This window comes from Pseudomonas sp. RGM2987, from assembly GCF_022952855.1.
Classification (GTDB): Bacteria; Pseudomonadota; Gammaproteobacteria; order Pseudomonadales; family Pseudomonadaceae; genus Aquipseudomonas.
Genome location: NZ_JALJDX010000183.1, coordinates 1 through 44,988 on the forward strand (window position 1 = coordinate 1; position 44,988 = coordinate 44,988).

The following is a 44,988-nucleotide window of genomic DNA, read 5'->3' on the forward strand; positions in this document are numbered from 1 at the left end:
AAGGCGGTGTTTCAGTTACTGTAAATGTTTCTGACACACCGCCTTCGCGAGCAAGCCCGCTCCCACAGTTGTTTTGTGCATGGCTTGAACCCTTCGACTACTCGGAGCATCTTTATGCTTGTCGCAAAAACAAGAATAAGGAGCCGTCATGTTCGATATCAGCCAGTATCCACAAGCCGATGCCGTCCGCCGGGCTGCGCAACTGAGCCAGGACGAGTACCAGCGGCTCTACAAGGAATCCATCGCACACCCCAGCGCCTTCTGGGCCGGGCAAGCCACGCGTTTTCTCGACTGGATGTCGCCCTGGCAAACCGTCCAGCGCTATGACCTCAAGAGCGGCGACGCGACGTGGTTCGCGGGTGGCAAGCTGAATGTCAGCGCCAATTGCATCGACCGGCACCTGGACAGTCGAGGCGATCAGGTAGCGATTATCTGGGAAGGCGACAACCCTGCCGAATCGGCGCAAATCACTTACAAAAAACTTCATAACCATGTTTGCCGCCTGGCCAACGTGTTGAAAAGCCGCGGCGTGAAGAAAGGCGATCGGGTCTGTATCTACATGCCGATGATTCCGGAGGCGGCCTACGCCATGCTCGCCTGCACTCGCATTGGCGCGGTGCACTCGGTGGTGTTCGGTGGCTTCTCGCCGGATTCGCTACGCGACCGGATTCTCGATGCCGATTGCCGCACCGTCATCACCGCTGACGAAGGCGTGCGCGGCGGGCGCTTCATCGCGCTCAAGCGCAACGTCGACAAGGCGCTGGAAAGCTGTCCGAACGTCAGTACCGTGGTAGTGGTCGAGCGCACCCAGGGCGAAGTGAACTGGGTCGAAGGCCGCGACCTGTGGTACCACCGGGCCATGCACGACATGAGCGACGATTGCCCGCCGGAGCCGATGGACGCCGAGGACCCGCTGTTCATCCTTTACACATCCGGCAGCACCGGCAAACCCAAGGGCGTGCTACACACCACCGGCGGCTACCTGCTGCAAGCGGCGATGACCTTCAAGTACGTGCTCGATTACCGCGACAACGAAGTGTTCTGGTGCACCGCCGACGTCGGCTGGGTCACCGGCCACAGCTACATCGTCTACGGTCCCCTGGCCAACGGCGCCACCACGCTGATTTTCGAAGGCGTGCCCAGCCATCCCAGCAGCTCGCGCTTCTGGCAGGTCATCGACAAACACCAGGTGAACATTTTCTACACCGCGCCGACCGCCCTGCGTGCGTTGATGCGTGAAGGCGCCGGACCGTTGCAGGAAACCTCGCGCAAGAGCCTGCGCTTGCTCGGCAGTGTCGGTGAGCCGATCAACCCCGAGGCGTGGGAATGGTATTTCAACGCGGTCGGCGAACAGCGCTGTCCGATTGTCGATACCTGGTGGCAGACCGAGACCGGCGGCATCATGCTCAGCCCGCTGGTGAGCGCGCCGCGGCTCAAGCCGGGCTGCGCCACCCGGCCGATGTTCGGCGTGCAACCGGTGCTGCTGGATGAAACCGGCAAGGAGATCCACGGTGCCGGCAGCGGCGTGCTGGCGATCAAGTCCAGCTGGCCGGCGCAAATCCGAAGCGTCTATGGCGATCATCAACGTATGATCGATACCTACTTCAAGCCCTACCCCGGCTATTACTTCACGGGCGACGGGGCCCGTCGCGATGAAGACGGCGACTACTGGATCACCGGGCGCATCGACGACGTGATCAACGTTTCCGGACACCGCATCGGCACCGCCGAGGTGGAAAGTGCCCTGGTGCTGCACGACAGCATCGCGGAGGCGGCGGTGGTCGGTTATCCCCATGACCTCAAGGGCCAGGGCATCTACGCCTTTGTCACACCGATGAACGGAGTGGAGGCCAATGATGAGCTGAAGAAAGAACTGCTGGCCCATGTCAGCAAGGAAATCGGCAGCTTCGCCAAACCGGAGCTGATCCAATGGGCACCGGCACTGCCCAAGACCCGCTCGGGAAAGATCATGCGTCGAATTTTGCGCAAGATCGCCTGCAACGAACTGGACAGCCTTGGCGACACCTCGACCCTGGCCGATCCGAGCGTGGTGGACGGGTTGATCGATAAACGCCTGAATCGCTGAACAACATCCCTGTGGCGAGGGAGCTTGCTCCCGCTGGGCTGCGTAGCAGTCCCAAAAAACAGGGCCGCTTCGCGCCCCAGCGGGAGCTTGCTCCCTCGCCACGGTAAGTGCTCGGCCGCATGCACTGTCCATAACTGCTAAACTCCCGCGCCTCATTTCTCTAAGGCGCGCACGGCATGTCTTCCTTGAATCAGGCGCTGCGCGCCGCCCTCGACCAGCGTCAGGACCTGCTCGGCCAACTGCACCAGCAAGGCACCGATTGCTATCGCCTGTTCCATGGCAGCCAGGAGGGCGCGCCCGGCCTGACCGTCGACCGCTACGGGCCGCAATTGCTGGTGCAAAGCTTCCACCAGTCGCTGGAGCGCGACGCGTTGCTGCAACTGCATGGCATCGTCAACGAACACCTGGGTCTGGACACCCTGTTGGTGTACAACGACCGCGCCCGGGGCAACTCGCGCATCGACCGCCAGGACACTGTCTATCAGGCCGACGACGCCGCTTTGCAGGATCTGGTAGGTCATGAGTGGGGTCTGAATTACCGCGTTCGCGGACGCCACGCCGGACAGGATCCGTTGTTGTTCCTCGACTTGCGCAACGCCCGCGGCTGGGTCAAGGAGCACAGCCGCAACAAAAGCGTGCTCAACCTGTTTGCCTACACCTGCGGCGTCGGCCTGAGCGCTGCGGCCGGTGGCGCGCGAGAGGTATGCAACCTGGACTTCGCCGAAGGCAACCTGGCGGTGGGACGCGAAAATGGTCTGCTCAACCCTGAGCTGCCAACCATGGAATTCGTGCAATCGGATTACTTCCCGGCCATCCGCCAGTTGGCCGGCTTGCCCATCAGCCAGCGTCGCGGGCAAAAATTACCGAACTACGTGCGCCTGGAACAACGCCAGTACGACCTGGTGCTGCTCGACCCGCCCGCGTGGGCCAAGAGCGCCTTCGGCACCGTCGATTTGTTGCGCGACTATCAGAGTCTGCTCAAACCGGCACTGCTCACCACCGCCGAAAACGGCGTGCTGATCTGCTGCAACAACCTGGCAAAGGTGTCCATGGACGATTGGCGCGAACAGGTGCTGCGCTGCGCAGAAAAGGCCGGTCGCCCGGTGCGCGAGTGGAGCGTACTGACACCTGCCAGCGACTTCCCCTCGATGGATCAGCAACCGCCGCTCAAGACCTTGATTCTGCAACTCTGAATCTGTCGGGGAACTCCTACTCGAAAAACGGACAAATCTCATAAATCACAGTGGCTTCGGAACCGTAAACGCATGCCATACTCCAAGGCACTCCGATTCACACCAGATGAAACCGAACATGTCCAAAGGATTGATCCGCGCACTCGGTGCCCTGTTGACCGCACTGGCCCTCTACAGCCTGTTGGGTTTCCTGATCCTGCCGGGCATCGCCTTGCGAATCGCCAATCAGCAGTTGGCCGAGCACGCTACGGTGCCAGCCCGGATCCAGCGCCTTGAACTCAATCCTTTCAGCCTCGAGGTCACCCTCTGGGGCCTGAACATCGGCGAACCCGGCCAGGAACAGGTCGGCTTCGAACGGCTCTACGCCAATCTGCAAATCGATAGCCTGTGGTCGGGCGCACTGCACCTGGCCGATATCGAACTGGACAAACCCAAGACCGAGGTGGCGTTCGCCAAGGACGGCCAGTTGAACCTGCTGGGCCTGTTCAAGCTGCCAGCCAGCGAACCCAAGCCGGCCGATCCCGATGCCAAGCCATTCCCCCTGCGAGTCGACCGCATCAAGCTCGCTGGCGGCTATGTGCACTTCCAGGACCTACGCCCCAGCGAGCCCATCGAATTTCTCTACGACGCCCTCGATTTCGAGCTCAAAAACCTCAGCACCTTGCCCGACGACAGCGCCGACATGACCCTGGTGGCCGCCGGGCCGGCCGGCGGGCAGATCGACTGGACCGGTAATTTCAGCCTTTCGCCCATCGCCTCCGAAGGCAAGCTCAAAGTCACCGATGGCCAGATGAAAGCTTGGTGGCCCTACGTGCGCGATGCAGTGCCCCTGGTTCTTGAGAACGGCGTGCTTAACCTGAGCACCGACTACAAACTCAACCTGGCCAAGGAAACCGAACTGCTGCTCAGCAACGTAGCGGTCAGCGTTGCGCCGTTCGCCATCAAGGCGCCGGACGGCCGTCCCCTGGCGAAACTCGAACGCCTGGACGTCAGCGAAACCACGGTCGACCTCGCCAAGCAGCAAGTGGTGGTAGGCAAGGTCCGTAGCCAGAAGCTGGAAACCTGGGCGGCCCGCGAGGCGGACGGGCAACTGGACTGGCAGAAACTCTTCGCCAGCCAGCCGGCCAAGCCGCAAGTCAAGGTCGAGCCGGCATCGGCCCCGGCCGCCGCCGACTCGCCACCCGCCACGCCGCCAGCGCCAGGCAAGCCGTGGCAAGTGCTGTTGAAGGACGTGCAATTGCGCAACTACCAGGTGCATCTGGCCGACCGCCAGGCGCAGCCTGCCGTGGCGTTGGAAGTCGGCCCGCTGAACCTGGACCTGCAGAACTACGACACCCTCAACGGCTCACCCTTCACCCTCAAGCTGGACACCGGCCTGGGTAAACAAGGCAAGATCCTGGCCGATGGCGAGGTCAACCTGAACCCGATCACCGCCCGGCTCAAGGTCAAGACCCAGGACATCGACCTGCGCGTCGCCCAGTCCTATATCAACCCCTTCATCCGCCTGGAGCTGCGCTCCGGGATGCTCGGCAGCGACCTGGCGGTCGACCTCAAGAGCACCGAGCCGCTGGCCTTTGCCGTCACCGGCCGTGCCCAGGTCGATCAACTGCATACCCTCGACACGCTCAAGACCCGGGATTTCGTGAAGTGGCAGAGCCTGGTCCTCGAAGGACTGAGCTATCAGCATGGCGACAGCCTGTCCATCGACAAGGTCAACCTGCTCCAGCCCTACGCGCGATTCATGATCAACGACGACCGCACCACCAATGTCGACGACCTGCTGATCCCGCAACCGGCTGACAGCGGCGCGAAGAACACCGCGGCAAAACCGGCGACCCAGGACAAGCCGCTGGGCATCCACATCGGTGGGGTCGCCATCAATGACGGCTCGGCCAACTTCGCCGACTTCAGCCTGACACCCAATTTCGCCACGGCCATCCAACAGCTCAACGGCCAGATCGGCACCATCGACAGCCGCCAGGCCAAGCCGGCCAGCGTGGACGTCAAGGGTAAGGTCGACCGCTATGCGCCGGTCACCATCAAGGGCGCGCTCAACCCCTTCGATCCGATGGCCAGCCTGGATATCGCCACCAGCTTCAAACGAGTCGAGCTGACCACCCTGACGCCCTACTCCGGCAAGTTCGCCGGCTATCGCATCCGCAAGGGCCGGCTCAATCTCGACCTGCATTACCGCATCACCAAGGGCCAGCTCCAGGCCGAAAACAAAGTGGTGGTCGAGCAACTGCAATTGGGTGAGAAAGTCGACAGCCCGGACGCCGTGAGCCTGCCACTGAAACTGGCCGTCGCCCTGCTCAAGGATTCCGAAGGCAGGATTTCCATCGAACTGCCGGTTACCGGCAACCTCAATGATCCGCAATTCAGCGTCATGCCGATTGTCTGGCAGACCCTGCGCAACCTGGTGGTGCGAGCGGCCCAGGCACCGTTCAAACTCATCGGCGGGCTGGTGTCCGGTGGCGGTTCGGAGGACTTGGGCAGCGTGGCGTTCGCCCCGGGTTCCAGCGACCTGAGCAAGGAAAACGAAAGCGTGCTGCTCAAGCTCTCCGAAGCCCTGGGCAAGCGCCCCGAGCTGCGTCTGGAGATCGAAGGCACCGCCGCCCAAAGCAGTGACGGTCCGTTGCTCGCGGCCCAGCGCCTGGAGCGTGAATATCAGTACAACTACTACAAGATGCTGCAACGCCGCGGCGATAAAGTCCCGGCCCAGGCCTCGCTGCTGCAAGTGCCGGAAGATGAAAAGGCCCCGCTGCTCGAAGGCATCTATCGCACCCGTCTCAAGACCCAGCCACCGGCCGAATGGGCGCAGCTGGACAAAAAGGCCCGCACCGACAAACTGCGTGAAGGCGTGATCAAGTTCTGGAGTGGCAGTGACGTGCTGTTGCGCCAGCTGGGCCAGGAGCGCGCCGGCAGCATCAAGGACTTCCTGGTGGACAAGGGCCGGCTGGCCGACGACCGCGTGTATTTTATCGACGCCAACCTCGGCCAGGCCGAGAGCGACGGCCGCGTAATCACCCCCATGCACCTGGATGCCGAATGAATATGAAATACCTGTTCGGGCTGGGCCTGGGTCTGCTGCTCGCCGCCCATCAAGCGTCGGCCGCCAATACGCTTCGCTGCGGCAGCCAATTGATCAGCGTGGGCGATCGCGCCAGCGAAGTCCTGCAAAAATGCGGTGAACCGACGGGGCGGGATGACCTGGGCTACAAGCGCAGTGTCAATCGCCGGGAGGAATACCCGGTGGAGGAATGGACCTACGGGCCCAACAGCGGCATGTATCAGTACCTGCGTTTCGAGGGGAATCGGCTGGTGGAAATTACCAGTAAGCGTGGGCGTTAAACGGATCACTCGACCCTTGACGAGCATCTGCGTTGATCGTGCCGCCACCTTCGCGAGCAAGCCCGCTCCCACACTTGATCGCATTCGTCTCGATAGTACTCGGTCAGTTGTGGGAGCGGGCTTGCTCGCGAAAGGAACGACCCGGTCCCAGACCGGAGTGCAAACCCTGCCTGGAAAGTTATTCCCCACAATAGAACAGGCCCCCCGACAAAAATGCCGGGGGGCCTGTGGCAGCCACGTCCATATGGCCTTTCGCATGAACTCCAGAGCAACGGCCCGCGTATGACTCAGCCCGCGTGCCGTGCCTTCTCCCGGTCCAGGCGAGAAGTTTGCAACTTTACTCGGCTTTCAGGCCATCAGCCGACACGGCCTTGACGCCTTTGATTTTCTTGGCGATTGCCACGGCAGTTTTCTTCTGCGCGTCAGTCACGGCAACAGTCGAGGACAGGGACACGACGCCTTTGTTGGTTTCAACCTTGATGTCGGTGCCTGGAATGCCTTTCTCGGTCACCAGATCAGCTTTGACTTTGGTGGTGATCCAGGTATCGGAGGTGGCTTCCTTGGCCTCTGTCACTTCACCAGCGGCCAGCATCATTGGAGCCTGAGTTGCTTGAGTGGTCTCGGCGAAAGCGCTAGCCATGGACAGGGTCAGTGCGGTAGCAGCGGCGGCAGTGATAGCGAACTTCTTCATACGAGTAACTCCTGTTTTTCTCAGAAAACCGCCGGAAGCAGATCCCGGCAGGGTTAACAGGAGTAGTGCGAAGGCTGTGCCAGTTTTGAAACTTAAAATAATTCTTTTTAAATCAATAGGTTAAGCGAAGCGGCAATTTTCATAATCATGCAATATGCATGAAGCGATGATTCTGGACATGCAACTTGCAGGTTTGGGACTCCCCCTAAGCTCATGAATTGTTAAGGTTTTCCGAGCGAGGCAGCTGAACCCCGCTGCACTGCACTGCGGCCTCTTTCGCAAGCGCAGGGCAATGGAGCGGGGGAACGCTAATCGCTATGACAGGGCCCTATATCATGGAACGCCAGTGCAACCGCCCGCCGGCAAGAATTCCTGTTTGGCCGTAGAGGTGCAGGTCCACGTACCTGTCGCGGCACGGGTGAAGGTAATTGTTTTGGCGTTTATGGAAGCTGGCGCGTTAATGAGCGTGCAGACGATGGTACCCGTTCCGGCTGTTGCATCACCGTTGACGGCAATCGTGCAGTTAGTACTCGCCGCCGGCGCGCCGACGTTTGCCGTCGTAGGACTGGTACCTTGATTCATGAGGTCCTCGAACGGCACCTTCAATGAAGAGGCTTCAGCCAGCCCAACCGTTACTTTGGACCGCGCCTGGTATTTGGAATATTGCGGCAGCGCAAAAGTCGCCAGGATGCCGATGATCGCCACGACGATCAGCAGTTCGATCAGGGTAAAACCTTTTTGCTTGCTCATAGACATCTCCATAGCATGAGTCGGAATCTCATGTCCTGAAGCGGCCATTGCAGGGCACATGCCAACTGTACGCGCCCCCAGCCGACAGGGATTTCCAAGCGCCGGAGGCCGACGTCCTACACCTACCACCGCACTATCTGACACTTTTTGTCACCCCACCCCGCTGGTTTGGCGTCGATGCTTGACTAGGCTATAAGTCATGAACTGTCCTCTGCCGGTATTTCCATGAATGACATCGCTCTCAGCGGCCTGACCAAGCAATTGGTACTGGCCGAACTGATCACCGAGCAGGCTGCACAACAGGCCTACCAACAGGCCCAACGCAGTCGCCTGCCCCTGGTCAGCTACCTGGTGCAGAACAAACTGGTCCAAAGCCGCCGGGTGGCGGAAATCGCCTCGGAGCATTTCGGCGTCGCGCTACTGGACCTCAACAGCCTCGATAAAGAATCCCCCCCCCAAGGCTTGGTCAGCGAGAAGCTGGTGCGCCAGCACCATGCCCTGCCGCTGTGGCGGCGCGGCAACAAGCTGTTCGTCGGCATCTCCGATCCCACCAATCACCAGGCCATCAACGACATTCAATTCAGCACCGGGCTGACCACCGAAGCCATCCTGGTGGAGGACGACAAGCTCAGCGATGCCATCGAGAAATTCTTCGAGTCCAGCAGCACCGGCCTGGAAGGCATGGGCGACGTCGATCTCGATGGCCTGGACATCGAGTCGATCGACGATCACAAGCAGGACTCCATTGCCGGGCAGGACATCGATGACGCGCCGGTGGTGCGCTTCGTCAACAAGATGTTGCTGGACGCGATCAAGGGCGGCTCCTCCGACCTGCACTTCGAGCCCTATGAAAAATCCTACCGGGTGCGGGTGCGTACCGACGGCATGCTGCGGGAAGTGGCCAGACCACCGATCCAGCTGGCCACCCGCATCGCTGCGCGCCTGAAGGTCATGGCCAGCCTGGATATTTCCGAACGGCGCAAACCCCAGGACGGACGGCTGAAAATGCGCCTGTCGAAAACCAAATCCATCGATTTTCGGGTTAACACCTTGCCCACGCTCTGGGGCGAGAAAGTGGTGATCCGGATCCTTGACCCGTCGAGTGCGCAGATGGGCATCGACGCCCTGGGCTACGAACCAGACCAGAAAGAGTTGTACACCGCCGCCCTCAAACAGCCCCAAGGGCTGATCCTGGTGACCGGGCCAACCGGCTCGGGCAAGACCGTCTCGCTGTATACCGGGCTGAATATCCTCAACACCGTGGACATCAATATTTCCACTGCCGAAGACCCGGTGGAAATCAACATGGAGGGCATCAACCAGGTCAACGTCAATCCACGCCAGGGGATGGACTTCGCCCAGGCCCTGCGCTCGTTCCTGCGCCAGGACCCGGACGTGATCATGGTCGGCGAGATCCGCGACCTGGAAACCGCCGAGATTGCGATCAAGGCCGCCCAGACCGGGCACCTGGTGCTGTCCACGCTGCACACCAACAGCGCTGCCGAAACCCTGATCCGCCTGCAAAACATGGGCATCCCGGGGTTCAACATCGCCACGGCGGTCCACCTGATCATCGCCCAACGGCTGGCGCGCAAGCTGTGCACCCACTGCAAGAAAGCGATCGAAATCCCCGAGGAAACCCAGCTCAAGGAAGGCTTCCCCCGGGAACGCATCGGCTCGTTCACGATCTATGAGCCGGTCGGTTGCGAACAATGCAACCACGGCTACAAGGGGCGCGTGGGGGTTTACGAAGTGGTCAAGAACACACCCGAGCTGCAACGGCTGATCATGGCCGAAGGCAATTCGCTGGAAATCGACCTGCAAATGCGCAAGGACGGTTTCAACGACCTTCGAACCTCCGGGCTGTCCAAAGTCATGCAGGGCCTCACCAGCCTCGAAGAAATCAACCGGGTCACCAAGGATTGAACATGGCGGTCAAGGCAGTCAAAACCGATGTCTACACTTGGGAAGGCAAGGATCGCAAAGGCACGAAAATGACTGGCGAGCTGACAGGGCAGAGTCCAGCCTTGGTCAAGGCACAACTGCGCAAGCAAGGGATCAACCCGGAGAAAGTCCGCAAGAAATCCACCTCGATCTTCAGCAAAGGCAAGCGCATCAAGCCGCTGGACATCGCCCTCTTCACCCGCCAGATGGCAACGATGCTCAAGGCCGGCGTGCCGCTGTTGCAGGCGTTCGACATCATTGGTGAAGGCTTCGACAACGCCAACATGCGCAAACTGGTGGACGAAGTGAAACAGGAGGTCGCGGCGGGCAACAGCTTTGCCGCGTCGTTGCGCAAGTGCCCGCAATATTTCGACGAGCTGTATTGCAACCTGGTGGACGCCGGTGAGCAGGCCGGTGCCTTGGACACGCTGCTGGACCGGGTCGCGACCTACAAGGAAAAGAGCGAAGCGCTCAAGGCCAAGATCAAGAAAGCCATGACCTATCCCACCGCCGTGATTTTTGTCGCCGCGGTAGTGACCGGCATCCTGCTGGTCAAGGTGGTGCCGCAATTCGAGTCGGTGTTCGCCGGGTTCGGCGCACAGCTGCCTGCGTTCACCTTGATGGTCATCGGTCTGTCGGAGTTCATGCAGCAGTGGTGGTATCTGCTGATTGGCGCAGTGGTGGGGGCATTTTTCGGGGTGAAGTACGCACTCAAGCGCTCCCAGGGCTTTCGTGACTGGCGCGATAAATGGCTGCTCAAACTGCCGCTGGTAGGCGCGCTGATGTACAAATCCGCCGTGGCTCGCTACGCCCGGACGCTCTCCACCACATTTGCCGCCGGCGTGCCCCTGGTCGAAGCCCTGGACTCGGTGTCCGGCGCCACCGGCAACGTGGTATTCAAGCGGGCAGTGCAACGCATCCGACAGGATGTCTCGACCGGCATGCAGTTGAATTTTTCCATGCGTGCATCAGGGATCTTTCCGAACCTGGCGATCCAGATGACCGCCATCGGCGAAGAGTCCGGCGCGCTGGACGACATGCTCGACAAAGTGGCGAGTTTTTATGAAGCCGAGGTGGACAATCTGGTGGACAACCTCACCAGCCTGATGGAACCCTTCGTCATGGTGATCCTCGGGGTGGTCGTCGGTGGCCTGGTGGTTGCGATGTACCTGCCTATCTTCCAACTCGGCTCTGCGATCTGACATGCCCCTCAGCGAATTTTTCGTGCTCTATCCCCTGGCCTTCGTATTCGCTGCGTTATTGCTCGGATTGATCGTCGGCAGTTTCCTCAATGTGCTGGTGTGGCGCCTGCCGAAGATGCTCGACCGCGAATGGCGCCTGCAAGCCCATGACCTGCTCGGCCTGCCGCCCGAAGCACCGGGCCCGGTCTACAACCTGATGCTGCCGCACTCCGAGTGCACCCACTGCGGCCATCGCATCCGCGCCTGGGAAAACATCCCGTTGCTCAGCTACCTGATGCTGCGCGGGCGCTGCTCCAGCTGCGCCGCCCCCATCGGCAAGCGTTATCCGCTGACCGAATTGGCCTGCGGCGCATTGTCGGCCTTCGTCGCTTGGCATTTCGGCTTTGGCTGGCAGGCCGCAATGGTGCTGGTGCTGACCTGGGGCCTGCTGGGCATGAGCCTGATCGACGCCGAGCATCAACTGCTGCCCGATACGCTGGTGCTGCCCCTGCTGTGGCTGGGCCTGATCGTCAACAGCTTCGGACTGTTCGTCAGCCTCGACCAGGCGATGTGGGGTGCGGTGGGCGGCTACCTGGCGCTGTGGTCGGTGTTCTGGGTGTTCAAGCTGATCACCGGCAAGGAAGGCATGGGCTATGGCGACTTCAAGCTGCTGGCGATGCTGGGTGCCTGGGGGGGCTGGCAACTGCTGCCGCTGACATTGCTGCTGTCATCGCTGGTCGGCGCGGTGATCGGGGTCATTATGCTGCGGCTGCGCAATGCCCCCGGGTCGACGCAAATCCCTTTCGGGCCCTATCTGGCCGTTGCCGGCTGGATTGCGTTGCTCTGGGGTGGTCAAATAACCGACTTCTATTGGCAGTCTGTCGGTTTCTGATGTCGATGCCCCAAGACCTTTTTTATGAGTAGCCCCGTGGAAAAACCCTGGATTCTCGGCCTGACCGGAGGCATTGGCAGCGGCAAGAGTGCGGCGGCCCAGCATTTCATCGACCTGGGCGTGCATGTCATCGACGCCGATCACGCGGCGCGCTGGGTGGTCGAACCCGGGCGCCCGGCACTGGCAGCAATCGCCGGGCATTTCGGCCCCGGTGTGCTGCTAGCCGATGGTGCCCTGGATCGGGCGGCGTTGCGCAAGCTGATCTTCGAGAACGCCGAGCAACGCCGCTGGCTCGAAGCGCTGCTGCATCCGTTGATTGGCGAGGAAATTGCCCATCATCTGGCCCAGGCGCAATCGGCCTACGCGATTCTGGTTTCACCGCTGCTGATCGAATCAGGGCAGTACGCCATGACCCAACGGATCCTGGTGATCGATGCGCCGGAACAATTGCAGATCGAACGCACCTTGCAGCGCGACCAGACCAGCGAACAGCAGGTCCAGGCGATCCTCAAGGCCCAATCCAGCCGCCAGGACCGCCTGAGCCATGCCGACGACGTGGTGGTCAACGACCGCGACCTCGCCTGGCTGCACAGCGAGGTCGAGCGCCTGCATCACTTTTACCTAACTTTGCGTGGAGGCCAGTCATGAGCCAAACCCCAACCGTCGATTGCCCAACCTGCGGCGCCCCTGTGGAATGGAGCCCGGAGAGCAAGTTCCGGCCATTCTGTTCCGATCGTTGCAAACTGATCGACCTGGGCGCCTGGGCGTCGGAAGAACACAAGATCCCGGTCAGCCCGGATGCCGAGGATGAGCTGTTCAGCGAGGACTTCAACCCCCGCTCGCACCACTAAGGCCGCATGAAACCGTAGTCCTGCTCGTCGTCGAGGTTTTCCGCCAGGAAGCTCAACTCATCGGCCAGGTCTTCAACGCTGCGCACCGTCTTGCTCTGTTGCACGATGGCACTGAGCAAGGCACGCAGGCTCAGGCCCGGGTCGAAGCCGATCTCCATGGCTGCATCGTGGCTACGCCTGATCTCTTGTCTCGCCCACTCATAAACACTCATGGTTGTGCTCCTGGAAGTTTTCCAGAGCATGAAGGGCGGGTAACGGGGCGACCTTGATGTGAATCAAGGCTTGTCTTCATCCTTCCAGGGCGCCGACAGATAGCGCGTGCGGTTGAAGGTTTCCAGCCAGTCGGGACTGAACACCACCAGCGCACTGACCACCATGCCGTTGATGAATGCCTCGGGAAAGATAATCAACCATAGGTAGCCGATAAAGTCCTCCAGCCAATAGGGCATGGCGAATACTCCGTCGTACCAGAGCAGGCCCAGCCCCAGCAGCAGGCACAACAGGGCCGAAAGCGCGGCGGCGAGAAATCCCGAGCAGAAGATATACACAAACAGATTACGCGGCTGGGCGCGCTCCACCAGGATCGCGCAACACTCGGTGACCAGCACCGGCAGCAAAATCAGCAGCGCACCGTTGATGCCCAGCGCCGCCATGTCCTGGCGCCCCAGCAGCACCAGGGCGAGCTGGGCAATCAGACCACCGAGGATCGCCAACGGCCAGTCCAGCAGCAGGGTCACGGCGGTCATGCCGATGAAGTGATAGGACACGCCTGTGTCGAAATCCCGCCGCACCAACCACAACAGGAACAACGCCAGGACGGTGCCGAACAACAGGTGCTGGCGACGGCTGTCGGCGAACAGTTCGACCCACGGCGCCCGCCACACGGCCCAGGCCAATACCGGCACATAGATCAGCCAGCCGACCGTCAGTGTCTGCGGTGCGAGCAGTTCGGCACCGATCATGGGACTACTCCTTTTGCTTGTCCTTGCATCAAACAGCCTGTTGTGGCGAGGGAGCTTGCTCCCGCTGGGCTGCGGAGCAGGCCTAAAGAATTTGCGACCGCTTCGCGCTCGAGCGGGAGCAAGCTCCCTCGCCACGGTTACCTCAGTCCAGCAGTCTACACCCCTCCCCATAACGTCCATTAATCACCACAGTGCTTTCAGCTTGTCGCAATTGAACGCTAAGCTTGGGCTCATGGATGATTCCGATTACTTACGCCTGCTGACCATCGCGGCCGAGCAAGCCAACGCCTTTCTCTCCAATGCCCGCAAATGGGAGCGTGAGCGTTGGGTCTGCCAGCGACTGCTGCAAGGGCTGAACGTGCCTTATCGCGCCGATGAGTTTGCCCCCGCGGGCGAGCCGCCGGATGTCCTGTTTCGCGACGCCAATTTCGAGGTGTTCTTCGTGCTCGACGAGGGCCGGCGCCTCAACGACGAATGGCGCGACGAATTGCAACGCCGCCGCAGCGCGTTTTCCCTGAGCCAGTTGGTGCGCCGCGAAGCCAAGCCGCGACGGATCCCGGCCAACGAATTCCTGTTGCGCCTGGCCCCGACCCTGCGCAAGAAAGCCCACAACTACACCGAGCGCGGCATGGACCTGGGCGATCTGGACATCATTGCCTTCGCTAGCCTAAAGCGCGAGGTGCTGGACCTCAACAGCCATTTTCCGCCGCCCACCGAGTACCTGCGCCAGGGCTGGCGATCCCTGTCGCTGGTGGGGCCGACCTTTGCCCGGGTGCTGTTTGCCCACCCCGATGCGCCGGATTTCCTGCGCAGCAACCTGGGGCGCAGCATTGTGTTCGACGTCGGGATCAGCCTGTAGACTCCCAACAGGCCCCGGTACATGTACGCTCACCTGACGAGCGGCTACGCTGCATTCAATGCCACGGAGCCGGACGCTGTAGCGTCCGCACCTTTTGCAACGTCTACCTGATGAGGCCTTTATGACCAGCCGCCTGAACCCAGATGACCAGAAGCATGTCGAAGAGTACCTCCAACTGTCCCAGCACCGAGTCGAGCGCCGGCCTTTCCGGCCGTGGATGCTCCTGGTGGTGGTACTGGCGATCACTATCGGCCTGGGCCTGTTGAGCCGACTGATCAGTTACCTGACGCTATGAGCCCTAGACTCGCGCGGGTAACGGCACCGATTTCCTTTAGCCTTGCGAGATATCCCCATGACTCACCGTATTGTTATCGTTGGCGGCGGCGCCGGCGGCCTGGAGTTGGCTACCCGTCTGGGTAAGACGCTGGGCAAGCGCGGCACGGCCAGCGTAATGCTGGTCGACGCGAACCTGACCCACATCTGGAAACCGTTGCTGCACGAAGTGGCCGCCGGCTCCCTGAATTCTTCCGAAGACGAGCTCAACTACGTTGCCCAGGCCAAATGGAACCACTTCGAGTTCCAGCTCGGGCGCATGAGCGGCCTGGATCGGCAACTGAAGAAAATCCAGCTGGCCGCCACTTATGACGAAGCGGGCGTCGAGCTGTTGCCAGCCCGTGAGCTGGGCTACGACACCCTGGTGATTGCCGTCGGCAGCACCACCAACGACTTCGGCACCGAAGGCGCGGCGCAACATTGCCTGTTCCTCGACACCCGCAAACAGGCCGAGCGCTTCCACCAGCAACTGCTCAACCATTATCTGCGCGCCCACGCCGGCCAGACCGATGCGGTGGAGCGCATCAGCGTCGCCATCGTCGGTGCCGGCGCGACCGGCGTCGAACTGGCCGCCGAGCTGCACAACGCGGCCCATGAACTGGCGGCCTACGGGCTGGACCGGATCAAGCCGGAAAACATGCACATCACCCTGATCGAAGCCGGGCCACGCGTCCTGCCAGCACTGCCCGAGCGCATCGGCGGGCCCGTGCACAAGACCCTGGAAAAGCTCGGGGTCAATGTCATGACCAACGCCGCCGTCAGCCAGGTGACGGCCGACAGCCTGATCACCGCCGATGGCAAGGTGATCGATGCGAGCCTCAAGGTCTGGGCGGCAGGGATTCGTGCGCCGGGGTTCCTCAAGGACATCGACGGGCTGGAGACCAATCGCATCAATCAATTGCAAGTGCTGCCTACGCTGCAGACCACCCGCGACGAAAACATCTTTGCCTTCGGTGACTGCGCCGCCTGCCCGCAACCGGACAGTGACCGCAACGTACCGCCTCGCGCCCAGGCCGCGCACCAGCAAGCATCGCTGCTGGCCAAATCCCTGAAGCTACGGATCGAAGGCAAGGCCCTGCCGCACTACAAGTACACCGACTACGGTTCGCTGATCTCGCTGTCGCGCTTCTCGGCAGTGGGTAACCTGATGGGCAACCTCACCGGTAGCGTGATGCTCGAAGGCTGGCTGGCGCGGATGTTCTATGTGTCGCTGTACCGCATGCACCAGATGGCGCTGTACGGCATGTTCCGCACGGCGATGCTGATGCTGGGGAGCAAGATCGGGCGCGGGACCGAGCCTCGACTGAAGTTGCACTGAGGATATAAATCATCCGTGAAGGCGATGAGCTTTAGAGGTGCATCGCCTGTTCCATCGTCTTCGCGAGCAAGCCCGCTCCCACAGGGGATCGAGTACTTCAAGGGTACGCGATCAACTGTGGGAGCGGGCTTGCTCGCGAAGACGGCTGTGCAGTCAAAAGTTATCGAAAAGACAAAACTCGATCTGCGTCGCCATCAATCACACCTGAAACCGCTGCACCATGGTGCGCAACGAATTCGCCAGTTGCGACAGTTCATGGCTGGACGCACTGGTCTGGTCCGCCCCTGTGGCCGAACGCACGGACAGATCGCGGATGTTCACCAGATTGCGATCAACCTCGCGGGCCACTTGTGCCTGTTCTTCGGCCGCGCTGGCGATCACCAGGTTGCGCTCGTGGATTTCACTGACCGACGCGGTGATGGTCTGCAATGCCTCTCCTGCCCGCTCCGCCATCGCCAGGGTGCTGGCGGCGCGCGTAGAGCTGGCCTGCATCGAGTCCAGGGCCTGGGTGGCGCCGCTGCGCATACCCTGGACCATCTGCTCGATTTCCTGGGTCGATTGCTGCGTGCGATAAGCCAGCGCTCGCACTTCATCAGCCACCACCGCAAACCCGCGACCGCTTTCGCCGGCCCGGGCCGCTTCAATGGCGGCGTTGAGTGCCAGCAGGTTGGTTTGTTCGGCAATGGCCCGGATCACGTCCAATACCTTGCCGATATCCTGTGACTGGTTCGCCAGGGATTGCACCAGGCCACCGGTCACTTTTACATCGCTGGCGAGGGCGTCAATCGCATCAACCGTGTCGCTGACCCGCTGTTGCCCAAGGGACGCCGATTCGCTGGACTGACGCGTGGCATCGGAGGTGGAGACCGCGTTGCGCGCCACTTCTTCCACGGCCGTGGTCATTTCGGTGACGGCCGTGGCAGCCTGTTCAATTTCGTTGTTCTGCTGTTGCAGGCTCTGGGTGCTACCGAGAGTGACCGCGTTCAGCTCATCGGCTGCCGTTGCCAGCTGCGCCGCCGAACCGCTGATACTCTGCAACGTATCGCGCAGGTTTTGCTGCATGGTTGCCAGGGCCTTGAGCAAGCGGCTCACTTCATCGTTGCCATGGGTTTCGATCGGCCGGGTCAGGTCACCTTTAGCCACACTTTCTGCGGCGCTCAGCGCCTCACCCAGGGGCTTGACGATGCTGCGGGTCAACAGCATCGCCAGGGCTACCGTCGCCAGGGCGGCCAGCACAATGAACAGGCTGACGATCATGCGGGAATTGGCGTAGTGTTCCTGGGACTTCTGGCTCTCGATGGACACCTGCTTGGAGAACAGCTCTGCCAGATCGTTGAGCTGCTTGCCGGAACCGTCCACCACGGTCTTCATGTCCACCAACAGCAGCTTGATCAGCTCGTCGCGACGCCCCTGCTCCGCAAGGATGAAGGATTGCGCGATACCCGCGCGGTAGGCGGCAAAATTCTGCTTGAACTGATCGTAGAGCGCTTTGCCTTCAGGGGTCACGACGAGTTTTTCGTAGTTGGCGATTTTTTCGCTCAGTTCCTTGTCGCGGACGTCCATTTGCCCACGATAGACCGAGGTGTTCTTCGGATCCTGGTCCAGGGCCATGCGCAGGGAGATGGTGCGAATGCGCAGCATCCATTCGCGAATCTCGTCACCGCCACGAATGCTCGGCAGCCACTGGGTTTCCACCGCCACCTCGCTGTCACGGATGCTCGACATCTGCCCCAGTGCAAACACCCCGAGCAATGCCACCAACAGGGCGATCAAGGCAAAACCCAACGCGGCACGGCGGGCGATATTCATCTGACGAAGAAACATAGTGGAATGCCTTTTTTTATTGTTGGCGTGAGTGGGGTCGAGTCCCTGTCGGCGGTTTATCGGCTGGTTGTATGACAACTTGAAGCCTTGCGCTTTTTCGAAAGCAAAAAAAATCCCCGTATCTTTCGATACGAGGATTTTCAATATGGTCGGGGTAAGGGGATTCGAACTCCTGACATCCTGCTCCCAAAGCAGGCGCGCTACCGGACTGCGCTATACCCCGGTAATAAAAAGGCGACCTTTTCAAGTCGCCTTCCTCGATCAGCGCTTTTGGCCTCTGATCTTAAGATTCGATTCCAGCGAACTGGTCTCAAAAATGGTGGGTCGTGTGGGATTCGAACCTACGACCAATTGGTTAAAAGCCAACTGCTCTACCAACTGAGCTAACGACCCAAATATGGTCGGGGTAAGGGGATTCGAACTCCTGACATCCTGCTCCCAAAGCAGGCGCGCTACCGGACTGCGCTATACCCCGATTGAAATGGCTCCGTGACCAGGACTCGAACCTGGGACCCAATGATTAACAGTCATTTGCTCTACCGACTGAGCTATCACGGAACTGATATTTCAAGTTGCAACATTGAAGCTTGTCGAACCTCGCTTCAACCTCTTCTACCCGTCTGCATCGCTGCGTTCGTGTGTCTGAGGCGCGCTATTCTACAATCTTCAAAACCGCTGTCAACCCCCTAAATTGCTTTCAAGACAATGATTTGCAACTTATTTTGGATTGCTTCTCAGTGAGAAGAGACCCTTGGGGTGACTGACTGCGGGGCGCACTTTACAAGCCTTTTCCTTTGAGTTCAACGGCCTGATGAAAAAATGGTGCTTGGAAGCGAGCCTCCCCATAGATCAGGAAAAGAACACCGGCCGTGGCGAGGGAGCTTGCTCCCGCTGGGTCGCGTAGCGGCCCCTCAAAAAGCGAGGAGTGCTTCGCACTCCAGCGGGAGCAAGCTCCCTCGCCACAAAAGCCCAGACAATCGCCTCAGTTGAAGACGATTTCGTCGTTCTCCACCGTGCCGGTCACCGTTTCGCCCGGCATGAAGCGACCGGACAAAATCAACTGCGCCAGCGGGTTTTCGATCCAGCGCTGGATCGCCCGCTTCAGCGGCCGTGCGCCATAGACCGGGTCGTACCCCACAGCAATCAGCTTGTCCAAGGCCTCGTCGCTCAATTGCAGCTTCAGTTCGCGCTCGGTGAGGCGGCTGCGCAGGCGACCCAGCTGGATCTCGGTGATGCCGGCGATCTGGTCGCGGGCCAACGGCTCGAAAATCACCACTTCGTCGACCCGGTTGATGAACTCTGGCCGGAAGTGGGTGGATATCGCATCCATCACCGCGGCACGCTGCGCCTCGCGGTCGCCCACCAGCTCCTGGATCTGCGCCGAGCCGAGGTTGGAGGTCATCACGATCACCGTGTTGCGGAAATCCACCGTACGCCCGTGGCTGTCGGTCAGGCGGCCATCTTCCAGCACTTGCAGCAGGATGTTGAACACATCCGGGTGCGCCTTTTCGACCTCGTCGAGCAGGATCACCGAATACGGCTTGCGCCGCACGGCCTCGGTCAGGTACCCGCCCTCTTCATAGCCGACGTAACCCGGTGGCGCACCGATCAGCCGCGCCACGGAGTGTTTCTCCATGAACTCGGACATGTCGATGCGCACCATGGCCTCTTCGGTATCAAAGAGGAATTCGGCCAGCGCCTTGCACAGCTCGGTTTTACCGACACCGGTCGGGCCGAGGAACATGAACGAGCCGCTCGGACGGTTCGGGTCCGACAACCCGGCACGGGAGCGGCGCACGGCGTTGGCGACGGCCACCACCGCTTCTTCCTGGCCGATCACACGCTGGTGCAGCAGGCTCTCCATCTTAAGCAGCTTGTCGCGCTCGCCTTCGAGCATCTTCGACACCGGGATCCCGGTCCATTTGGAGACCACTTCGGCGATCTCTTCTTCGGTGACCTTGCTGCGCAGCAACTGGTTTTCGCTCTTGCCGTGCTGGTCGACCATTTGCAGGCTGCGCTCCAGGTCCGGGATCACCCCGTACTGCAGCTCGGCCATGCGGTTGAGGTCGCCTTTGCGGCGGGCCGCTTCCAGTTCCTGGCGAGACTGTTCAATCTTCTGCTGGATCTGCGCCGAACCCTGGACTTCAGCCTTTTCCGAATTCCAGACTTCCTCGAGATCGGAATACTCTCGCTCGTGACGACCGATTTCTTCCTGCAATTTTTCCAGGCGCTTCTTCGCCGCTTCGTCGCTTTCTTTTTTCAGGGCCTGGGATTCGACCTTGAGTTGGATCAGGCGCCGCTCCAGGCGATCCAGCACTTCGGGCTTGGAGTCGATTTCCATACGGATGCGGCTGGCGGCCTCGTCGATCAGGTCGATGGCCTTGTCCGGCAACTGGCGATCAGTGATGTAGCGGTGACTCAGCTTGGCCGCCGCGATGATCGCGCCATCGGTGATCGCCACCTTGTGGTGAACTTCGTACCGCTCCTTGAGGCCGCGCAGGATGGCGATGGTGTCTTCTTCGCTCGGCTCCTCCACCAGCACTTTCTGGAAGCGCCGTTCGAGGGCTGCGTCCTTCTCTATGTACTGGCGGTACTCGTTGAGGGTGGTCGCGCCGACGCAGTGCAACTCGCCACGGGCCAGCGCCGGCTTGAGCATGTTGCCGGCGTCCATCGAGCCTTCACCTTTGCCCGCACCGACCATGGTGTGCAACTCGTCGATGAACAGAATGATCTGCCCTTCCTGCTTCGACAATTCATTGAGCAGGGCTTTGAGGCGTTCTTCGAACTCGCCACGATACTTGGCACCGGCGATCAACGCCCCCATGTCCAGGGACAGCAGGCGCTTGCCCTTGAGCCCATCAGGCACTTCACCATTGATGATGCGCTGGGCCAGGCCTTCGGCGATGGCAGTCTTGCCCACGCCCGGTTCACCGATCAGCACCGGGTTGTTCTTGGTACGACGTTGCAATACCTGGATCGTGCGGCGGATCTCGTCGTCACGGCCGATCACCGGGTCGAGCTTGCCTTCTTCGGCGCGCTTGGTCAGGTCGACGGTGTATTTGTCCAACGCCTGACGGGACTCTTCGTGGTTGGCGTCGTTAACGGCTTCGCCGCCACGCAGGTTGTTGATGGCATTTTCCAGGGCTTTCTTGCTCACGCCCTGGCCAAGCAACAACTTGCCCAGCTTGCTGTTCTCGTCCATGGCGGCGAGTAGCACCAGTTCGCTGGAAATGAACTGATCGCCCTTCTGTTGGGCCAGGCGGTCGGCCTGGTTGAGCAGCCGCGCCAGGTCCTGGGACATGTTCACGTCGCCAGTAGGGTTCTGGATCTTGGGCAAATGGTCGAGTTCTTTCGCCAGCTCTTTGCGCAGGCTGTTGACGTCAAAGCCCACCTGCATCAGCAGTGGCTTGATGGAACCGCCCTGCTGTTCGAGCATGGCCTGCATCAGGTGCGCCGGTTCGATACCGGGATGGTCCAGCCCGACGGCCAGGGACTGGGCATCGGACAGGGCCAACTGTAATTTGCTGGTTAAACGGTCAATACGCATAGGGTCACCTTCCTTTTGGGCAGGCCGGACCTGAAAACCGTCCTGAATGAAGAAACCTGCCAGATACCGTTATAGATGTGGTCGATTCTGGAAGTTTCAAGCGGCGCACTATTGATGCAGATCAGGAGAGTCTAGCGTTCGATCCAGACCAGGGAGGCAAAGCGACCGGTGCGCGGATTGCGCCGGTAGGAAAAGAAACGCGGATCGGACACGGTGCACAAACCGCCACCATAGACCGCCGTGACGCCGCGTGCCGCCAGGCGCAGGCGCGCCAGGGCGTAGATGTCGGCGAGGAATTTTCCGGCGTTGTGGCTGAGCACGAAGGCCTTTGCTGCCTCGGGCTGAACGGCCATGAACGCTTCACGCACCTCGGCACCGACTTCAAAGGCCTGCGGGCCGATGGCCGGGCCGAGCCAGGCGAGAATTTCGTCGGCGGGCACCTGAAGGCTATCGAGGGTGGCTTCCAGGACCCCATTCACCAGCCCGCGCCAACCGGCATGGGCGGCCGCGACGCGGGTGCCGGCACGGTTGCAGAACAGCACGGGCAAGCAGTCCGCAGTCATCGACGTGCAGGCGATACCCGGCGTGGCGGTCCAACTGGCATCGGCGCTCATGACCCGTGTCGGATCGGCCTCGACCACCTCGATCCCGTGGACCTGTTGCAGCCAGGCCGGACGCATGACGAATCGGTCGGTAAGACGGCGACGGTTTTCGGCAACGGCCAGTGGATCGTCATCCACATGGTTGCCAAGGTTGAGACTGTCGAACGGCGCCAGGCTGACGCCGCCCGCACGGGTGGTGACGCAGGCCTTGACCCGAGCCGGCGCGGGCCAGTCGGGTATCAGCCAGTCACTCATCCGATGAACGCCTCGCGATCCTGCTTGAGCAGCGTCAGCAGCCAGACGAAGTCATCCGGTAACGGCGACTCCCAGCTCATGCGCTTACCGCTGGTCGGATGATCCAGTTCCAGGAATCGTGCGTGCAACGCCTGGCGAGGGAAGTTTTTCAACGATTCGACCATCGTCACGCTGGCGGCCGGCGGAATGCGGAAACGACCACCGTAGGCCGGATCGCCCACCAACGGGAAGTTGATGTGGGCCATGTGCACGCGGATCTGGTGGGTACGGCCGGTCTCCAGCTTGACCCGCACGTGGGTGTGAGAGCGGAAGCGCTCAAGCACGCGGTAATGGCTGACCGCCGGCTTGCCGCCTTCCATCACGGCCATGCGCTGGCGTTGCTGGCCATGACGACCGATCGGCGCGTTGATCTTGCCGCCGGCGGTGACCACGCCGATCACGATGCACTCGTAGATACGGCTGACGCTGCGGCTTTGAAGCTGGGCAACCAGCTGTGTCTGCGCCTGGATGGTCTTGGCCACCACCATCAGGCCCGTGGTGTCCTTGTCCAGGCGATGGACGATGCCGGCACGCGGGACGTTAATAATGTCCGGCACGTGGTGCAGCAAGGCGTTGAGCAGGGTGCCATCGGCATGGCCGGCGGCCGGGTGGACCACCAGGCCCGCCGGTTTGTTGATCACCAGGATGTCGTCGTCTTCATAGACGATGTCCAGGGCGATGTCCTGGGCGACCCATTCACCTTGGGCCTCCTGCTCGGCGGTCAGCTCGAGGATGGCGCCGCCGTGGACGATGTCGCGCGGGCGCACGACCGCCCCATCCACCGTCAGGCGACCGTCCTTGATCCAGGCGGAAAGGCGCGAGCGCGAGTGCTCGTCGAAGAGTTGGGCGGCGACTTGATCGAGGCGTTGGCCGCCCAATTCGGACGGCACCTCTGCGCGAAGTTCTATTTTATCGGACATGCTCGGACTGGGCGTCGGCACAGCCTTTGGTTTCGGCTGCGCGCTTGTGGTTAAATACGGCGTCTTTTGCCCCGAGGCTTTTCAACGGGGCGCTCATCATAACAGGACGGCCCCGCCCAAGACAGCGGCCGTCATAGGGACGCAAGCCGCCATGCAAGTGAAACACCTGCTGCTGATCGCCATCCTCGCATTGACCGCTGCTTGCTCATCGAAGGAAGTCGTAGACGAAAACCTGAGCGAAGTCGAACTGTACCAACAGGCTCAGAACGACCTGGACAACAACAGCTACACCAGCGCCACAGCCAAGCTCAAGGCCCTGGAGTCGCGTTATCCGTTCGGTCGCTACGCCGATCAGGCTCAACTGGAGCTGATCTACGCCAACTACAAGAACGCCGAGCCGGAAGCTGCAAAATCCGCCGCCGAGCGTTTCATTCGTCTACATCCGCAGCACCCGAACGTCGATTACGCTTACTACCTCAAGGGCCTGACCTCCTTTGACCAGGACGTCGGCCTGCTGGCGCGCTTCCTGCCGCTGGACATGACCAAGCGTGACCCGGGCGCCGCGCGCGACTCCTACAATGAGTTCGCCCAGCTGACCAGCCGCTTCCCCAACAGCCGCTATTCGCCGGACGCCAAGCAGCGCATGATCTACCTGCGCAACCTGCTGGCCTCCTACGAAATCCACGTGGCCGACTACTACCTGACCCGTCAGGCCTACGTCGCTGCCGCCAACCGTGGCCGCTACGTGGTGGAAAACTTCCAGGAAACCCCTTCGGTGGGCGACGGCCTGGCGGTAATGACCGAAGCCTACCAGCGCCTGCACCTGGACGACCTGGCGGCTACCAGCCTGGAAACCCTGAAGCTGAACTACCCGGATCACCCCTCCCTGGTGGACGGCCAGTTCACCCCGCGGGTCGACGAAGCCGACAACCGCTCGTGGCTGAGCAAGGCGACCCTGGGCCTGATCGAATCCCGTCCACCGCTGCCGCCGGGTGAAACCCGCGCCAACCAGGACGTTCAGCGTCAGTTCCAGGACGCCAAGGAAGCCATTCCGAACGAGCTCAAGCCCAAGGATGAAAATGGCGACGTGATCGAGGAAGAAGAGCCGGAGAACGAGTCCAGCGACCGTTCCTGGTTCAGCCACCTGACCTTCGGCCTGTTTGACTGAGGCCAAGGCAGGAATGAAAAGGGAGACCGGGCGGTCTCCCTTTTTTGTGCCTGGGTTTTATTGCGCTGGGCGCCGTTCCTGTCCTTGGCTAAACTGCCGGATCATCAGCCAAAAAGCCGCCCATCATGCTTCGTTTACTGTTCTGGATCGCCCTGATTGCCGCCGCGGTATGGTTCTGGCGCAAGTACAAGGGTGCGTCTGCCTCCCCTCGCACATCGCGCGAGCGCGACGCAACGCCCATGGTCCGCTGCGCCCAATGCGGCGTACACCTGCCCCGCGACCGGGCGCTGGCCCAGGAACAACAGTGGTACTGCAGCCAGGCTCACCTTGAGCAAGGCCCGGGTCCTCGTGACCGCTGAGGCTTCAAGCCCGCGCCTCAAGCAGGCGCAGCGCCTGCTGCGTCTCTATCACCTGTACCGCCTGAGCATCGGCATCACCCTGGTGCTGCTGATCTCCAGCAACATGGACAACCGTCTGCTGGAGTTCGCCAACGACGACCTGCTGCGCAGCGGCAGCTGGTTGTACCTGGTGCTGAATATCCTGCTGGTGGTGTTCCTCGAAAACACCCGCCGCCCTGCCCGCCTGTTCAGCCTGACGCTTGCCGATGTGCTGCTGCTCTCGTGGCTGTTCTTCGTCGCGGGCGGCGCCCCCAGCGCCATCGGCAACCTGCTCATCGTCTCGGTCGCCATCGGCAATACGCTGCTGCGTGGCCGGATCGGCTTGCTGATCGCAGCCGTCGCGACGCTCGGCATTGTCGGCTCCAGCTTCTTGCTGGGCTTGAGCGACTCGAACCGTCCCAGCAGCTACCTACAGGCCGGGACCCTGGGCGCACTGTGCTTCGCCGCTGCATTGTTGGTGCAAGGTCTGAATCGACGCCTGGAAGCCAGCGAAACCCTGGCCGAGCAACGGGCCAGCGAAGTAATCGGCCTGGAAGCACTCAACGCCTTGATCCTGCAGCGCATGCGCACCGGCATCCTGGTCCTCGACCGTCAGCGCCGGGTGCAGTTGGCCAACGAGAGCGCGCTGCACCTATTGGGCATGCATGACCTGGTCGGCAAACAGATCGACGACTACTCCAGCGCCCTGGTCGAGCGCCTGCAACTGTGGCTGAACAACCCCAGCCTGCGCCCACCCAGCCTGACCATCAGCGGCACCGGCCTGACCTTGCAGCCGAGCTTCATCGCTCTGGGTTACAACGATCATCGGCAGATCCTGGTTTTCCTCGAAGACCAGGCCCAGGTTGCCCAGCAGGCCCAGCAACTGAAACTGGCGTCCCTGGGGCGTCTCACCGCCGGCATCGCCCATGAAATCCGCAACCCGCTGGGGGCGATCAGCCACGCAGCGCAACTGCTGCGCGAGTCCGAGGAACTGAATGACGCGGATCGGCGTCTGACGCAGATTATTCAAGATCACTCACAACGAATGAATCGCGTCATTGAAAATGTCCTGCAACTGTCCCGCCGCCAGACTTCCACGCCCCAGCGCCTGGACCTGCGCGCCTGGCTCGAGCAATTCGTGCGCCAGACCCGCGAACACGCAGGCGACCACCAGCAATTGCACCTGAGCGTAGACCCGGGCGACTACGTCACGCTGATGGACCCCGAGCAACTGACCCAAGTACTCGACAACCTGCTGCGCAACGCCTGGCGCCACAGCGCCATGCTCCATGAACCAGCCGAGGCCTGGCTGAAACTGTTCATCGATCCCCATAGCCAGCTATCCACACTGGACATCATCGACAACGGCCCCGGCGTAACACCGGAGCAGCAGGCGCATCTGTTCGAACCCTTCTTCACCACCAGCAGCCAGGGCACCGGCCTTGGGCTCTATCTGTCCCGTGAGCTGTGCGAAAGCAACCAGGCCCGCCTAGACTTCAAACCACGCCAAGGCGGCGGTTGCTTTCGCATCACCTTTGCTCACGGACGGAAACAGATTTGAATACACGCTCACGGCAACGAATCCTGATCGTCGATGACGAACCGGACATCCGCGAACTCCTGGATATCACCCTGGGAAGGATGAAACTCGACACCCGCAGCGCCAAGAACCTCGCCGAAGCCCAAGGCCTGCTGGCAGACGAGGCCTTCGACCTGTGCCTGACCGACATGCGCCTGCCCGACGGCACCGGCCTGGAACTGGTGCAACACATCCAGCAACGCTACCCGCAATTGCCGGTGGCGATGATCACCGCCTACGGCAGCCTGGAAACCGCCATCGACGCCCTCAAGGCCGGCGCTTTCGACTTCCTGACCAAACCGGTCGACCTCACTCGCCTGCGCGGACTGGTCAGCAGCGCCTTGCGCCTGCCGCCGGTGGCGACACCGACCATAACCATCGAACGTTGCCTGCTGGGCGACTCACCGCCGATGCGCAACGTGCGCAAACAGATCGAAAAACTCGCGCGCAGCCAGGCACCGGTGTACATCAGCGGAGAGTCAGGTTGTGGCAAGGAACTGGTCGCCCGCTTGATCCATGACCAAGGGCCTCGGGCGAGCCAGGCATTCGTGCCGGTCAACTGTGGGGCGATTCCCACGGAGCTGGTGGAAAGCGAATTTTTCGGCCATCGAAAAGGCAGCTTCAGCGGCGCCATCGAAGACAAACCCGGGTTATTCCAGGCTGCCCATGGCGGAACCCTGTTCCTCGACGAAGTAGCCGACCTGCCCTTGGCGATGCAAGTGAAGCTGCTGCGAGCGATCCAGGAAAAGGCCGTGCGCGCCGTCGGCGGCCAGCAGGAAGAGGTGGTGGACGTGCGCATCCTCTGCGCCACCCACAAAGAACTTGACGCCGAAGTCGCCGCCGGGCGCTTTCGCCAGGACTTGTACTACCGACTGAACGTGATCGAACTGCGCGTTCCGCCGCTGCGTGAACGCCGCGAAGACATCGAATTGTTGGCCAACCACATGCTCCAGCGCCTGGCGACCACCACTGGCAGCCCGGCGGTCAAGCTGCATCCCAAAGCCCTCGAAGCCCTGCTGAGCTACCGTTTCCCGGGCAACGTGCGCGAACTGGAGAACATGCTCGAACGGGCTTACACGCTGTGCGAACACCAACAGATCGAAGCCGATGACCTGCGCCTGGCCGAAGGCAGCAATGCTGACCCGGGCAACCCCGAGCTGATGCGGGTCGACAACCTGGAAGACTACCTGGAAAACGTCGAACGCAAACTCATCCTCCAGGCCCTGGAAGAAACCCGCTGGAACCGCACGGCAGCGGCGCAACGCTTGAAACTGTCGTTTCGGTCGATGCGGTATCGGTTGAAGAAGTTGGGGTTGGATTAGCGCAGCCCCAAGGCGACAGTGCCCGCCGTGGCGAGGGAGCTTGCTCCCGCCGGGCTGCGAAGCAGACCCGAACCCGACACCTCGGAGTGCCAGATGGATCTGCGTCGCTGCTTATTGGGGCTGCTGCGCAGCCCAGCGGGAGCAAGCTCCCTCGCCACAAGTTGGTGTTTGGCTTGGAAACTCGAGCGGTGTGCTCTAGCCTTCAGTCACCGGTACTCGCTCATCCAGCACTCGATTAGCCAGCAATTCGCTCAGTTCAATCAATTGTTGTACGGCCAAGGCGATATGTCGTCGCGAGCCATCCAGATCAAAGGCCAGGTCGCCGATTATTGCGTTGGCAGAGGCCAGGGTTTCGCTGAGGTTGGCGAGAAGGCATTCGGCATCGATACCCTCGGCGACAGCGAACAGCTGGTTGGAAGTTGGTTTTTTCTTGGCTTCGGGTTTAGGGGCCAGGTAGTAGTCGAGGGCGCGTTTGGCGGCTTCATCGAGCTTATTGGTTTCTGAGGGTAACGAAGAGTTGTCACACATTGTGGTACTCCAAGAATGGATTACCAAGTTATAAGCAGACCGCGACGCCCGGACGCTGAATTGGCAGCGACAGGAAAAGGTTAGCCACAACCCTTCCCACCCGACAACCGACAGGACTCGTCGGAAAATTCGGCTCTAAAGAGGGCCTTGTCCGACCATTCCCACAAAGCTTGGTTAGCTGTCAGACCGCCATCGCGAGCAGGCTCGCTCCCACAATTGGATCGGAGTACAGCCGAGGAAATAGGTCAGCCGTAAGGCCGCCTTCGCGGGCAAGCCCGCTCCCACAGTTGGAACAGCGTAGGACCGGGAGAGACAGGTCGGCCGTTAGGCCGCCTCGCTTTTGCTTTTGCTTTTGCTTTTGATCTGGGCGCCCCGTTAACCACAAGGGCCGAACGCAGGCATTGCGTAGTGGGCATCCCGGCATGGATGCCGGGATAGCCGCGCTGGGTCATGGATGACCCTTCGCGGCGGGCCCACGGAGCAATGCCGGAGTGAGGGAACACCGAGCCTTGGCGAGGTGCCCAGTGGTGGGGCAAAGCGCTTTTGGTTACTTTTGGCGCTCTTCCAAAAGTGACCCGCTGTAAGAGCGGAACCCTAAGTGGCCGTTACCGCAGCAATGGATATGTACACAAAAATCCCGGCCGACTGCCAGGCCATCTTCGCGAGCAAGCTTTGCTCCCACAAGGCGCTCCCACAGAGTGAACGACCACCCGCCTGATCCTACAACCGCCCCGCCGGCGCATAAGGCGCAGGATCAATCACTGGCTCACGCCCCAACATCACATCGACAAACAACTGACACGACGCCGGCGCCAACACCAACCCATTGCGATAATGCCCGCAATTCAACCACAAGCCCGCAACCCCCGGCACTTCGCCAATGTAGGGAATACCCTCCGGCGATCCGGGTCGCAATCCGGCCCAATGCCCGACCACCTCAGCCTCCGCCAGCGCCGGGATCAGCTGTTGCGCCGAAGCTTTCAGGCTCTCCAGCGCAACATCGGTCGGCGTCTTGTCGAAACCTTCACGCTCCAGGGTGCTCCCCACCAGAATGTGCCCGTCGCGACGAGGAATCGCATAGCGTCCCTTGGCCAGGACCATGCTCGACAGGAAATCCGACGCGCACTTGTACAGAATCATCTGCCCCTTGACCGGCTCGACCGGCAACTTCAGCCCCAGGGTCTTGAGCAACTCACCGCTCCAGGCGCCAGCAGCCAGCACCACCTGATCGCCGCGAATCGGCCCGGTCGAACTGTCCACCCCAACCACACGGCCGGCGTCGCGAATGAAGCCGCTGACCTCACAGTGCTCATGCAGCGTGACATTGGGCAGGGCCAGCAGCGCCGCCTTGAGGGATTTCACCAGCCGAGGATTGCGCACATTGGCGACATCGGCCATGTAAATCGCCCGGGAAAACCCCGCGCCCAGCACCGGCACCGCATCATGGACCGCGCAGATATCCACAGCCCGCAACGGGCGCCCTTCCCGTTCGGCCCACGCCAGCGCATCGTCCTGATCGTCCAGATCCAACCAATACAGTCCGGTGACATGCACTTGCGGGTCGATCCCGGTGGCCGCGAACAGGCGCTGCCCCAACTGTGGATAAAAATCCTGCGACCAGTGGGCCAGCGCCGTGACTGCAGGGCTGTAGCGCCAAGGGTACAACGGCGACACGATACCGCCGCCGGCCCAGGACGATTCCTGGCCGACACTGGAACGATCCAGCAGCACCACCCGTTGCCCTTCCGACGCCAGATTGAACGCCGTCAGCAGGCCGATGACTCCGCCGCCGACAATCACCACTTGCTGTTGCCTGGTCATGTATTGATTCGACTCATAAGACAGAGGGCGCAAGGCAGCGCCCGAATAAAGAAAACTCAGCGACCCCAGCAATCCTTGGCGGTCAGCCCCGCAGCGGCGTTGATCATGCTGCGTGCGCCCGTGTTGTTGATGGTGAAATCACCGCACTTGTCCGTGGCCATGGACGAGCCGGTCTTGCGCACGGCGGTCAGGGTGAAGCTCTGGTCCGCCAGCGTCCGGTTAATGGTATAGAAATCGTTACCGTTGCTCAGGCCAGTCACCGCGTTGGTGTAGGAGTTGTTCTTTGAGTAGTAACGCTCGAGGATCTGCGCCTGCTCCGACAACAGCCCGGCGATTTCGGTGCGTCGGCCTTTCTTCATGTATTCGGTCAGGCTTGGATAGCCGACGGTGACCAGGATACCGATGATCGCGATCACGACTATGATTTCGATCAAGGTGAATCCCCGGTTGGATCTGCGCATACCTTACCTCACTGTATTTGCCGCCACATGATGCGGCGGCTGCCACCGACTGTTTTCCCCAGCAGGTCGGTGATGCCGCCACTGGAGTCGTTCACGATCATGTTGGTGGCCCCGTTGGCATTGACGACCGCACTCAAGGTCGGGATACCGCCACTGAACACCACCCCCGCCGAGATCGTGTCGAGGCTGTTGAGCGTGCCGTCACCGTTGGTGTCGAGCACCGCGTAATTGAGCATCTTACCGTTGAACGCATCCACTTCGATCAGTTTGCCGGTGCCGAAGGCAGCACAAGGATCGGTGGTGTCCACCGCGGCGGTGGTAAAGACCACGCGCCCGAGCACCAGATTGGCCGGATTGATCACCCGCTCGCCAGTCAATACATTGTTGTAGACCAGAGGCAGGTACCAGCCCTTCTTGGCAGGGTACGTCACGTCAGTCTGGCTGGTGGTCACGAACTGCCCGGTGCTGCCGGAAAACACGCCGGTGATCGACTGGGCCTGCAAGCTCGACACGGTGATCTGCCCTGCACCGCCCGTGGCGTCCCAGATCGAGTAGAACGCCTGCAGATCCTTGTTGAGCTTGTCCGTCGCCTCGTTGAATTTACCGGTGCCGAAAAACACCTGGGTGCCGCCCTGGGGGTTGTCCGCCAGCAGCGGCTGCACGGTGATCGGCTGGGTCGCGCCGCCAGGTGCGGTGAACAATGGCTGGCCGGCAAACGCCAGGCCCCAGGCGGTCGGGGAAGTGCCGCTGAGATCGAACTTCCACATACGTCCTTTCAAATCGCCACCGTACGCGGCTTGCACCACGTTCTGCGAGTTGACCCGAAGCTTGACCGAGGACAGGCCGTTATCGGTCTCACTGCTGTTGACGACGATCTTGCGGATCAACGAACCGTCACGGATATCCACCACGTACAACGCCGCCACACCGCTGTTGCTGCCGTAGCCGTTGGCAATGAACGCCGCCCAGCGCCCGTCCGCCAGCCGTGCGACTTCCGGACGGGCGTAGGCATAGCCCAGATCATTGAAGGCGTTGGTGGTACTGGCAACGGCCGGTGCGCTGATTTCCCACAATGCGCGAAGCACATTGCCTGCCGCCGCATCGAACAACTGCACCGCATAGAACGTTTTTCCCCCGGCCCCTGTCCCGCCCAGGGCCAGGGTCTTCCAGACGCTGCCCGCTTGTGCATCGAATACCCCGACCTGGCCGTCCACCAGGAACTGGTGGCCCACGCCATTGATGTAGGTGGGCTCGGCGATACTTTCCAGCGAAGGCAGTACGCTCGATGGCATATAGGCGTAACGCCGAGTGCCGTTAGTGCTGTTGATGACACTGAAGAAACCGTCGTTGGCGTTCACCACCAGACTGGCGCTCATGTTCGTCGCCTTGGTCGCCAGATAGGTGCTGTAGCTGGTGTCGTTCAGCAAATCCGAGGCGGTCTGGTCATTGGGCGATGCCAGCACCAGCGGCGAATTGATGATGTCCCCCAACAACACGCTGCGCACCTTCAGGCCGGTCTTGTTGACGCCCTTGCTCCATTCCACCAGATCATTGCCGGTAATCCCCGTGGGCAGGTTCTGGTTGAGAATGGCCTGCTGGGCGGTCGAGAAGTTGCCATAGGCCAAGGCCACCGGCGTGTTGGTCACGGTGTTCCAGGATTGGTAAGTCGGTGCGGTTGCGCTGGGCACGATGGCGGTGTCGGTGGTCCATTGCACCGCCGCGGTGTTGACAGTGCCCGCAGCGGTGAAGCCGAATGCGCGGATGGTCCCGCGCCAGTCCTTGGGGTCGTAGGTGGTCTGGTAGAAATTCGAGTTGCTGGATAACGAAGCGCCGTTGGTGGCGCCACCGCCCCCCGACCCGGCCTTGGAGGTAATGTCGCTCAAGGCCGACGACAAGGCCGAACTCAAGCCCTCGCTGTCGGTGGCCTGGTAGTACCGGCCGGCGCCGTAGCGGGCGGCATCGGACAACATCTGGTTGGTGGCAGTGAAACCCACCGTGTAAGTGTTGAGGTACTGACGAGGGAAATCCCCTGAGTTCCAGCTCTTGCCGGTGGCGTCGTTGCCGGTGGAGCGCATGTCGATGTCGAAGGCGAACTTGGCGATGTCGTCCAGGTAAAGCGTATCGCCCTCCCCATCGCCGTTGGGATTGTCGCCATCGTTGCTGCTGATGCCGTCCCAGTTCGGCAGGCGGGCACCGCCCGCTGGGGTGCCCTGTGGGTCGTTGGTGGGAAACGTCCGGTCATAGGTGGGCAGGCCATCGGTGATCACTACGCCGAAGTTCTTCTGGCAACGGTATTGGATCGGACTGGTGTAGGTTGCGGGCGTGCCGTTGTAGTACGGCGCAATGCCCCGGAAGTATCGGGTGACCTCGTAATAGCTTTCGGCGAGCGGGGTATTCGCTATAGCGCCCAACCCATTGATGGCGTTGATCAGCGCCGTGTAGTTGGCATTGGCCTGGGTCTGGGTCACGCTGCCGCTGACCGGCGACAGGTCGCTGACCGTCCGGGCGATATAGCCCCCCGGGCCAGAGTTGGTGCTGTTAGGCGGGTTGAACGTGGCCAGGCCTATGCGCAGGGCGCGGTTGCTGGCGACCAGGTCCGTGGACACATCCCGCGCCACGTTGATCCGGTAGTCGTTGGGGATCGTACCGGTGGTGAAGTCGCGGCTTGTGCCGTTGGCGAGCGTGATCAGGTAGGACAGGTAGTTCGCCGTATACCGAGTGTTGCCACCGCCCACCGGATCAGGCAGCCTCAGGCAAACCCGCCCGATGTTGTTTCGATAAAAACCGTACCAGTTGCCGGCAGTCGAACAACCACCGCGCAAAAGGCTCCCGAGCAAGATGTTGCCATCGTCCATATCCTCTTGGGCGATGCTGTTGCAACTGGTGCTGGACTGGCAAGTGTAGAGGGTGGGCTGCGTCACCGTCGGATCAAACCCAGAGGCCCAGATGATGTTGTTCATGCTCCCCGAGTCATCGATCAGCAGCATCACGTTTGGCGTAACCGCGCCCGCGCTCAGCAACGGCGAATCCGAAGGCGTGAAGGCATAGGCCGGCGCCGCCAGATAAAGACTGAGCAACGCGCCCACGATCATCTGCTTCCAGCCGTGGCGAGCCTCAGTATTTCGCATAAATGCTCTCCACTACGCTGCGCTGGTTATTCCCCACCACCGCCACCGCCGTGATTCGATACAGCGTCGCCGAGGTATTGCTGGGCACGTTGACCGCCGTGAGCGTGGTGCCGATGTTCTGCACCCCATAGAACCCACCAGGGACGGCAATCCAGTTGACCCCCGAGGTGGAATTGCGCCCGGCCGCCGTCAGGGACGCCGATTCGGCCGGCGGCGCGCATTGGGTCGCGGTGGTACAGACCGGCAAGGAATAGGCCTCGACCTGCACCGCACTCTCGCCCATCCTCAGCGCCGCCTCGGCAAGCTGGAAGGACTGGTTGCGCAGCATGACGCTGCTGGTCATCTTTTCCTGGAGGGTCGCGCTCTGCATCGACGACAGGCCGATCAGCGTCAACAGCAACAGAAAAACCAGGCTGACCAGCAAGGCCATGCCGCGTTGCTTGTTTCTCTGGAGCGTCGAATTCATGGCCTACCCCTCACAACAGCCGGTTGCGCAAAGCGGCAACCACGCTATAGGTCTGCTCGCGCACGGCGTTCTTCGGATCGAAGAGCGTCAAGGACAGGCGCACACTGCGGATCAGCGCGGGATCGGACGGGTTGCTGTTGTAGCTCGACGCTGCGATGTCCGTGGCGCTGCTCGCCACGCCGAACATCACGGTGAAGGACCGGACGTTATCGACCAGCACCGCCATGGTCGGGTTGGCAGGACTACCTGGGGTCTGAACGCCCATCAGCAATTGGTTATTGCTGAAACTGTAGATCAATCGCCGTATCGGGAACGCTATCTGCCCGGCCGCCGGCGCCCGCACGCCGGTGTAGGCGGTGGCCGAGGTGCGGCAATCGGAAATCACGGTCCAGGTAGGCGTCCCGCCACTGTTGCCGACATCCGCCGTCACCAGGGTCAGTTTCAGGTTGGCATTGTCCCAGCGGATCGGGGTGATCTGGCTGGCGTTGAAATCCCCCGCGGAAGAGGCGTCGGTAATACTTGCCAGGCAACCGAACATGCCGACCATGCGCAGCTCCTGGAGCATCTTGCTCAGGGCGAACCGCGCATCTTCCTGCATCACCGCGGCGGCGCCCTGGCTGACATAAGTATTCTTGGCGGCGATGAAAACCTGCACGACGCCCAGTACGACAATCAGGCTGAGCACCAGTGCGATCATCAGCTCGATCAGGCCGAAGCCCCGACTGCGCCTGTTCATGGCGTTGGCGCCGCTATCGGGTCGACGGCAGCGCGGCTGGTCAGCACAAAGCTGCGCCGCGCCTCGGCCACGTCGGTGGTGTTGGCGGCCCGCGCATCGTCCCAGGAAATGGTGATGGTGTAGACCCGCTGGTTCAAGGCAACGGTGCCGGTGGCCGTGGCACCGCCAAAGGCGATGACATTGGTCTTGAAATCGTAGAGGTCCTGGTCCCTTGCCACATTGAGGTTCGGCGACCCGGGCGGCGTGACGGTGTAGTCGGCGCCGGAGTTGGCGCGAATGCGGTCCAGCAGGTCGTAGGCGATGAAACTGGCCTGGCTGGTCATGCGCGAGCTGTCGGTGTACTTGAGCGCATTGAGCTGGATCATTGCCGCCCCCAGCAAGCCCACGCCGAGGATCAGCACTGCCACCAGCACCTCGATCAGGGTCATGCCCTCCTGCGCCTTTTTACTGCAATCGATCATCCGCAACTTCCACCCAATACGATTCTTCCATTGAGACAAACATTCAGCGTCCTGCTTTGCGCCCCCCGCACATAATTGAAGCTCACCGCAGTGGACGGCGCCGATAACCCGCCCAGGTTGTTGAAATCAATGCTGGGCACATCTGAGGTTAGCGTCAGAGTCACGCCACTGCCCATCGCTGGAACAACCCGCAATACATTGGCCGGAGTGGCCGTACTGTCATAGACCGACAATTCGCCACTCCAGACGCCGCCCAGGGTCGTGGGTCGTATGCGGATGGTGGTGCCTCGGTCGATCGCTTCCATCCGGGCAAAGTTCAGCGCCCGGCGCAGATCGCCAATCTCGGTATCGGCCTTGGTGCCCTGCATCGAGCCGGTAAACGCCGGCACTGCCAAGGTGATCAGGATCAGTAGCACACCGATTGCCACCAACACCTCGATCAGCGTGAAACCTTTTGTACGAAGATCCATCGATGCCCTCCGTTGCCGTCGGCTATACCTGCTTTTACAACGCTAGAACAAACATGTGCTTGTGGCGAGGGAGCTTGCCCCCGCTCGGGCGGCCGGCGGCTGCTCTTTTTGGGCTGCTGCGCAGCCAGCGGGAGCAAGCTCCCTCGCCACAAAAGCTTTGCGCCACAGTTGCTCGCACATCTCGCCGTTTCACGCTCTCCAGGGAGGAGACGCCATGCACCAACAGGGTTTCAGCCTGATCGAACTGCTCATGGGACTGGCAATTGCCGCGATTGTTCTGCCATGGGTGGGTTCCGGCTACAAAGCGCTCATCGAATCCATCGAACGCAAGGACGCCGCCCAACTGCTGGCCAGCGGCTTGCGCACGGCGCGAAGCGAAGCCATCACGCGCAACCGGACAGTGGCGATCAGGGGGATAGACAACGATTGGAGCCAAGGGTGGCAAATCATTCTGGACGGTGATGACCAGGCGTTGCTGACACAGCGCAGCAGCGGTGCTCGCATCATTGGCAACTGGGCGATGAAGCGTTCGGTCAGGTTCGCCGGCCATGGCCAGGCAGTATGGCCCAGCGGCGCCTTTCATTCGGGAACGCTACACGTCTGTGGCAAACACGACCCGGTCAGCCACCATCAAGTCGTGCTGGCGCCCACCGGGCGTGTCAGCCTGCGCAGCCATGAAGCCGAGCAGGCCTTGTGCGAAAAAGGCTTAAAGCAGAGAGCGGACCCGTAGTTCTTTGGGCATGGAGAAGGTGATGTTCTCCTCACGTCCGGCCAGCTCATCGGCACCGGTCGCGCCCCAGGCCTGCAATTGCTGGATGACGCCGCGCACCAGCACTTCCGGCGCGGAGGCACCGGCGGTAATGCCGATCCGCTCGACGCCATCGAACCAGCTGCGCTGCATGTCTTCGGCGCCGTCGATCAGGTAGGCCGGGGTCGACATGCGCTCGGCCAGTTCACGCAGGCGGTTGGAGTTGGAGCTGTTCGGGCTGCCGACCACCAGGACCACATCGCATTCATTGGCCAGTTGCTTGACCGCGTCCTGACGATTCTGGGTGGCGTAGCAGATGTCGTCCTTGCGCGGTCCGCCGATGGCCGGGAAGCGCGCACGCAAGGCGTCGATCACCCGGCTGGTGTCGTCCATGGACAAGGTGGTCTGGGTGACAAAAGCCAGGCTCTCGGGGTTGCGTACTTGCAGGGCCGCGACGTCTGCCTCGTCCTCGACCAGGTAGATCGCACCGCCGTTGCTGGCGTCGTACTGGCCCATGGTGCCTTCGACTTCCGGGTGGCCCTCGTGGCCGATCAGGATGCATTCACGGCCATCACGACTGTAGCGCGCCACCTCGATATGCACCTTGGTCACCAGTGGGCAGGTCGCGTCGAACACCTTCAGGCCACGCCCGGCGGCTTCGGTGCGCACGGCCTGGGAAACACCATGGGCACTGAAGATCACGATGACGTCATCCGGCACCTGGTCCAGCTCCTCGACAAAGATGGCTCCGCGGCTGCGCAGGTCTTCGACGACGAATTTGTTGTGGACCACTTCGTGACGCACATAGATCGGCGGCCCGAAGACTTCCAGGGCGCGGTTGACGATTTCGATCGCCCGGTCCACACCGGCGCAGAAGCCACGGGGGTTGGCGAGTTTGATTTGCATGCTGTGCCTCGTGTCTTGCGCGCAGAAGAGAGTGTTACTTGTCTGCCAGTCGAACAAAAGTCTCAAAGACAATGGGATTCCCATTGTGGGAGCGGGCTTGCTCGCGAAAGCGGAGTGTCAGTCAGCACAGGTATTGGATGTGCTGATGCTTTCGCGAGCAAGCCCGCTCCCACAGGAGTCCGTGTTCGGTCAGTTACAGTGCCTTGACGTCGATGATTTCCACTTCAAAGTTCAAAGTCTTGCCCGCCAGTGGATGGTTGAAATCCACGGTCACCTGGGCGTCATCAAACGCTTTCACCACGCCCGGCAATTCGGTGTTGGCCGCATCGTTGAAGATCACCAGCAGGCCCTCGGACAGTTCCATGTCCTGGAACTGGGAGCGTGGCATGGTCTGAACGTTTTGCGGGTTGGGCTGACCAAAGGCGTTTTCCGGCGGTACGACCACGGTGCGCTTGTCGCCGGCCTTGAAACCGAAAATCGCCGCCTCGAAGCCAGGCAACAGGTTGCCATCGCCGACCTTGAACACCGCCGGTGCCTTGTCGAAGGTGCTGTCGACGGTGTCACCGTTCTCCAGGTGCAGGGCGAAGTGCAGCTTCACTTCGGTGTTTTGAGCGATACGCTGCTCAGTCATGGACGGCTTCTCCGGTTTTCTTGCTCTTGAACATGTCCAGGGCGAGCATCACGGCGCCCACGGTGATAGCGCTGTCGGCAAAGTTGAACGCCGGGAAATACCAACGGTTCTGCCAGTGCACCAGAATGAAATCGATCACGTGACCCAGGGCAATGCGGTCGTACAGATTGCCCAGCGCGCCACCGAGCACCAAGGCCAGCGCCACGGCCAGCCAGGTCTCGTTGCGCCCCAGGCGCTTGAGCCAGACCACCAGCACGCCGCTGACGACGATGGCGATCAGGGCAAACAACCAGCGCTGCCAACCGGAACTGTCGGCCAGGAAGCTGAACGCCGCGCCGGTGTTGTAGGCCAGCGTCCAGCTGAAGTAATCCGGGATGATCACAATCTGCTGGTACATCGTCAGCGAGTTCTCGAAGTGGAACTTGCTGGCCTGGTCGATGACCAGGACCAGCACGCTCAACCAGAGCCAGCCCAACCGTCCGAAACGGCCTGCTGCATTAGGCATAGTGGCGAACCTCACCGCTGCCGCTGATGTTGTCGACGCAGCGACCGCAGATCTCCGGATGCTCCGGGTTCACACCGACGTCTTCACGGCAGTGCCAGCAACGGGCGCACTTGACGAAGCTCGACTTGACCACTTTGAGTTTCAAGCCGGCCACTTCAGTGACCACGGCATCGGCCGGCGCCTGTACGAACGGCGCGACACTGGCTGTGGAGGTGATCAACACGAAGCGCAGCTCGTTGCCCAGTTTGGCCAGGTCGACGCCCAGGGCCTCTTCGGCGTAGAGGGTCACTTCGGCCTGCAGGTTGCCACCGACGGCCTTGGCCGCGCGCTGGATCTCCATTTCCTTGTTGACCGCGGCCTTGACCGCCATGATCCGGTCCCAGTAGGCACGGTCCAGTTCAAAGCCTTGCGGCAACTCGGTCAGGCCTTCGTACCAGGTGTTGAGCATCACTGATTCGTTGCGCTCGCCCGGCAGGTATTCCCACAGCTCATCGGCGGTGAACGCCAGGATCGGCGCGATCCAGCGCACCAGCGCCTCGCTGATGTGGAACAGCGCGGTCTGGCACGAACGGCGCGCCTTGCTGTTGGCGCCGGTGGTGTATTGGCGATCCTTGATGATGTCGAGGTAGAAACCACCCAGCTCCTGCACGCAGAAGTTGTGGATCTTCGAGTAGACGTTCCAGAAACGGTATTCGCCGTAGTGCTCCTGCAACTCGCGTTGCAGCAGCAGGGTACGGTCCACAGCCCAGCGGTCCAAGGCCAGCATGTCTTCGGCAGGCAGCAGGTCGGTGGCCGGGTTGAAACCGGTCAGGTTCGAGAGCAGGAAACGCGCGGTGTTACGGATGCGCCGGTAGGCGTCCGCGCTGCGTTGCAGGATCTGCTCGGAAACGGCCATCTCGCCGGAGTAGTCGGTGGACGCGACCCACAAGCGCATGATGTCGGCGCCCAGGGTGTCGTTGACCTTCTGCGGCGCGATCACGTTGCCCAGGGACTTGGACATCTTGCGACCGGCCTCGTCGACGGTGAAGCCGTGGGTCAGCAACTCGCGATACGGCGCGTGGTTGTCGATGGCGCAACCGGTCAGCAAAGACGAATGGAACCAGCCACGGTGTTGGTCCGAACCCTCCAGGTACAGGTCGGCGCGCGGGCCGGTCTCGTGGCCCATCGGGTGCGAACCGCGCAACACGTGCCAGTGGGTGGTGCCGGAATCGAACCAGACGTCCAGGGTGTCGCTGATCTTGTCGTACAGCGGTGCTTCGTCGCCCAACAGCTCGGCGGCATCCATCTTGAACCAGGCTTCGATGCCTTCGACTTCGACGCGCTTGGCCACTGCTTCCATCAGTTCGACGGTGCGCGGGTGCAGCTCACCGCTTTCCTTGTTCAGGAAGAACGGGATCGGCACGCCCCAGTTGCGCTGGCGGGAGATGCACCAGTCCGGACGATTGGCGATCATCGAGTGCAGGCGCGCCTGGCCCCAGGCCGGAACGAACTGGGTCTCTTCGATGGCCTTGAGCGAGCGCTGGCGCAGGGTGTCGCCGCTGGTGGGCTGCTTGTCCATGCCGATGAACCACTGCGCGGTGGCGCGGTAGATCAGCGGGGTCTTGTGGCGCCAGCAGTGCATGTAGCTGTGTTCGATGACGGTGGTGTGCAGCAGCGCGCCGACTTCGGTCAGCTTGTCGACGATGGCCGGGTTGGCTTTCCAGATGAACTGGCCGCCAAAAAATTCCAGCGATGGCACGTACACGCCATTGCTTTGCACCGGATTGAGGATGTCATCGTTGACCATGCCGTATTTCTTGCAGGTCACGAAGTCGTCCACACCATAGGCGGGCGCGGAGTGAACCACGCCGGTGCCGGCGCCCAGTTCCACGTAGTCGGCCAGGTACACCGGCGACAGGCGGTCGTAGAACGGGTGACGGAAATTGATCAGTTCCAGGGCCGAACCCGGCGCGGTAGCCAGCACCGAGCCTTCCAGGCCGTAGCGGGACAGGCAGGATTCGACCAGTTCTTCGGCCAGCACCAGCAGCTTGTCGCCGACGTCGACCAGGGCGTAGTTGAACTCCGGGTGGACGTTCAGCGCCTGGTTGGCCGGGATGGTCCACGGGGTGGTGGTCCAGATCACGATGGAGGCCGGTTTGTCCAACTGGCCCAGGCCGAACGCGGCAGCCAGTTTGGCTTCATCGGCGATCGGGAACGCGACGTCGATGGTCGAGGACTTCTTGTTTTCGTACTCGACTTCCGCCTCGGCCAGGGCCGAACCGCAATCGAAGCACCAGTTCACCGGCTTGAGGCCCTTGAACACGAAGCCACCCTCGACGATTTTCGCCAGGGCACGGATCTCGCCGGCTTCGTTCTTGAAGTCCATGGTCTTGTACGGGTTGGCGAAGTCGCCCAGCACGCCAAGGCGGATGAATTCGGACTTCTGCCCTTCGATCTGCTCGGTGGCGTAGGCACGGCACAGTTCGCGGGTCTTGTCCGCGCCCAGGTTCTTGCCGTGGGTGACTTCGACCTTGTGCTCGATCGGCAGGCCGTGGCAGTCCCAGCCCGGGACATACGGCGCGTCAAAACCCGACAGGGTCTTGGAGCGGATGATCATATCCTTGAGAATCTTGTTCAGCGCGTGACCGATGTGGATGGTGCCGTTGGCGTACGGAGGGCCGTCGTGCAGGACGAACTTCGGACGATCCTTGCCAATTTCGCGCAACTTTCCGTACAGGCCAATGCTGTCCCAACGCTGCAGAATCTGTGGTTCGCGCTGAGGCAGGCCGGCCTTCATAGGGAAGGCGGTGTCCGGAAGGTTTAGCGTGGCTTTATAGTCGGTCATTTAAGGCTCTTCATTAGCGATTGGCGCTGGTTGCGACAAGGGCACGGGCGGCGGCGATATCTGCATGGATCGCCGTCTTGAGCGCCTCCAGAGAGGCAAAACGCTGCTCTTCACGCAGCTTCTGGTGGAAAACCACCGTCAAACGCCGGTCATACAGATCGCCGGCAAAATCCAGAACATGTACTTCGAGGTGAGCCTTGCCATCTCCCTGGACGGTAGGCCGTACGCCGATATTGGCGACACCAGGCCAGGTCTTGCCGTCGATCACGACACTCACCAGAAACACCCCGGTCAGCGGCACACGACGACGCTTGAGTTGCACGTTGGCCGTCGGCGTACCCAGTTGGCGCGCCAGTTTCTGCCCGTGCAGGATCCGCCCGGCAATCCGGTACGGGCGGCCCAGCAAGCGCTCGGCCAGTTCGAAGTCGGCGGCTGCCAGGGCATTGCGGACCTGGGTGCTGCTGACGCGCAAGCCGTCCATTTCCACGGTCTGCGCCGCTTCGACGGTAAAACCCTTGGCAACGCCGGCTTGTTGCAGGTAGGCGAAATCCCCTGCCCGGTCACAGCCGAAACGGAAATCGTCGCCGACTTCCAAGTGTTTCACACCGAGACCGTCCACCAGGATGGTCTCGACGAACTCGGCGGCGCTGAGCTTGCTCAGACGATGGTTAAAGGCCAGGCACAGGACCCGGTCAACGCCCTCGGCCGCGAGCAGGTGCAGCTTGTCCCGCAGCCGGGCCAGACGGGCCGGGGCGGTGTCCGGGGCGAAAAATTCCCGTGGCTGCGGCTCGAAGATCACCACGCAACTGGGCACGCCCAATTCCAGCGCACGCTCACGCAGCCGCGCCAGGATAGCCTGGTGACCACGGTGAACACCGTCGAAGTTGCCAATGGTGGCGACACAGCCCCGATGTTGGGGGCGCAGGTTGTGGAGGCCTCGAACCAGCTGCATAACGCGCTTCTTGCTCATAAAGTGGCCGATTATAACCACACCCGGCGGCCGACGACAGGCAACACCGTAACCCAAAGTGCCCGAACCGACAAAACCACTGCCCGGCCCGGGATTATCGCGAGCCCGCGCTCAGCCCAAGGCCTTGCGGTTGAAGTCGCGCAGACGGAACCCCATCAGCAACAACATGCCGAAATATGCCACCACGCCCGCAACGACCAGCACGCCCAGGCGCAGGAAACGCTCGAGCATCTGCCCTTCGTCCCACGCCGGCATAAAGTGCATCGCCCCCAGCAGGACCGCCGACATCACCGCCACGGCCACCAGCAACTTGAGACCGAACTTGCCCCAGCCCGGCTGCGGTTGATACATCTTCTGCTTGCGCAGTTGATAGAACAGCAACCCGGCGTTGAGGCAGGCGCCCGCACTGATCGCCAGGGCCAGGCCGGCGTGGGCCAGCGGACCGATCAGCAACAGGTTGAACAGCTGGGTCATGACCAGGGTGAAAATCGCGATCTTGACCGGCGTACGGATGTTTTGCTGGGCGTAGAACCCCGGCGCCAGCACCTTGATCACGATGATCCCGAGCAGGCCCACCGAGTAGGCGATCAGCGCCCGCTGGGTCATCACGGCATCGAAGGCATTGAACTGGCCATACTGGAACAGCGAAACCGTCAGCGGCTCGGCCAGGATGCCCAGCGCCAGGGCACAGGGCAATACCAGCACAAAGCACAAGCGCAGGCCCCAATCGAGGATGCGCGAATATTCGTGGCGGTCCTGGCTGGCGTAGGTCTTGGCCAGGGTCGGCAACAGGATCGTGCCCAGGGCCACGCCGAGCACACCGGACGGCAGTTCCATCAGACGATCGGCGTAGTACATCCACGATACGGAGCCGGCCACCAGGAACGAGGCAAAAATGGTGTTGATGATCAGGGATATCTGGCTGACCGAAACCCCGAGGATCGCCGGCAGCATCTGCTTGAGCACCCGCCACACGCCGCTGTCACGCAGGTTCAGTCGCGGCAACACCAGCATGCCGATCTTTTTCAGGTGCGGCAGTTGATAGAGCAACTGCGCCAGGCCGCCCACCAGTACAGCCCAGCCAAGGGCCATCACCGGTGGATCGAAGTACGGCGTCAGGAACAGCGCGAACACGATCATGCTGACGTTGAGCAGGGTCGGCACGAAGGCCGGCACGGAAAAGCGGTTCCAAGTATTGAGGATCGCGCCGGCCAGGGACGACAGGGAAATCAGCAATATATAAGGAAAGGTCACCCGCAACAGGTCGGAGGTGAGCTGGAATTTTTCCGGGGTATCGGTGAAACCCGGCGCCGTGGCCCAGATCACCCAGGGCGCGGCGAGCATGCCGGCGGCGGTGACCAGGGCCAGCACCAACGTCAGCAGCCCGGTGACGTAGGCGATGAATGTGCGGGTCGCCTCGTCGCCCTTCTGGCTTTTGTATTCCGCCAGGATCGGCACGAAAGCCTGGGAAAACGCCCCCTCGGCGAAGATCCGCCGCAGCAGGTTGGGCAACTTGAAGGCAATGAAGAAGGCGTCGGTGGCCATTCCGGCACCGAATATCCGTGCGATCAACGTGTCACGAACGAACCCCAGGATGCGGGAAAGCATCGTGATAGAGCTGACGGCAGCCAACGATTTGAGCAGATTCATGAAAAGAGTTTTTGCCTGTCGATAAACAGCAGGCGAACTACGCGCCCACTTGTGCGATACTCCGCGCCGCTAAACAGCACAGCGCCAAAGCCCGCGAGTTTACAGGTCGCACGCCGGAAAGAAATCCTTCGGTGCGCAGGACCTGCCATTCAGCGGAACGCGTCACCCGCCCTTGACAAGACTTCAACTCATCGGCATGATTCGCGGCCTATTTTGTTTGCTATTTCCCAAAAAGTCTTTCGAGGAGCTCGACGGTGGCCAACACACCTTCCGCCAAAAAACGTGCAAAACAGGCTGAGAAGCGTCGCAGCCACAACGCCAGCCTGCGTTCCATGGTCCGTACCTACATCAAGAACGTAGTCAAGGCCATCGACGCAAAAGACGCTGAAAAAGCTCAAGCTGCTTACGTTCTGGCTGTGCCTGTTATCGACCGTATGGCCGATAAAGGCATCATCCACAAGAACAAGGCCGCTCGCCATAAGAGCCGCCTGAATGGCCACGTAAAGGCCCTGAACGTTGCCGCTGCTGCCTAAGCGACGCGCTCGTTAAAAAACCGACCTCAGGGTCGGTTTTTTATTGCCTGTGATTTCGCAAGCACCACCCCCTTCACTTAAGGACGTCACCGCCTCGTGGCGAGGG

The 44,988-nt window shown here is 61.3% G+C and carries 40 protein-coding genes and 4 tRNA genes; 18 read left to right on the top strand and 26 right to left on the bottom strand.

Features of this window, described 5'->3' with window-relative positions; all coding sequences use genetic code 11:
• Nucleotides 1–148: 148 nt before the first annotated feature.
• From acs to RGM2987_RS11355, 4 genes are all read left to right on the top strand, one after another.
• Entirely contained in the window at nt 149–2,086 is a 1,938-nt protein-coding gene (gene acs, locus RGM2987_RS11340) for an acetate--CoA ligase (protein ID WP_245140921.1), read from the top strand.
• Between the two features lie 176 nt (nt 2,087–2,262).
• Nucleotides 2,263–3,279 (top strand): class I SAM-dependent methyltransferase, encoded by a 1,017-nt coding sequence (locus RGM2987_RS11345; RefSeq protein ID WP_245140923.1) that lies wholly within the window; start codon nt 2,263–2,265, stop codon nt 3,277–3,279.
• Between the two features lie 118 nt (nt 3,280–3,397).
• Nucleotides 3,398–6,331: a DUF748 domain-containing protein gene (locus tag RGM2987_RS11350; RefSeq protein ID WP_245140925.1), complete on the top strand. Its 2,934-nt coding sequence runs from the start codon at nt 3,398–3,400 to the stop codon at nt 6,329–6,331.
• Nucleotides 6,328–6,630, top strand: a complete 303-nt coding sequence (locus RGM2987_RS11355) for a DUF2845 domain-containing protein (RefSeq protein ID WP_245140927.1) — start codon at nt 6,328–6,330, stop codon at nt 6,628–6,630. Before RGM2987_RS11350 ends, RGM2987_RS11355 begins: the two co-directional genes overlap by 4 nt.
• A gap of 337 nt (nt 6,631–6,967) precedes the next feature.
• Here the strand turns inward: RGM2987_RS11355 and RGM2987_RS11360 are convergent, their stop codons facing one another.
• Nucleotides 6,968–7,321: a BON domain-containing protein gene (locus tag RGM2987_RS11360; RefSeq protein WP_245140929.1), complete on the bottom strand. Its 354-nt coding sequence runs from the start codon at nt 7,319–7,321 to the stop codon at nt 6,968–6,970.
• Nucleotides 7,322–7,654: 333 nt separating this feature from the next.
• Complete coding sequence (locus RGM2987_RS11365) at nt 7,655–8,071, bottom strand: pilin (RefSeq protein WP_245140931.1); 417 nt, start codon at nt 8,069–8,071, stop codon at nt 7,655–7,657.
• 225 nt (nt 8,072–8,296) lie between these two features.
• On the opposite strand from RGM2987_RS11365, the gene pilB reads away from it, so the two are divergent.
• From pilB to yacG, 5 genes are read left to right on the top strand one after another with little or no spacing between them, the layout of a single operon-like run.
• The gene (pilB, locus tag RGM2987_RS11370) at nt 8,297–9,997 is read left to right on the top strand and encodes a type IV-A pilus assembly ATPase PilB (RefSeq protein WP_245140933.1); all 1,701 of its coding nucleotides are present in this window, start codon (nt 8,297–8,299) and stop codon (nt 9,995–9,997) included.
• Nucleotides 9,998–9,999: 2 nt separating this feature from the next.
• A complete protein-coding gene (locus tag RGM2987_RS11375; protein WP_245140936.1) occupies nt 10,000–11,217 on the top strand; it encodes a type II secretion system F family protein in 1,218 nt (405 codons plus the stop codon).
• A gap of 1 nt (nt 11,218) precedes the next feature.
• Nucleotides 11,219–12,088: an A24 family peptidase gene (locus RGM2987_RS11380; RefSeq protein ID WP_245140938.1), complete on the top strand. Its 870-nt coding sequence runs from the start codon at nt 11,219–11,221 to the stop codon at nt 12,086–12,088.
• A gap of 24 nt (nt 12,089–12,112) precedes the next feature.
• On the top strand, nt 12,113–12,736 hold the full coding sequence (gene coaE / locus RGM2987_RS11385) for a dephospho-CoA kinase (RefSeq protein WP_245140941.1): 624 nt from the start codon (nt 12,113–12,115) through the stop codon (nt 12,734–12,736).
• A complete protein-coding gene (gene yacG / locus RGM2987_RS11390; protein ID WP_024779578.1) occupies nt 12,733–12,939 on the top strand; it encodes a DNA gyrase inhibitor YacG in 207 nt (68 codons plus the stop codon). Before coaE ends, yacG begins: the two co-directional genes overlap by 4 nt.
• On the opposite strand, the gene RGM2987_RS11395 is transcribed toward yacG, so the two are convergent.
• A complete protein-coding gene (locus tag RGM2987_RS11395) occupies nt 12,936–13,151 on the bottom strand; it encodes a hypothetical protein (RefSeq protein ID WP_003185533.1) in 216 nt (71 codons plus the stop codon). The genes yacG and RGM2987_RS11395 overlap by 4 nt on opposite strands.
• A gap of 63 nt (nt 13,152–13,214) precedes the next feature.
• A complete protein-coding gene (locus tag RGM2987_RS11400) occupies nt 13,215–13,901 on the bottom strand; it encodes an energy-coupling factor ABC transporter permease (protein WP_245140944.1) in 687 nt (228 codons plus the stop codon).
• A gap of 232 nt (nt 13,902–14,133) precedes the next feature.
• Here RGM2987_RS11400 and RGM2987_RS11405 point away from each other — a divergent pair, with 232 nt between their 5' ends.
• The 3 genes from RGM2987_RS11405 to RGM2987_RS11415 all read left to right on the top strand — a co-directional run bounded on the left by RGM2987_RS11405 (nt 14,134) and on the right by RGM2987_RS11415 (nt 16,411).
• The gene (locus tag RGM2987_RS11405; protein WP_245140946.1) at nt 14,134–14,760 is read left to right on the top strand and encodes a DUF1780 domain-containing protein; all 627 of its coding nucleotides are present in this window, start codon (nt 14,134–14,136) and stop codon (nt 14,758–14,760) included.
• Nucleotides 14,761–14,881: 121 nt separating this feature from the next.
• Entirely contained in the window at nt 14,882–15,055 is a 174-nt protein-coding gene (locus RGM2987_RS11410) for a DUF3094 family protein (RefSeq protein WP_039593877.1), read from the top strand.
• Between the two features lie 57 nt (nt 15,056–15,112).
• Entirely contained in the window at nt 15,113–16,411 is a 1,299-nt protein-coding gene (locus RGM2987_RS11415; protein WP_245140948.1) for an NAD(P)/FAD-dependent oxidoreductase, read from the top strand.
• 198 nt (nt 16,412–16,609) lie between these two features.
• On the opposite strand, the gene RGM2987_RS11420 is transcribed toward RGM2987_RS11415, so the two are convergent.
• The 8 genes from RGM2987_RS11420 to rluD form a co-directional block, all read right to left on the bottom strand.
• On the bottom strand, nt 16,610–18,235 hold the full coding sequence (locus RGM2987_RS11420; protein ID WP_245140950.1) for a methyl-accepting chemotaxis protein: 1,626 nt from the start codon (nt 18,233–18,235) through the stop codon (nt 16,610–16,612).
• Between the two features lie 146 nt (nt 18,236–18,381).
• Nucleotides 18,382–18,458, bottom strand: a tRNA-Pro gene (locus RGM2987_RS11425).
• 94 nt (nt 18,459–18,552) lie between these two features.
• Nucleotides 18,553–18,628: transfer RNA gene (locus tag RGM2987_RS11430), tRNA-Lys, on the bottom strand.
• 5 nt (nt 18,629–18,633) lie between these two features.
• Nucleotides 18,634–18,710 (bottom strand) — tRNA-Pro (locus RGM2987_RS11435).
• Between the two features lie 7 nt (nt 18,711–18,717).
• Nucleotides 18,718–18,793: transfer RNA gene (locus RGM2987_RS11440), tRNA-Asn, on the bottom strand.
• Nucleotides 18,794–19,217: 424 nt separating this feature from the next.
• Nucleotides 19,218–21,782: an ATP-dependent chaperone ClpB gene (gene clpB / locus RGM2987_RS11445; protein WP_245140952.1), complete on the bottom strand. Its 2,565-nt coding sequence runs from the start codon at nt 21,780–21,782 to the stop codon at nt 19,218–19,220.
• Nucleotides 21,783–21,913: 131 nt separating this feature from the next.
• Nucleotides 21,914–22,639: a peptidoglycan editing factor PgeF gene (pgeF, locus tag RGM2987_RS11450; RefSeq protein ID WP_245140954.1), complete on the bottom strand. Its 726-nt coding sequence runs from the start codon at nt 22,637–22,639 to the stop codon at nt 21,914–21,916.
• A complete protein-coding gene (rluD, locus tag RGM2987_RS11455; RefSeq protein WP_245140956.1) occupies nt 22,636–23,598 on the bottom strand; it encodes a 23S rRNA pseudouridine(1911/1915/1917) synthase RluD in 963 nt (320 codons plus the stop codon). Before rluD ends, pgeF begins: the two co-directional genes overlap by 4 nt.
• A gap of 151 nt (nt 23,599–23,749) precedes the next feature.
• Here rluD and RGM2987_RS11460 point away from each other — a divergent pair, with 151 nt between their 5' ends.
• From RGM2987_RS11460 to RGM2987_RS11475, 4 genes are all read left to right on the top strand, one after another.
• Nucleotides 23,750–24,766 carry an outer membrane protein assembly factor BamD gene (locus RGM2987_RS11460; RefSeq protein WP_092204245.1) on the top strand — a complete coding sequence of 339 codons (1,017 nt, stop codon included), beginning with the start codon at nt 23,750–23,752 and terminating at the stop codon, nt 24,764–24,766.
• Nucleotides 24,767–24,891: 125 nt separating this feature from the next.
• Nucleotides 24,892–25,125: a PP0621 family protein gene (locus tag RGM2987_RS11465; protein WP_245140959.1), complete on the top strand. Its 234-nt coding sequence runs from the start codon at nt 24,892–24,894 to the stop codon at nt 25,123–25,125.
• The gene (locus RGM2987_RS11470) at nt 25,115–26,704 is read left to right on the top strand and encodes an ATP-binding protein (protein WP_245140961.1); all 1,590 of its coding nucleotides are present in this window, start codon (nt 25,115–25,117) and stop codon (nt 26,702–26,704) included. The genes RGM2987_RS11465 and RGM2987_RS11470 overlap by 11 nt, the downstream gene beginning before the upstream one ends.
• Complete coding sequence (locus RGM2987_RS11475) at nt 26,701–28,044, top strand: sigma-54 dependent transcriptional regulator (protein ID WP_245140963.1); 1,344 nt, start codon at nt 26,701–26,703, stop codon at nt 28,042–28,044. The genes RGM2987_RS11470 and RGM2987_RS11475 overlap by 4 nt, the downstream gene beginning before the upstream one ends.
• Nucleotides 28,045–28,239: 195 nt before the next feature.
• Here RGM2987_RS11475 and RGM2987_RS11480 read toward each other — a convergent pair whose 3' ends face one another.
• The 8 genes from RGM2987_RS11480 to RGM2987_RS11515 all read right to left on the bottom strand — a co-directional run bounded on the left by RGM2987_RS11480 (nt 28,240) and on the right by RGM2987_RS11515 (nt 36,115).
• On the bottom strand, nt 28,240–28,572 hold the full coding sequence (locus RGM2987_RS11480; protein WP_245140965.1) for a DUF6124 family protein: 333 nt from the start codon (nt 28,570–28,572) through the stop codon (nt 28,240–28,242).
• Between the two features lie 720 nt (nt 28,573–29,292).
• Nucleotides 29,293–30,393, bottom strand: coding sequence for a glycine oxidase ThiO (gene thiO, locus RGM2987_RS11485; protein ID WP_245140967.1), 1,101 nt, complete (start codon nt 30,391–30,393; stop codon nt 29,293–29,295).
• 56 nt (nt 30,394–30,449) lie between these two features.
• Nucleotides 30,450–30,854, bottom strand: a complete 405-nt coding sequence (locus RGM2987_RS11490; protein ID WP_245140970.1) for a type IV pilin protein — start codon at nt 30,852–30,854, stop codon at nt 30,450–30,452.
• Nucleotides 30,855–30,862: 8 nt separating this feature from the next.
• Nucleotides 30,863–33,982: a PilC/PilY family type IV pilus protein gene (locus tag RGM2987_RS11495; protein ID WP_245140972.1), complete on the bottom strand. Its 3,120-nt coding sequence runs from the start codon at nt 33,980–33,982 to the stop codon at nt 30,863–30,865.
• A complete protein-coding gene (locus RGM2987_RS11500; RefSeq protein WP_245140974.1) occupies nt 33,969–34,448 on the bottom strand; it encodes a PilX N-terminal domain-containing pilus assembly protein in 480 nt (159 codons plus the stop codon). Before RGM2987_RS11500 ends, RGM2987_RS11495 begins: the two co-directional genes overlap by 14 nt.
• A 10-nt stretch (nt 34,449–34,458) precedes the next feature.
• The gene (locus tag RGM2987_RS11505; protein ID WP_245140976.1) at nt 34,459–35,184 is read right to left on the bottom strand and encodes a prepilin-type N-terminal cleavage/methylation domain-containing protein; all 726 of its coding nucleotides are present in this window, start codon (nt 35,182–35,184) and stop codon (nt 34,459–34,461) included.
• Entirely contained in the window at nt 35,181–35,645 is a 465-nt protein-coding gene (gene pilV, locus RGM2987_RS11510; protein WP_245140979.1) for a type IV pilus modification protein PilV, read from the bottom strand. Before pilV ends, RGM2987_RS11505 begins: the two co-directional genes overlap by 4 nt.
• On the bottom strand, nt 35,642–36,115 hold the full coding sequence (locus RGM2987_RS11515; RefSeq protein WP_245140981.1) for a GspH/FimT family pseudopilin: 474 nt from the start codon (nt 36,113–36,115) through the stop codon (nt 35,642–35,644). The genes pilV and RGM2987_RS11515 overlap by 4 nt, the downstream gene beginning before the upstream one ends.
• A gap of 214 nt (nt 36,116–36,329) precedes the next feature.
• Here RGM2987_RS11515 and RGM2987_RS11520 point away from each other — a divergent pair, with 214 nt between their 5' ends.
• Nucleotides 36,330–36,845, top strand: a complete 516-nt coding sequence (locus RGM2987_RS11520) for a GspH/FimT family protein (protein ID WP_245140983.1) — start codon at nt 36,330–36,332, stop codon at nt 36,843–36,845.
• Here the strand turns inward: RGM2987_RS11520 and ispH are convergent.
• From ispH to murJ, 6 genes are all read right to left on the bottom strand, one after another.
• A complete protein-coding gene (ispH, locus tag RGM2987_RS11525; protein ID WP_245140985.1) occupies nt 36,822–37,769 on the bottom strand; it encodes a 4-hydroxy-3-methylbut-2-enyl diphosphate reductase in 948 nt (315 codons plus the stop codon). The two genes, RGM2987_RS11520 and ispH, sit on opposite strands and share 24 nt — an antisense overlap.
• 193 nt (nt 37,770–37,962) lie before the next feature.
• Entirely contained in the window at nt 37,963–38,400 is a 438-nt protein-coding gene (gene fkpB / locus RGM2987_RS11530; protein ID WP_245140988.1) for an FKBP-type peptidyl-prolyl cis-trans isomerase, read from the bottom strand.
• Nucleotides 38,393–38,905: a signal peptidase II gene (gene lspA / locus RGM2987_RS11535; RefSeq protein WP_245140990.1), complete on the bottom strand. Its 513-nt coding sequence runs from the start codon at nt 38,903–38,905 to the stop codon at nt 38,393–38,395. Before lspA ends, fkpB begins: the two co-directional genes overlap by 8 nt.
• Nucleotides 38,898–41,729 (bottom strand): isoleucine--tRNA ligase, encoded by a 2,832-nt coding sequence (ileS, locus tag RGM2987_RS11540; protein WP_245140993.1) that lies wholly within the window; start codon nt 41,727–41,729, stop codon nt 38,898–38,900. Before ileS ends, lspA begins: the two co-directional genes overlap by 8 nt.
• Before the next feature lie 13 nt (nt 41,730–41,742).
• Nucleotides 41,743–42,681, bottom strand: coding sequence for a bifunctional riboflavin kinase/FAD synthetase (gene ribF, locus RGM2987_RS11545; protein WP_245140996.1), 939 nt, complete (start codon nt 42,679–42,681; stop codon nt 41,743–41,745).
• A gap of 129 nt (nt 42,682–42,810) precedes the next feature.
• Entirely contained in the window at nt 42,811–44,349 is a 1,539-nt protein-coding gene (gene murJ, locus RGM2987_RS11550; protein WP_245140999.1) for a murein biosynthesis integral membrane protein MurJ, read from the bottom strand.
• A 254-nt stretch (nt 44,350–44,603) separates the two neighbouring features.
• On the opposite strand from murJ, the gene rpsT reads away from it, so the two are divergent.
• Nucleotides 44,604–44,882 carry a 30S ribosomal protein S20 gene (rpsT, locus tag RGM2987_RS11555; RefSeq protein ID WP_003185593.1) on the top strand — a complete coding sequence of 93 codons (279 nt, stop codon included), beginning with the start codon at nt 44,604–44,606 and terminating at the stop codon, nt 44,880–44,882.
• Nucleotides 44,883–44,988 lie beyond the last annotated feature (106 nt).

Excerpts from the sequence above, each read along its gene's own strand:
- acs (WP_245140921.1), top strand. The coding sequence starts at position 149 with ATGTTCGATATCAGCCAGTATCCACAAGCCGATGCCGTCCGCCGGGCT.
- RGM2987_RS11345 (WP_245140923.1), top strand. The coding sequence starts at position 2,263 with ATGTCTTCCTTGAATCAGGCGCTGCGCGCCGCCCTCGACCAGCGTCAG.
- RGM2987_RS11350 (WP_245140925.1), top strand. The coding sequence starts at position 3,398 with ATGTCCAAAGGATTGATCCGCGCACTCGGTGCCCTGTTGACCGCACTG.
- RGM2987_RS11355 (WP_245140927.1), top strand. The coding sequence starts at position 6,328 with ATGAATATGAAATACCTGTTCGGGCTGGGCCTGGGTCTGCTGCTCGCC.
- RGM2987_RS11360 (WP_245140929.1), bottom strand. The coding sequence starts at position 7,321 with ATGAAGAAGTTCGCTATCACTGCCGCCGCTGCTACCGCACTGACCCTG.
- RGM2987_RS11365 (WP_245140931.1), bottom strand. The coding sequence starts at position 8,071 with ATGAGCAAGCAAAAAGGTTTTACCCTGATCGAACTGCTGATCGTCGTG.
- pilB (WP_245140933.1), top strand. The coding sequence starts at position 8,297 with ATGAATGACATCGCTCTCAGCGGCCTGACCAAGCAATTGGTACTGGCC.
- RGM2987_RS11375 (WP_245140936.1), top strand. The coding sequence starts at position 10,000 with ATGGCGGTCAAGGCAGTCAAAACCGATGTCTACACTTGGGAAGGCAAG.
- RGM2987_RS11380 (WP_245140938.1), top strand. The coding sequence starts at position 11,219 with ATGCCCCTCAGCGAATTTTTCGTGCTCTATCCCCTGGCCTTCGTATTC.
- coaE (WP_245140941.1), top strand. The coding sequence starts at position 12,113 with ATGAGTAGCCCCGTGGAAAAACCCTGGATTCTCGGCCTGACCGGAGGC.
- yacG (WP_024779578.1), top strand. The coding sequence starts at position 12,733 with ATGAGCCAAACCCCAACCGTCGATTGCCCAACCTGCGGCGCCCCTGTG.
- RGM2987_RS11395 (WP_003185533.1), bottom strand. The coding sequence starts at position 13,151 with ATGAGTGTTTATGAGTGGGCGAGACAAGAGATCAGGCGTAGCCACGAT.
- RGM2987_RS11400 (WP_245140944.1), bottom strand. The coding sequence starts at position 13,901 with ATGATCGGTGCCGAACTGCTCGCACCGCAGACACTGACGGTCGGCTGG.
- RGM2987_RS11405 (WP_245140946.1), top strand. The coding sequence starts at position 14,134 with ATGGATGATTCCGATTACTTACGCCTGCTGACCATCGCGGCCGAGCAA.
- RGM2987_RS11410 (WP_039593877.1), top strand. The coding sequence starts at position 14,882 with ATGACCAGCCGCCTGAACCCAGATGACCAGAAGCATGTCGAAGAGTAC.
- RGM2987_RS11415 (WP_245140948.1), top strand. The coding sequence starts at position 15,113 with ATGACTCACCGTATTGTTATCGTTGGCGGCGGCGCCGGCGGCCTGGAG.
- RGM2987_RS11420 (WP_245140950.1), bottom strand. The coding sequence starts at position 18,235 with ATGTTTCTTCGTCAGATGAATATCGCCCGCCGTGCCGCGTTGGGTTTT.
- clpB (WP_245140952.1), bottom strand. The coding sequence starts at position 21,782 with ATGCGTATTGACCGTTTAACCAGCAAATTACAGTTGGCCCTGTCCGAT.
- pgeF (WP_245140954.1), bottom strand. The coding sequence starts at position 22,639 with ATGAGTGACTGGCTGATACCCGACTGGCCCGCGCCGGCTCGGGTCAAG.
- rluD (WP_245140956.1), bottom strand. The coding sequence starts at position 23,598 with ATGTCCGATAAAATAGAACTTCGCGCAGAGGTGCCGTCCGAATTGGGC.
- RGM2987_RS11460 (WP_092204245.1), top strand. The coding sequence starts at position 23,750 with ATGCAAGTGAAACACCTGCTGCTGATCGCCATCCTCGCATTGACCGCT.
- RGM2987_RS11465 (WP_245140959.1), top strand. The coding sequence starts at position 24,892 with ATGCTTCGTTTACTGTTCTGGATCGCCCTGATTGCCGCCGCGGTATGG.
- RGM2987_RS11480 (WP_245140965.1), bottom strand. The coding sequence starts at position 28,572 with ATGTGTGACAACTCTTCGTTACCCTCAGAAACCAATAAGCTCGATGAA.
- thiO (WP_245140967.1), bottom strand. The coding sequence starts at position 30,393 with ATGACCAGGCAACAGCAAGTGGTGATTGTCGGCGGCGGAGTCATCGGC.
- RGM2987_RS11490 (WP_245140970.1), bottom strand. The coding sequence starts at position 30,854 with ATGCGCAGATCCAACCGGGGATTCACCTTGATCGAAATCATAGTCGTG.
- RGM2987_RS11495 (WP_245140972.1), bottom strand. The coding sequence starts at position 33,982 with ATGCGAAATACTGAGGCTCGCCACGGCTGGAAGCAGATGATCGTGGGC.
- RGM2987_RS11500 (WP_245140974.1), bottom strand. The coding sequence starts at position 34,448 with ATGAATTCGACGCTCCAGAGAAACAAGCAACGCGGCATGGCCTTGCTG.
- RGM2987_RS11505 (WP_245140976.1), bottom strand. The coding sequence starts at position 35,184 with ATGAACAGGCGCAGTCGGGGCTTCGGCCTGATCGAGCTGATGATCGCA.
- pilV (WP_245140979.1), bottom strand. The coding sequence starts at position 35,645 with ATGATCGATTGCAGTAAAAAGGCGCAGGAGGGCATGACCCTGATCGAG.
- RGM2987_RS11515 (WP_245140981.1), bottom strand. The coding sequence starts at position 36,115 with ATGGATCTTCGTACAAAAGGTTTCACGCTGATCGAGGTGTTGGTGGCA.
- RGM2987_RS11520 (WP_245140983.1), top strand. The coding sequence starts at position 36,330 with ATGCACCAACAGGGTTTCAGCCTGATCGAACTGCTCATGGGACTGGCA.
- ispH (WP_245140985.1), bottom strand. The coding sequence starts at position 37,769 with ATGCAAATCAAACTCGCCAACCCCCGTGGCTTCTGCGCCGGTGTGGAC.
- fkpB (WP_245140988.1), bottom strand. The coding sequence starts at position 38,400 with ATGACTGAGCAGCGTATCGCTCAAAACACCGAAGTGAAGCTGCACTTC.
- lspA (WP_245140990.1), bottom strand. The coding sequence starts at position 38,905 with ATGCCTAATGCAGCAGGCCGTTTCGGACGGTTGGGCTGGCTCTGGTTG.
- ileS (WP_245140993.1), bottom strand. The coding sequence starts at position 41,729 with ATGACCGACTATAAAGCCACGCTAAACCTTCCGGACACCGCCTTCCCT.
- ribF (WP_245140996.1), bottom strand. The coding sequence starts at position 42,681 with ATGCAGCTGGTTCGAGGCCTCCACAACCTGCGCCCCCAACATCGGGGC.
- murJ (WP_245140999.1), bottom strand. The coding sequence starts at position 44,349 with ATGAATCTGCTCAAATCGTTGGCTGCCGTCAGCTCTATCACGATGCTT.